Source organism: Brevibacillus sp. NL20B1 (assembly GCF_018195675.1).
Lineage (GTDB): Bacteria > Bacillota > Bacilli > Brevibacillales > Brevibacillaceae > Brevibacillus > Brevibacillus aydinogluensis.
The window spans coordinates 57,672-112,583 of the sequence record NZ_JAGTPT010000014.1; the positions used below are offsets into that span (position 1 = coordinate 57,672).

Here is a 54,912-nt window from a genome sequence, read left to right on the forward strand (position 1 = left end):
CATGCTGGCCGGTTGAGCTTCCCCTTTGAGGATTTTGGCCGCCATGTCGGCGGTCTGTTCGCCCAGTTTGCTGTAGTCAATGCCATAGGTAGCGATTGCGCCGCTCTTCACGGAGTTTTCCTCGCCGGCCACCACCGGGATTTTTTGCGACTCCGCCACTCCGATCACCGCAGAGATGGAGGAGACCACCATGTTGTCGGTCGGGATGTAGAATGCGTCCACTTTGCCGACCATCGATTCGGCTGCCTGCTTCACTTCCGTCGGGCTGGTGATGGCTGCTTCACGGATGGTCAGGCCCAGTTTTTCCGCTGCGGCTTTGGCTGCATCCACCTGTACCTTGGAGTTTACCTCGCCGGAGTTGTAGATGATGCCGACCGTCTTGGCGTCCGCCTTCAGCTCCTGTACCAGCTTCAACTGCTCTTCCACCGGGTTCATGTCCGTCGTGCCGGTCACATTGCCGCCCGGATTTTCCATTGTTTGCACCAGCGAAGCCGCCACCGGATCGGTCACGGCGGTGAAGAGAATTGGAATATCCTTGGTCACCTGAGCGGCTGCCTGAGCGGCCGGCGTGGCGATGGCCAGGATCAGATCGACGTTGTCCGCCTGAAACTTCTGCGCGATCTGCACAGCCTGATCCATGTTACCTTGGGCCGACTTGATGTCGTAGACCACCTGTTTGTCTTTCTCGTAGCCGTTTTGCCCCAGCTTGGCAATGAAGCCTTCCCGCGCCGCATCAAGTGCCGGATGCTCCACGATCTGCACGATGCCCACCTTCAATTGCTTCGTATCCTGGGCAGGATCGTTGGCCGGCTGACTGTCCGCCGGAGCACTTTGCTGCCCACACGCTGCAACGGATAAAAGTAGCAAAGGACACAGAATTTTCTGGACGACATGCCAATACTTTTGCTTTCTCATGTAAAAAACCCCCCTAATTATAAAATTTTTTTCATTTTACCACGATGGAAACACAATTCAAACAGAAAAAGAGAGCAAGGCTCTCTTTTTCTACTTGAAGATTTCTTTCGCCTGCTGTTTTAATTCATCGGGAACGGCAATGCCAAAGTTGGCAGCTGCCGTCTCGTTGATGTACAGCTCGGTCTGTTTGGACACTTCCACCGGCGTGTCGGCCACTTTCTGTCCCTTCAAAATGCGGACGGCCATCTCTCCGGTCTGCTTGCCGATCTGGTAGTAATCAATGCCGTAGGTGGCCACGGCTCCCCGTTTTACCGTATCCGTGTCGGAAGCGAAAACCGGCACCTTGTGCTGTTCCGCCGCGCCCAACACCGCTTCAAATGAAGAGACCACGGTGTTGTCAATCGGGATGAAGATGGCCTCCGTCTTGCCGGCCAGTCCCTGGGCTGCGAGCTGCACTTCGGACAGCTGGGAGATGCCTGCCTTAACGACCTCGACCCCTTGTTTTTTCGCCGCTTCTTCCAGTTCCTTCACCTGCACCTCGGAATTCACTTCCGACGTGGTGTAGATGACGCCCAGCTTTTTCAGGTTTGGCAGGAAGCGTTTGACCAGCTCCAGCTGCTGCTCCATCGACACCTTGTCAGAGGTGCCGGTCACGTTTTTGTCCGGCTTCTCCAGGTTGCTGACCAGTTGGGCGGACAGCGGGTCCGTCACGGAACTGAAGATCACGGGCTTATCTGTAATCGCCTTGGCTGCTGCCTGAGCGGATGGCGTGGCGATGGCCACGACCAGGTCCTTTCCGTCGCCGGCGAATTTTTGTGCAATCGAGACCGTGTTGTTCATGTCACCGTGGGCGTTTTGATAATCCAGCTCCACGTTTTTGCCTTCTTCATATCCGGCTGCTTTCAATCCGTCTACAATTCCCTGGCGAATCGCATCCAGCGCCGGGTGTTCCACGAATTGGGTCAGCCCCAGCTTCACCATTTGCTGGCCGTTGGCAGCGGTCGCGGTTGCGTCCGTCTGTTGGCCGGATTGGTTGCCACACGCCGTCAGTGCAATCGACAGACATGCGGCCAGTACAGCATGTACAGCTCGTCTCATCTGTTCTTCCTCCTCTAAGCTCTCACTCTGCAATAACAGAAAACTTGTGTTCCATTATAGCATACTTTGCGGCGTTGAAAAGATGTTTTACGCTTGTTGCCCCGCTTCCTTCGTTCCTCTTTTTACCCATACACGGGTGATTCGGTAATGGTCCACCTCGCCGACGATGAATTCGTAGCCGCCGTCTCTGACCACGTCGCCCACGCGCGGCGGATGGTCGATCTGCATGTAGATCCAGCCGGCCAGCGTGTCCACCTCACTGTCGTCCAGATCAAGCCCGAGGTAGTCGTTTACCTCTTCCAGCAGCATGCGGCCGTCCAGCGACAGCAGGTCGTCTTTCCGCTCGATTTCCGGCCGCTCGTCGTCAAATTCGTCCTGAATGTCGCCGACAATTTCTTCCATTATGTCTTCCACTGTAACCAGACCTGCCGTGCCGCCGTACTCGTCGATGATAATCGCCATCTGGCTGCGCTGTTTTTGCAGCATGGTCAAAAGCCGGCTGATGGATATCGTCTCCGGAACGGTCAGCACTGGGCGGCTCAACTGCTCCAGGCTTTTTTGCTCCCCTTCCAGCAGGCTGGTCAACAAATCCTTGATATGCAAACTGCCGACCACGTGGTCCTTGTCCCCGTCCACCACCGGGTAGCGGGTAAAGCGGCCGTTTTGCACGACCTTGATGTTATCTTCTAACGGGTCGCGCAGGTTGAGCACCACCATGTCCGTGCGCGGCACCATGATCTCCCGGGCCATTGTCTCCGAAAAATCAAAGATATTGTCCACCAGCATCAGCTCGGTCTGGTCGATCAGGCCGCTTTTGTGGCTCTCGTTGACAAGGATGCGGATTTCTTCTTCCGTGTGCGCTTCCTGATGCGGTTCCATGCTAATGCCGAGCATCCTGAGAATCTTGGCCGCCGCCCAGTTGAGAAAGGCGATAAACGGGTACATCAGCTTGTAAAACATCCGGATGGGACGGGCCACGAACATCGAGACCTTCTCGGAGCGCTGGATGGCCAGCGATTTTGGCGCCAGCTCGCCCAGCACGATGTGCAAAAAAGTAATGATGGAGAACGCGACGATAAAGGAGATGCTGCCGACCAGCGTCTCGTTCAGCCCAAAGTAGCGGAAGACAGGGTGGAGCAGATGGGCGACGGCCGGTTCCCCCAGCCAGCCCAGTCCGAGCGACGCCAGCGTGATCCCCAGCTGGGTGGCGGACAGGTAGGCATCCAGGTTGTCCAGCACCAGTTCGACGTCGCCCGCCCGCCTGTTTCCTTCCGCTACCAGTTGGGCGATGCGCGATTCCCTCACCTTCACGATGGCAAATTCGGTCGCCACGAAAAAGCCGTTGAGAAAGACGAGAAATGCGACCAGGACCAGATTGAAAAAGGCACTCCATATCGCCATGCCGTCCCTACTCCTTTGCCCGTTTTCTTGCGTTAGTGTAACCCACGGGCGGCCAAATGTTGCCCGTTCCTGTCAAAAGCGCGGCAGCGCGACGGCGGCAAACCCGTTTTTCATTCGCCTTCCGATTGTGATACGATTGACTGTATGAACATGGAGACCACAAAGCCGCAGAGGTGAAGAATGTGTCGTACCGTCCCGAGTTGCCGCTGATCGTGCAAAGCGATCGCACCATCCTGCTGGAAGCGCAGCATCCGCTGTTTGCGGAAGTCCGGCAGGCGCTGTCCGGCTTTGCCGAACTGATCAAAAGCCCGGAGTACATACACACATACCGGATTACCCCGCTCTCCCTGTGGAACGCAGCAGCAGGGGGCCTGACGGCGGAGCAGGTAACCGGCGTCTTGAGCACGTATAGTAAATACGGAGTTCCGCCGTCCATCGTCCGGGAAATCGCCGAAACGATGGGACGGTACGGCCTGATTCGCTTGGAAAAAGACGGCGATCACCTGCTGTTGACCGGCGACGATGTGCCCCTGCTGGCTGAGCTGACCGGGTACAAGGCGGTGAGCAGCCTGCTGGAAGGACAGGTGAATCCGGCCGTCTGGCGCGTCAAACCATACGCCCGCGGGCTGATCAAACAGGAGCTGATCCGGCTCGGCTACCCCGTCCAGGACGTGGCCGGCTATACATCCGGAGAAGCCTGTCACGTCGCGCTGCGGGAAGTGACCGCCAGCGGCCGGCCGTTTGCGCTGCGGCCGTACCAGCAGGAGGCGGTGGATGCCTTCCACGCCGCCGGTGCTGCCACTGGCGGCAGCGGCGTGCTGGTGCTGCCGTGCGGCGCGGGCAAGACGATCATCGGCCTGGGAGCGATCTGCCAGCTCCAGACGGCCACATTGATCCTGACGACCAACACCACATCGGTCCGGCAGTGGATCGCCGAGCTGATCGACAAGACTGACCTCGATCCCTCACAGATCGGTGAATACACAGGCGAACGGAAAGAGGTCAAACCGATTACCGTAGCCACCTATCAGATCCTGACATACCGTTCAAAAGCGGACGATTCGTATCCCCACATGCGCCTGTTCTCAGAACGGGAATGGGGCTTGGTGATCTACGACGAAGTGCACCTGCTGCCCGCTCCCGTCTTCCGCGTCACCTCCGGGATTCAGGCGACGCGCCGGCTCGGACTGACGGCCACACTGGTGCGGGAGGACGGCCGGGAAGAAGACGTGTTTACCCTGATCGGGCCGAAAAAGTACGAAATGCCGTGGAAAGCCCTGGAGGAACAAGGCTGGATTGCGGAAGCGCGCTGCCAGGAAATTCGGCTGCCGTTTGAAGCGAACGGACGGGAGGCTTACGCCCGGGCCAACGCGCGGCAAAAATTCCGGATCGCGGCGGAGAATCCGCGCAAGCTCCAGGTCGTGCGCCATCTGCTGGAGCGTCACGCCGACGACCGCGTCCTGATCATCGGCCAGTACGTGGGACAGCTCCAGCAGCTTGCCGAAGCGCTGAACCTCCCGCTGATTACGGGCAAGGTGCCGGAAAAGGAACGGGAGGCGCTGTACCGCCAGTTCAAGCGCGGCGAGATTACCCGGCTCGCCGTCTCCAAGGTGGCCAACTTTGCCGTCGACCTGCCGGATGCCAATGTTGCCATCCAGATATCCGGCACATTCGGCTCGCGCCAGGAAGAAGCGCAGCGGCTCGGCCGCATTCTGCGTCCCAAAGAGCGCGACAACGCCGCCTATTTTTACACGCTGGTCACTCGGGACACACGCGAACAGGAATTTGCGCTTCACCGGCAATTGTTTCTGGTGGAACAGGGATACCACTACGACGTGATAGAAATGGATGCGCTGGATTGAAACATTCGGATCGATACCAGCGTCTCATAGAGGAAGGGAGGCCGGAGATTCAATGCAATCCGACGCCGAAATCATTCAGCGGATTCTGCAAGGCGACATCGAAGCGTACCGCGAGCTGATTCAGCGGTATCAGCACATGATTTACGTGTTTATCTACAAAATGGTAAACAACCGCTCCGATGCGGAAGATTTGACCCAGGAAGTCTTCGTCAAAGCGTATGAAAAACTCTCCAGCTTTCGTGGGGACAGCCAGTTTTCCTCCTGGCTGTATACGCTGGCGCGAAACAAGACCATCGACTTCCTGCGCCGGCGCAAGTTTCACGAATCCGACGAACAACTGGCGTACGTCCCCTCCCAGGCGAGCGACGAATCACCGCAGGACTCCCTCTTGAACAAGGAGCGCCGCCGGGAGATTGAGAAAGCATTTTCGATGTTGTCCGAATCGTATCGGGAAGTAATCGTGCTGCGCTGCACGCACGAATATCCGTTTGAAAAAATTGCGTCGCTGCTCGGCATCGCCGAGTCAACGGCCCGTGTCCGCTATCTGCGCGCTCGCCAAGAACTGGCCAAACTGCTTACTCGCAAGGAAGGGGGGCTCGTGCATGAACTGCCAGGAATTTAGAAAAGCATGGGCATACGAGCCGGACATCGAAACGCTTTCCCATATCGAGACGTGCGATGAGTGTATCGCCTGGATGGAAGCCCAATTGACTAGCGGCGAGGAGGTGCAATTCTTGAAAGAAGTTCCTCAACCGATGGCCGATTTGGAAGAGAAAATCATGCATGCGATCTATCAAACCGCCGGCCAAAGCGCTCCTCCTCACGCCGCGTCGGCATCCGTCACGCCGTCACCCAAACAGGCGAAATTCCGCCGCTGGACGTCTTACCTCCCTTCACTGTCGTGGGTGGGCGCAGCCGCCATCCTGCTCGCGGTCGGGGTGGCCGGCTACCAGCAGTTCCAACTGGCAGGGCAAGATGGCGCCACGGAAAACGCCATGCACCACGAGAGCAAAGCCGATATGGAACAGAAAGACAGACAAATTGCCGACGCTCCGTCCATCCTGCTTTCGCCTGACACGCCCGTAGCAAGCCCGGCCGCCGGGTATGGCTATCCAGACATTGCCGCAAAACAACCAGACGGGCAGACGTCACCGGACGGGACCACGGTGCAGCCGGCCGCACTGGCGATGAACGACAGCGGAACCAATCAGCCCAAATCTGCTGCAAGTCAGGCGCAGGAACCGCACGCCGGGTCGGGAGCAAAGACCGCGGAGAAGGCCCAACCCCCTCAGACGTCGCGGACACAGGCGTTCGATACAGTCAACGAATCGGGGCAACCCCTGCATAAACGAACGATCATCGCCGCTCGCAACGCCAACGGAAAATCCGCCAACGACCATGTCAAACATGAGGACACGCCGTCGAAACAGACGGATGCAATTAAACCGACAGACGGTCAATCCGCCATTCAAAAGACGGAGAACGAATGGGGCGTCAACATGTTCAGCAATGATGCCGCACCTGACCCGTCAATCGAAAGCGTACCGCCCGTAGCCGGTCCGCCCGCAACCGATCAGGCCAAACAGGAAATTACGCTCTCCGCGTTCACTGATCTGGAGACGGCCATCCGTTCATCCGACGTGCCTGTACCCGTGCTGAACCAGCCGCCTGACGGCATGACCCTGCAGGCAGTCACCGTCCAGTACGAATCACCGACCAGCCATAAGGTGGTTCGCCTCTCCTGCCATTACCAACGCAGCAAGGAGTGGATCAAGGTGGACGTGGTGCCCAACGCAAAAGGGAAGCGCAGCTTGTCCATCCCCGGCACCTTTACGGCCACACAGCTGTACACGGTCAACGGCGAACAGGCCATCGCCGTCTCATTCGACCTGCCGGATTCGTCAGGCGAAGCGGCTGCCGAGCACGCCGTCCACTTCAACGCGCAGACGGAAAACCAATCGCTCTACGTCGTAATGACCGCCCGGGGCATCCGACTGGACCAACTGGTCGAAATGTCCAAGCAGCTGACGTGGAAATAATCCCGCTTCCGATCAAAACTGCCCAGCACCAAAAAAGGGACACTGCTTCCTCGAAAAAGCAGTGTCCCTTTTGGTTTCCGTCCACACCGGTCAAGAGAAGGTCAAGACGTGACATCCCTGCGAATAAACACGGCGTAGGCGACAATCAGCGCCGCCGCTGCCCAGACGCTCAACACGGCGAGCGAAAAAGGCAGCGTCATGCCCTTGATCGGCGGCAGCGTGCCGGCCAGGTAGTCCGTCAACTGCAAATTGACGACGAAAAGGTATTTGGCCGACTCCCAGGTCGACGCCATCTGGGTTAAAATCGTTCCGCTGATCAGGGCCGCCATCATGATGCCCATTCCGGCAGCCGCGCTGCGCACCAGTACGGAGACCATGAACGTAATCGTCCCGACCACGATGCACACAAACCACCCAAGTCCGTACTGCATGAGCAGGTATTTCCACTGCGGCAGCATGAACACCGCGGATGTGACCAGTTCGCCGCCGGTCACGTCAAAGCCGGTCAGCACCGGCAGATCCCAGCCCGCATAGCCAAACACCACACCGGATATCAGGTAGGCCATACACAAGGTCATCAGTACCGTGAGCGAGGTAAACAACAGCAGGGTGATGTACTTGCTGGTCAGCACCTTCCAGCGCCGCACGGGCCGAGTCAGCAGCAGCTTGATCGTCCCCTCGCTGTATTCGGCGGAGACCAGATCGACCGCCAGCACGACGATGATCATCGGCAGAAACAGCGACACGGCCTGATCCATGAAGCCCCGCGCAAACGTGGGCGCCCCCGGTGCCATCGGGTTGACGTCATGATCCAGATAGTACTGCTGCTGCTGGACGCGAATTTTTAAGAACTCCCGCCACTCCTCCGGCAGTCTGCTGGAGGCGAGCCGGTTTTGCGTGTCCACGATCTGCTGCTGCAATATCGTCCGCCAGTCAGTCGTGCCCATCCGCTCCTGGACCGTCACCACGGAGCGGTACTGCGCGTAGGTAAAGATCGGGATGAGGACGGCCAGGATCAGCAGCACGACGAGAAAGCGGCGGCGGCGCAGCAGCTTGATCGTCTCATTTTGTACCAGTGCGAGCATGCTCGGCCCCATCTTCTCCACCTCCCCCTGTCAGCGTCAGGAACAAATCTTCCAGGGTCACCGTCTTGGCGACGATGCCGAGGACGGGGACGCCGGCCCGCACCAATGCGGCGTTTGCCTCGCTGATTCGCTCCGTATCCATGCGGCAGTACAGCCGTCCCTCGCCGTCCGGCCACACCCGTTCCACAAAGGACAGGCGGCTCAGCACGTCCCGTCCCCTGCGCTCGGCCTCCGGCGGAAAGGTCCACGCCACCCGGTCGGCAAACTGTTCCATCAGCTCCTGCACCGGTCCGACGGAGATGACCCGTCCCTTGTTGATGATGGCGACGCGGTCGCACATCATCTCAATCTCGCTGAGCAGGTGACTGGAGACGAACACGGCCAGCCCCTCTTCTTCCGCCAGCCTGCGGATAAACTGACGCAGTTCGCGGATGCCCGCCGGGTCCAGGCCGTTGGTCGGCTCGTCGAGAATGAGCAGCTTGGGCCGGTGCAGGAGGGCCTGCGCGATGCCCAGCCGCTGCCGCATGCCGAGCGAATAGGTTTTCACCTTGTCGTCGATGGCCCGTTCCAGATCGACAAAGCGGACGATTTCCTCGATCCGCTCGGGGGGAATGCCGCCGCTCATGCGGGCAAAATGCTCCAGGTTTTCCCGGCCCGTCATGAATTTGTACAGCTCCGGGTTTTCCACGATGCAGCCCACCTGGGCGATCGCCTCTGGAAACGAACGGCGAAGGGAGATGCCGCCGATCTCAATCTCTCCTCCGTCGGCTGAGGCCAGCCCGACCAGCATGCGGATCGTCGTCGTCTTGCCCGCGCCGTTAGGCCCGAGAAAGCCAAAGACCTCTCCGGCGTAAACGTCAAACGTCATATCGTGAATGATCGGCTTGCCGCCGATCGTCTTGCGCAATCCTTTTACGGAAAGGACTGTCTCGCCCACTGCTCGCCCTCCCTATCCAGATACCGTTCGCTGACGCGAAAACGGTGATTGTGATACACTGACAGTACATGTCACATTATACCATGCTTGACCATCCACCAACGAATGGGAGGTACCCGATGCGCACATCCGGTCAATTCATGTGGCGTACAGTCGGCCTGCTCTCCGTGCTCTCCTTTTTGCTGTTTGCCGCAGGCTTCGTGTTTGCGCTGGACCCCCGCCAGCTCTCATCCGGCCGGGTCGCAGAACCGGCCGGGCATGCCAAGCCGGCCCCGCTGGCGCCAGGGGAAGGCATTCGTCATGTGGTGGCGCTGGGAGATTCGCTGACGCGCGGAGCCGGCGACGCCAACGGGCTCGGTTACGTGGGACACGTCCGCCAAGCACTGGAAAAACAGGCGGGCCACCCGATCACGCTGACCAATCTGGCCATCAACGGCCAGGAATCGACCGGCCTCGTCGATCAGTTGTCCCAACCCCAGGTCCAGTCGCTGCTGAAGCAGGCCGATCTCATCCTGTTTACCATCGGCGGAAATGATTTGTTCAAGCAGTCCGGCGGCGTATACCGCGTCGACAACGACAAATTGGCCGCTGCCATCAAAGGACTTGCGGCCAACTACGAGCAGATTCTCCGGCGTATCCGGGAGCTGAACGACAGCGCGCCGATTGTCTACACCGCCCTGTACAATCCGTTCGGGGACACCGACGCGGCCGCCGACACCGTCAAGCCGGTGCTGGACTGGAACAGCGATGCTGCCGCCATCGCGGCCCGCTATCCGCGCGTCATTGTCGTTCCCACCTACGATCTGTTCGTCCACAAGGAAAATACCTACCTCTACACGGACCACTTTCATCCCAACGAGGCCGGTTACGCCCGGATCGCCGAGCGGATCATGCAGGCACTACAGTGACGTGTTCCGGGCGATGTTGATTGACGTCCCGGTGCGTTTCTGGTAGGCGCGCTGTCCAGCCCAATGAAACAGGCTGCTCGTCATGGAGAGGAAAGCGACCACTCCGAACAGCACGGGACCGCCGTACGACGCCAGCAGAATGCCGCCCATCCACGGGCCGATAAACTGGCCGAGGTTGCCGAAGCTTTTCGCTCCGTAATACGTGCCGCGCATGTTGTCCGGCGCCATCCGGTCGATCAGGACATCGGACGCGGTGAACGTGAGAATCTCGCCGATGGTAAAAACGACCATCGCCACAATAAACATCGTCCATGAGTGGGCGAAGGCGTAGCCAAGGTCCCCGAGTGCGTACATGACGTTCCCCACCACGATGCTGGTCAGGGGCGTCTTGTTTTCCGCCCAGCGGGTCAAGGGCATCTGCATCAACACCACGACGATGGCGTTGATACTCATCAGGATGGCAAACAGCTTCGCCCCGTCGGGAACGGCCATCTCCGTATACTTGGCCAGCGTTGTTGACATTTGCGAGTAGCCGATCGCCCCCAGCATCCCCGCCACCATATAGAGTCGGAACGCTTTGTCGCGCACCACCACTTCAAGTGCACGCTGAAAGCTGACCGGCTCTTTTTTCTGTCCCTCGATCTGCTTGATGCCAAAGACGTTTAACATCACCTGCAAGCTGATGACGTACAGCAGGTAGATGAGGGCAGTCATCAGAAACGGCAGCGCCGCCGAAGTCAACGCCAGCATCGCCCCGACGATCGGCCCCACGGCCACGCCCACGTTGATCGCGGTGTAGCGCAGGCCGAAGACACGGTACCGCTTCTCGTGCGGCGTCACGTCGGCCATGAGCGCCTGCGACACCGGCTCGTAAAAGGAGCGGCAGAGCCCGCCGACGACGTTTAACAGCAGGAAAAACAGCGGACTTTTGCCGAATGCGAACCCTACAAACACCAGGGTCCAGACGTACAATGCCGCGAGCATGACGCGGCGTCGGCCAAATATATCTGAAAGCGTCCCACCGATGAAGCCGCCCACCGTCCCGGCCAGTGCCCCCGCGCCGATCGTCAGTCCGATGGTTCCATAATCCATGTCGGTGTGATTGGACAAGTACAAAAACAGGAACGGCATGCTCATCGAACTGGCTGCGCGGACAAACACCGTGCCGACCACAAGCGACCAGACGATGGGGTGAAATTCGCGCAACAACCCCTTGACCCTATCCATGTGTTTCTCTCTCCTCCAACTGCTCTGCCCGACAATGGAAACAGAACAGTCATCACAAGTTTTTCCTAAATTGTAGGGAGCAGTCTTGGTTTCGTCAATCACTGTCCGAACTTTTTTGATTATGAAAATTTTTTTAGAACAACAATCGAAAAATCGATAAGACCACAGACGATGACGGAAGGCCGCACGGGCGTTGAAGCTGTCCCCCGCATAAAAAAAGCCCCCTGCTCGGGGACATGCTTGCGCTGTACCGAAAGGAGGCGAGTAACCACTGCTGCTTTTATTCCACTTCTATGCTGTCCGTAATGACTCCCTGCTCGTCCCATTTCACCGCCCGATACTTGATGTCGTGGTAAAACGTAAACCAGGCGCCTTGGCGGATGCCCTCCTGAATCCATGTTTGCTTGGCGAAAATGGAGGTCATCGGGTAGTCGTCGTAGGCCATCACCCACAGGGGATTCTGGTGCGCGTGTGTCGGCAAAAGGTCGGCCAGATGCAATACGAGTTGACCGTCGCTTTCGATGCGGACGATCGCATGCCCCTGGCTGTGCCCGCCGGTGTGGTGCAGCGAAATGCCGGGCAGCACCTCCAGCGTGTCGCCGTACGTCTGCACCTGTTCATAAATGGGCTTCCAGTTGTCCTCCCAATAGGTGTTGCGGGAACGGATGTTGGGCTCGCGCATCTCCGCCCATTCCTGTTCCTGGACATAAATGACCGCCCGCGGAAACGTGGAGACGAGCCGGCCGTCCTGCCAGGAAACAAGCCCGTTGGCATGATCGTAATGCATGTGGGTCATCAGCACGATGTCGATATCTTCCGGCGTCAATCCCTTGGCGGCCAGCGACTCTTTCACCTGCGACTCCTCCAGCAGGCCAAAGTTGCGCTTTTGCTTGTCCGTCAGCCGGTCGTTGCCCAAGCCTGACTCGATCAGGATGATTTTGCCGCCGCCTTCCACCAGGATCGGATCAGCCCTAAGCGGTATCTGGTTGAGATCGTTGTATGGATAGCGCTTGCTCCAGAGCGGTTTGGGAACCACGCCAAACATCGCCCCTCCGTCCAACTGCGACAGCCCTCCCCGCAGCCACGTCAGGGAAAATGCTCCTGCCTGCAGGTTTGTCAATTGCATGGTACCAGCCTCCTCAAGTTTGTATGCAGATGCGGGAAGTGTGAAAGAGCACCCCGTACAGGGTGCCCTGCTATTTTTCGGTTACGCTGACCGTGCGCGTGGCCGGGGACAGTTTCAACAATATGTCACTGGACACCGCCTGGATCGCCAAATCGGTGTCGTGGCGTTTATGGATGAGCACAAGCTGCGCAACCTTTTCGCTTCCGCGGTATATGCTGATCAAGGTTTGCAGCGGGTTGGCGCTTCCGCCGGCAATTACCTTAACCCCCGGGGCAACCGTGAACGTCCAGCCCTCTACTTCCACCACCCGAGCGGATGAGTAGAGAAAGTGCCGTTTTCCCAGCAGAATGCCATAGTGATTCATCAAGGCAAGGGCCCCCATTCAACTAAATTTGAACAGCGTACTTTCATTTTGCAAAAATTCATGTCCAAATGAAAGTCTTTCGACAAAAGATCCTATAACCTGACAACGTGCCGATTCCCTGTTTCGCTCAAATCAATCGGCCGATGAGCGCTCCCTCGTAAATCGCCCGCTTGGCGTCAAGCTCTCCTGCCTCTTTGGCCCCCCCGATGAGGTGCACCGGCAGCCGACCTTTCAGCGATTCGTACAAGCGGTTGTCCGATATGCCCCCTGCCGCAACCACCACCGTATCCGCGGGCAGGAGCCGCTCTTCGCCGTCGTGGACGATGCGCACGCCCTCCGGCGTAATCTCCTTGTATTCTACCTGCGTCAGCATCTCGACGCCGTGCCGCTTGAGATTGGCGAGCACCGCCCAGCGCGTCGTTTTGCCCAATCCGGTGCCCACGTGCCGACCGCGGCGGAGCATCCGCACTTGTCTGCCGCTCTGCTGCAGGCGATGCACCTCCGCAGCGCTGAGAATCCCGTACTCCAGGAGGTAGCGGGCGGTCTGCGGCGAGATGTTGTCGTTTTGCACCAGCAGGTGGGATAGATCGCAGGCGATCCCTCCCGCGCCGATGATCACCACGCGCTTGCCGACATCCACCTGCTTTTCAAACACTTGGGTGTAGCTGACCACGTGCGGCAGATCAATGCCGGGAATCTCCGGCCGCCTTGGGATGATGCCGGTAGCCACCACCACCTCGTCAAATCCTTCCGCGAGCAGCGCATCTGCCTGTGCTTCCACACCCAGCCGGATGTCCACGCCAAGCAGACCGAGCTGCGTCCGGTAATAGCGCAACGTTTCGTTAAATTCCGATTTGCCCGGCACCTGCCGCGCGTAATTGAGCTGGCCGCCGATCTGCTGCCGTTTTTCCATCAGCACCACCTGGTGACCGCGCTCCGCCAGCACGCGCGCCGCTTCCAGCCCGGCCGGTCCCGCCCCTACGACGGCCACCCGTTTTTTCACCGGGGCGGGAGACAGCGTCCATTCCTCTTCCCGGCCGGCCGCCGGATTGACCAGACAGGAGGCCGGTTTTCCCTCAAACACGTGGTCGAGGCAGGCCTGGTTGCAGGCGATGCAGGTGTTGACTTCGTCAAAGCGGCCTTCCCGGCTCTTGCGGATGATATCCGGGTCGGCCAACAGGGGGCGGGCCATGGAAACGATGTCGCAGCAGCGGTCCTCCAGGATTGCTTCGGCTTGACGCACGTCGTTGATGCGGTTGCTGGCAATGACGGGAATTGTCACCGCTTCTTTCACCAGCCGGGCCACCCACACATACGCCCCGCGCGGCACCATCATTGCGATCGTCGGCACCTGCGACTCGTGCCATCCGATTCCGATGTTAAGCGCGTCGGCCCCCGCCTCCTGCAGCATGCGGGCAAACTGCAGCGTCTCGTCCATCGTCGTGCTGTTGGGGATCAAGTCCAGCCCGGACATGCGAAAGATCACTGGATAATCGGGACCGACCGCCTCGCGTACGCGTCTCATCACTTCCACGCCGAAGCGTGCCCGCCGTTCGAAGTCGCCGCCCCACTCATCGTCGCGCACATTGGTGACCGGTGAGAGAAATTGATTGATCAAATATCCTTCGGAGCCCATGATTTCCACTGCGTCAAAACCGGCTCGCTGCGCCCGCACCGCGCCGTCGGCAAACGCCTGCAGCGTCAGCTCGATCTCTTCGCCGGTCAGTGCACGCGGCCGCGTCCGATTGATCGGCGCCTGCAGCGGGGACGGCGCGACCGGCTCCAGACCGGTGGCTTCCTGATAAGCGTAACGCCCGGCGTGAAAGAGCTGCAGGGCGATTTTGCCGCCCTCCTGGTGCACAGCCTCCGTGATCACTCTCAGCGGCTCGATGTGCTCATCCCTGTAAACGCTGCAGTACTGCTCGCCCATACCGCCTTCTGGCCGGACGGCAGCCCCTCCGGTGACGATCAGACCTACTCCTCCGCGGGCCCGCGCCGCGTAAAACGCGGCCAACCGCCGCACGCCTCCCTCCAGCTTTTCCAGCCCGACGTGCATGGAGCCCATCATGATGCGGTTGTTCAGGGTAATCCCCCCGACGCGAATCGGTTCCCAGACGCGTTTTGTTTCCATTCGTGCCCCCTCCTGACGAATCGAATGAATGCTCATTCATTTTTACTCCCCATCATTTCGGCGGGCACGGCCGGTTTTCCTGCTGCCCCGGCCTGCTTACAGAAGGAGCAATCTGCCCAGGTTGGCGGCGAATTGATCGAGAGCCTGCCGACAGTGCGCGTTTGTTTCATCTGTATCAGGCTCTTCCACCACAAAGTGAAAATCGAGAGTCACGCCGTACTCGGCGAGAACGCCTGGTTTGAGACAGCGCCGCTTTTCCGTCAAGGAAACGTCCGGCACAATCTCACGAGCCCGCTCCCACAGTCGGGCGGCCGCCTCTGCCTCAACTGCTCCGGGATAGTCGATCTGTGCCTCCACTTCGCAGGCAGCAGCGTCGGGCAGCGGAAACAGATGCACGGTCGCAAGCGGCTGTTCGCTCTCCTCCGCCGAAGCCGTCACGTATACCGTGATCTCCCGCGTCTCCTCGTCCTCCAGCAGGGAATGCTCCGTCCGCAGAATTACGTCGCGGATCACCCCGTGGCCCGAGAGTGTTTGGTCCAATATTTCCATCATGCGCTGCAACACAAACATGTTCCTCCAGTCTTGCTGTCACTCTTTCTTTTGAGTATATCACGTGCGCCCGGGCAGTGGAAAACCCCTTCACGAAGAAGGGGTGCAGAGTGAAGACAAGCTGTTCTTTTTTATCATTAAAGGTCCACATCGTAAGATTTCCCCATAGTAACCAGGCCCCAGGCCGGAGGCCTGCACATTGATCAAACAAAGTTGGAGAAAAGTACGTGGCATGAAGTGATGGGCCAAGCGAGCTCCTTTGACGACCTGCCAAGCGAAAAAACGAAGACGCGGGGTATACAGGGGGCACAAGTCTCACATCGTCGAAACACCCAGATGTTTGCCCCCTGCCCGCGTCGCGTTTTGGAGCGGACAATATCCACTTCTTTGCTGGTCGTCAAGAGAGCGAGCGGGCACCATCACACATGACACCTCGGACTTTGTCTGCAAATTGAAACCCCTTCACGAAGAAGGGGTCGGGGGATTGTTAACGTTTTTTTGGTTCATGAACTCCGCCAGCCAAGCACGCCGGACTTCTTTATTGGGACAAAAGGCGAGGACATAGCTCTCACCGCGCATGTACTTTTCCTTGATCCACTCTTTATGTTTCCGGAAAAACGCCTGCTGAAAGTCGGGCGGCATTTGATGATACTCTTCCAAAGCTGAGGGGTTCTGGAGGAAAAAATCTTCATCATAAATGATTTCTTCGTTTTGTTGGCGGCTGATAATGTATACGAACGCGATCACCAGAAACAGGTTGACTAAAAAAATCGTCATCCAAAATCCCTCCCGTCAGCATATTTGTCTGAATGATCTGTCTTATCAGTATATTATTATTCTACCACGCTTTCGGTGTTTTTAAACCACCTTGTGCATTTATTTTGCAAAAAAACTTTTTTGTACGCAGAACATGACATCGTCCTCCGCCGAGCAAAAAAAAAACACCCGGTCTACCGGGTGTTTTCTCTGCTCTCTTTATCGCGACACGGCTACGAGGTGCTGATCTGGTCGGACGGATCGACTGCTGTCGGCACCTGCTGTTGGCTTCCTGCCGGCGGCACGATGTCCGGCGGCGGTGTGGTTCCCGTCGACGGCACGGGATTGGACGACGGCGTGCCATCCTGTCCCGTCGGCGAAATAATATCAGGCGGCGGTGTTTCGCCTGTTTCCGGCTTCAGCTCAGTTTCGTCCTGTGCCGGATTGGATGGCGTTTCTTCCTTCGCCTTCGACTTGGCTGGCCGGGTCGCCGGTGCAGCCGTCTCCACCGTTGCAGATGTGCTTTTCTTGCGCGGATTGCTGCTGGCGGTCACCGTCTCCTCCCCGCTCTCCAGTACGGGAGAATCGTTTAACTGAGCGACGACGCTTCCCGACAGGCCCATCTCCGTCTGCAGGGTGGTTCGGATGGCGTTCAGGTTTTCCTTGGGCAGGTAGGTGTACCCACCTTTCCAGTACGCCCCGTTATCCAACGTAACCAGCGAAGAGGAATTGAATCCCTTGAAGTCGTAGGCGAGCCCCTTTATCTGCTCTTTGGACAGATCGGTATGAATGTGCTTTGCGCCTATATCCATGACGTTAAAGATTTTCGTCAAGCCGTCCAGCGAAGTGGCCTTGTCCACTACAGCTCGGATAACCTCCTGCTGACGGCGGTTGCGGTCAAAGTCGGTGGAAAAGTATTTGGTGCCGCGGTTGTCGTGCCGATGGCGGACGTAGCCCAGCGCCTGCTCGCCGTTCAAAAGCTGCAGACCGGGCTCCAGGTTGATATGGGTGCCGTCCGTCGGGTCATCGTACACCAGTTTGCGGTCGACGTTGACCTCGACGCCGCCCAACTCGTCGATGACCGCCTTGAAGCCTTCAAAGTCAACTGCGACGTAATGATGGATCGGAATGCCCAGCAGTTCCGTCAGCGTCTTTTTCGTCAGCGAGATGCCGTCTTCCGTCGGCGTTTCGTTGTTCCGCTCCGCCCGACGTCGCTCCGCCTCCCCGTTGGCGTAGACGGCGTTGATTTTATGGTAGTCCCGGTACCCCGGAATCTTTACCCGCGTATCCCGCGGGATCGACACCATGGTCACCTTTTTCGTCTCCGGGTTGGCGACGGCGACGATCATGACGTCCGTATTCATCGTCCCTGTCTCCGGGCGTGTATCCCGGCCGAGAATGATAAACGACAGCGGCTTGTCGGAATGGTAGGTAGGGTCTGTATTTGAAGTTAGCGGGGAAAAGTCGTTATTCGTCACGGTATCCAGTGTCCGATCGATTTTCCAATAAACCGCGCCAGCCGCTCCGCCGATCATCAGCAGCATGAACAAGCTGAACAAAATCAGCCGTCTGCGCAGGGTGCGCCGACGCGCCGACTTTTTCTTCTGTGCGGAAGTGCGCGTGCGCGTTGCCACAGTTTCAGGCATATGTATCAAACTCCTTGTTAGCATTGAAAAAAAGTTGTGAAAAGATCGAAAAAACAAGAAAAGTGCTTGTTGAAATAAAGCACCGCATATTTCTTCCAAATAGTAATACTCTGACTTCGGTATTATACCATATTGTTGTCCATTTTTGTAGAAAAATGTTGCCAGAACGTAAAACTCCTCCATCGGTTGCCGATGGAGGAGTGGTTCTTGTTAAAGAGTTTAGGTCATTGCCGTCCCTGTGTCGCGCAGACTTCCGTTCGCTTCCGCATCGATTCGTGCGTGAGCGGCAGCTAGGCGGCTGCCCGTTCCGCCACCGTTACGCCAAATGCCGCTTGCTCGGCGAGCGACTCGGTTTTTCTGAGGGCAGCCAGCACGCCCGCCACAAACGCATCCTTGGCAGTTTCTCGCAGGGAGCAATCGGGCTGCGGCAGCCAGAGCGCCTCTGACTGCCGGCACACATACAGGCCGTTTTCACCGCCCAGCACGATCACCTGTTGGACTCCCTCGTTGAGCAGTATGCTGGCTGCCGCTTCCGCGCCCGCAGCCGAGGACGCAGGCTTCCCCGTCAGCACTTCCAGCTCGTCCGTGTCGATGACGATCAGCTTGACGCCGTGTAAAAGCCCCCGCCACCGCTCCGCCTTTTTCACCGAGACGGGATCGGCCACGACAGGTATGCCCCGGCGCATCCCTTCCCGCAGAAAACGGCGGATGACCCACTCCGGCAAATTGGCGTCCAGAAACAAGCCGGTTGCATGCTGCAGCCGCTTTACACCGTCTTCCATCATCTGCTCCGTCCACGCCTCGTTCACCGCCATGTCGGAGATGGCCGCGAGCAGTTCGCCGTCAGCGGCGCGGATGGCCAGATAGCGTCCCGTCCTGCCGCCAGGAACGCGGACCATCCCGATGGTCGCCACGCCGCTTTGGGCCGTCATCTGGCGCAGCCATTCCCCTTCCGCATCTTCACCAACCAGCGCGAACAGCAGCACCTCTTCTCCCAGGCGCGCCAGGTGGTCAGCCACGTTGCGCGCCACGCCGCCCGCCGTCTGACGTACGATACCCGGATTGCTCGTTCCCGGCAGCAGTGCGGCGGACGTGATCCCCTGCACGTCCACATTTGCTCCCCCAGCGCACAACCAGTATTCCTTCATGCTACCCAGCATGTCATGCCCCCCTCATCGCCATTCGCGTCTTCTTGCATTTTCTTACTCTTTCGACATTATTCTGTGTTTCCCTACCACAAGATGGAATACGCGTTCGCATGCACGTTTATTTCACATCGGCATATGATCAATGTTCAGTAGTGACGAGCGGCGCAAACAGTGCTACAGTTAAGGGCAAAAACGATGACGGAGATGAACTTATGAGTGCCCATAGCGGCAGTGTTAACACCTCTGCTGCGGTACATGCCGCTCCCACGGTGTACCGCGTGTTGTTTGCTATCAGCTTGGTCCACCTGCTCAACGACAGCCTGCAGGCGGTCATTCCCGCCCTGCTGCCAGTTCTCGAAGCAAATTTGGCCCTGACGTATACCCAGGTGGGCATGATCCTATTGGTCATGAACCTGACGGCTTCCGCTCTCCAGCCGGTCGTCGGGTACATATCCGACCGCAAGTCGCGGCCGTACATGCTGCCGGTCGGTCTGTTGGTCTCCGGGCTCGGCATGCTGTCACTGGCTCTGGCCAGCAATTACTACGTCGTGCTGCTCGCCGTCGCCTGCGTCGGCATCGGGTCGGCCGTATTTCATCCGGAAGCATCGCGGGTCGCCCACCACGCCTCCGGCACCCGCCGAGGATTGGGACAGTCTATTTTTCAGGTGGGGGGCAACGCCGGACAGGCGCTCGCGCCGCTGATGACCATTTTGATCTTCCAACAGCTGGGCCAGCCGGGCGCGATGTGGTTTTTGGTCCCGGCAGCTGCCGCCAGTGCAGTGCTTGTGTACGTCGCCAACTGGTACCAGGGGCAGCAGCGCGCCAAAAAAGCTGTCGCCGCTGCAGTCGCCTACACCCACCGCAACAAGCGCCTGGTCGCCCTGGGCCTGTTGGTCCTGATCGTCAGTGTCCGTTCCTGGATGAGTGCAGGCTATCAAAGCTTCTACCAGTTCTACCTGATGAACATCCGGCACATGAGTTATGACAGTGCGCAGTACTGCGTGTTCGTCTTCCTGCTCGCGGGCGCGATCGGCACCTTTTTGGGCGGCCCGCTGGCCGATCGGTTCGGCAAACGCAACCTGCTGATCGTCTCCACACTGGGCGCGCTGCCGCTGACGCTCCTGACACCGTACGTGTCCGGATATTGGATTTATCCTGTCTTGTTTCTCTGCGGTCTGATCCTGCTGTCCAGCTTTTCCGTCACGGTCGTCTACGCCCAGGAACTGCTGCCGGGACGCGTTGGCACCGTCTCCGGCCTGATTATCGGTCTGGCCTTTGGCATGGGCGGCATGGGTGCGCTGGTGCTCGGGTATTTGGCCGACCTGTACGGCATTGCGTCCGTCATCACGCTCTGCTCGCTCATGCCGCTGATCGGTGTCCTCGGCCTGCTTCTGCCCAAAGATCAAAACCTGCGAGCCTGGGTGGCACGCGATTAACCACGCTTAACAGCGAGCACGGGACACGAAAGCAGCGCACCAAAGCAAAATCCCCCATGGGTGATTTCAGCCCATGGGGGATTTTTCATGTGATGAGTTATACGGGAACGCTGGTGGTGACACCCAGCAGCTGGGAAACGGCCTGCGGATACAGCTCGGGTGTCCCGTACAGATACCAGGAGCCGTCCTGGGTTTGGCCGATCAGCCCGGCGATCGTCCAATCGGGCGCCAGTGCTTCGGCCGCCTGTGCGGCAAGCGACAGACGGATCGTTTCGCCGCTCGGCCGTTTCGCCAGCCAACCGTCTGTTTCCCGGCTGATCAGCACGAGGTGTTCTTCTGCCACCTGCTTGGGCCCGTCCGCGCCAAACAGACGCTGGTACGCCTCTTTTTCCAGAAGACCGCGCAGGCGGTACGCCTCCGGAAGCGCCTCTTTCAACTCGCCGAACAGCGGCTGCATGGCGGCGGCAATTGACGTGCCGTACTGCTTGTCCAGCCACTTGAAAAAGGCCATCAGCACCGACAAGAGGTTGCCGGCCAGCGTCTTGGTGGCCGCGTCCACGCGGGTAAAGATGTCGTGGACGAGGAAGTACGCCACGTCTTCCTGCCGGAGCTGCTCCCAGGTAAAGGAGGGGCCAAAAGCGCTGCGGACAAACGTGCGGAAGTTGTTCATCGCTTCGTCGTACTTCTTGACCGTCGCTTCCGACTTGCCCTCGGTCATTTCCGCCACAAAGCGGTTGATATCGGCCAGCCGCTCCGGCTGCACCGTATAGACGCTCTCCGGCAGCCCTTCGATCAGCGGACGGCTGAGCAGGTTGGCCACGTGCAGGGTGTTGTTTGGCAGCGCCAACCGCGGCTTGAGCGTATCCAGGTGGATGAGCCGACCCAGTCCCTGGCCGGACTGTCCGTCCCGCACCAGATGATCGATCAGTTCCTGAAGCTTGTTTTGCAGCGTCTCGTTCGCAGAAGCTGCTGCCAGCGTAGGAGCCAGCCCGTCCAAGGCTTCATGCGGGGTCACGAGCCACTTTTCCGTAAAATAGGCGCGCATCGCCCACTGCAAAACAGGGGACGGCAGCATTGGCTCGCTGGTGACAAACAACGTGCCTTTCGCCAGCCTGGAACCAGTAGACGTCAGCACGCGAATCTCTTCCTCGGATGCTTGGTCGGGAAGTTGCAGCAGCGACGCCACTTCGTCAATCTGCGCCGGATAGCCTTCCACCCAGGCCGTATTGTCCTGCAGGATCAATTCAGCCTGCACTTCGTACAGCTCCAGAAGCGCATCTTTTAGCGTCGGAAAGAGATGCTCTTCCTTGCGCGGGGCGTACACCCAGATTTCCCGGCTGCCGTCCCGCTTTTTCAATTCGAACGCCCGCTGCGCATCGATCGCCTGACGAAGCCGGTCCATGTCCGGAATCGTGTAGGTGCGCCGGGTAAGACCGTCGCCGCGGCTGCCGCCCTCCGATGCGCCAAAGGCGACGATGAATCGATACAGCGCGGTGGTGTAGGTGCGCCGTTCAGGGTTATCCGCTGCTTCCAGCACTTCCGGATGTTCACCCAACCACTCCACCAATGCGGGCTTTACGTGTGGTTGCAAGATGATGCTGCCCGAGAACAAAAGATCACGCAGCCCCAGATTGAGCAACCGGCCCACGATGATCTGACCAGGCTGCATGTTCAGGGGGCTGGTTCTCAGCACATAGCGGGTCTCGCCGCTGAGCGGATGGCGGACCGTCAGCACATCCCGCTCCACCTGCACGATCTCGTAGGCGTTCAGGTGCAGACGGGTGAAGGAGCGGCGCAGATCCAGGTCCATCCGGCGGCCGTGCTGTTTCAGATAGCTTTCCAGCACGGTTTCGCCGTTGGCTTTCACATCAAGGACGAACCAGTTGAAAAAGTGGGCCGCCCACTCCGGATTCATGACGCTCTCAGCCGCCAGTCCGACCTCCGCGGCAAAGCGCTCCCGTGCCTGTTGGACGGTTTCGCTGCTGACCTTGCCGGCGACGAAGTGGTTCAGCCGTTCGACCCAGGATGCGTACTCCTTTTGCAGTTTTTGCTCGTGTCGGCTGCGCAGCTCCGTGATCGGTGTCACGATGCCGCAACATTTTTTGTATTTTTTCCCGCTTCCACAGGGGCAAAGATCATTTCTTCCTACAGACATAAGGGGTTTGGATCTCCTTTCATTTCCACCGCGGCATGCGCGGGGAATCTAGCGCAATCCCCCTATATATACCGCATTTCTTATCAGGTGTTCAAGTGTTCTCGTGTCGGTCATGAGCGATGCCCGCCACTGCGGACGACTCCCACTGGGCGATAAACTGCTCCAGCCGGTATATCAGCGCTTCGATGCGGTGCTTTTCACTCATGCAGTCAGCGATGGCGGAAAGCTGATTCGCGGCGAACAGCTCCACCACTTCCCGTTCCATTTCCTGTAGGCGAATCCGATAACGCGCGATAATCTCGCGCAGCAAGGAAAACCTCTGCTCAAACCGGATCATGGCCTCCAGATCGCTCATTGCTGTTCGGTAGTCGTCAGCACTTGCTGAATGCCAAGTGCGATCTGCTCGTTTTTATGCTTCTCTTTCATCAGAACCTCGATGGCCTGCATGTTGCTTTGCTGAAAATGAGCCACTACTTCCTGGGCCATCTCCGCGTTGCGCGACTCCAGACGTCCCAGCGCCTGGCGCAGCAGTTGTTGTACTTCTTCCAGAACCGATTGGGTTTGTACGGTATTCATGGACAATTCCTCCTCAAAGTGAAGTTGTTCGTGCACTTCCTGATGGCGGTGTGTATGGTTTTGTGCGGGCTGCGCCTCGCGTTCCCGCTGTCCGTCCGTGGACTGCTGCTGTGAGGTGCCGGACTGTCCCGCGTCTTTTACATCGGCGGCTGTATGGCCGGCTTCTGCCGAATCTGCCTCAGGCTTTGTTTCGTCCGCCGTCTCCACGGCTGCGGCCGCTTCCAGACCGGCTTGACTTTGCTCTTCGTCACCGTCGCGGGCGATTATGTACAAGATCTCGCCGTCCAACCGAAAGCGGTCGTCCAGCGCCGGCAAAAACATCGCGTCGTCCGCCACGCCCACCTCCTGCTCCAGAAAGTGGTGAACGGTACGGGCCGCCACCTGGGTGATGCCGTTGGCGCGGCAGAATGCGTATACCTGGTCATTGGCCAGTGTCCATTCCGCCAGAAACCAGCGGCCATCACCCTGGTACTGGACGAAGCGGGGGTCCCGCTCCAACTGCAGCATGCGCATGATCTGATTCCAGCCGAACTGGGTCTGACGGCGAAGCTCCGCCGCTATTTGTTCCAACGTTTTGGGCATATGGGTATCACGCACAAAACGGTACGCCAGATCAAACAGTTGATGGGGCTGATAGGTCAATTCGATAATCGCCTCGGAACGCCCAACTTTCACCGGTGCCTGCTCCATTCGCAGCACCTTGGCGAGCAGGGCGCTGCCGTCCATGCCGAAGCCGGTTGTCAACCCGCTCGCTTCCAGACGGGAACAGATCTCCTCGCGGGGAAGGGAGCGTTCGCCAGACCGAAACACCTTTTTAATAATACTCGACAGGGTATAGGTTGGCCGTTTCATTAAACTTACTCCTTCTACGCTATTGGCAACAGGTCTGCCAAGCAAATGGGAATCAAGATGGGTATTCGACACCAGCAGGGAAAAATCCTACTGCGACCGAAAGTGATTGTCTATTCGGTTTGTTTTTATAAATGAAAAAAGAGCGGACCCGATCCGCTTCAAAAAGTGCTCCGGCGAGGCGCAAGCGGCTGTCGCTTTTGCCTCGTCGCTGTCAATAGCCGCGCCACACCTTTCGCCTCAAGGCGCCGGCGTAGGCCCACTCCTCGTCCCCCATCTCGGCCAGCGCCTGGCCCAGGGCGTTCATCTTGCTGTCAATCTGGTCGAGATAGTGGAACAGCACGGCAGTGGGCGTCTTGCCGGAGACGGCGCTTCCCCACCCGTTTTCCACATCGCCATGATGGCTCAGGATGCAGTGCTTCAAGTGCAGCACTTCGGGATCACCGAGGGGAATGTCACGTTTGCGGCAGATGCCGCTGATGATCTCCGCTCCCATCACCAAATGGCCGATCAACTGCCCGGGGGTGGTGTAGTCGGGCGCGATCGGGTCAGACAGCTCGTACAGCTTGCCGATGTCGTGCAAAATGCACGTCGCGTACAGCACATCCCGGTCCACCTGAGGGTAGAGCGGCACCAGCCGCTCGGCTGCGGCCAAAAGTGAGACGATGTGCTCCAGCAAGCCGTGGTAGTAATTGTGGTGCATGCGCACACCAGCCGGATAGCAGCGCAGGCGTCCGCCGATCTCCTCGTCGGTCAGCGCCTCCGTCACGATCGCGCGCAGCGTCTCGCTTCTGATCCCGCGAACCGCCTGCTGCAGCTTCTCCCAAAGCTCGTCGGCGGGGAATGGCGAGACCGGCACCAGCGATTCCATCTGAACGTCGTCGGACGGAGACGCGAGCCGGACCCGCTGGATGACCAACTGCTTTTTCCCCCGGTACACCTGCACCGTCGCGTCGATTTTGATGACGGATTTCACCTGGATGGCTTCCTTCAGCTCCGGGGTGACGTCCCACAGTTTGGCGGCAATCGTGCCGGAGCAATCCCCCAGCTCCAGACTGAGGTATTCGCTCTGGTTGCTGGCGACGCCCACCTCCTTGCTCTTGACCAGACAAAACGTGACAACCCGTTCTCCCTCTTGATAATCAAGCAGATATCTCATCTGTCTGTCCTTCCTCGTCTATTTTTTGCGAAACAGGGTCTCTTCGATCTTGTGCACAATTTTCTTGCCGACCAGCTCGTCAGCCGACTTGATCACCCTGGTAATCACCTGGAGCAGATCCTCTTCCCCGTTCCAGTGTTCGCGCACGATCGCCTCGTCCACGTCGACGAGGATGCGCCGCAGCGCGTACACCGCCAGCACGACGTCATCAAGCAGACCAAGGGCGCCAGTCAAGGCTTCCGGAATGAAGTCAATCGGCGTGATAAAATAGGCCACGGCAATCCCGGCCAACGCTTTCGCCTGAACACCGACGCGTTTGTCCAGCATCAGGCGGGCCAGCAGCACAAACAGGTCGGGCGCAAGCAGGATGTACGCGGCTGCCTTTTCGCTGCCTCCCTTTTCACGGATAAAGGCCTGGATCTTCGCCCGCAGCTTGTCGTAAAAGCGCTGGTGCTTCTCCGGCAGTTTCAACGGCACCAGCTCGGCCGGTCTCCGGACGGCGGGCAATCGCTCGTCAGACAATTGTTTGTCTTGATGGCGCTGCTCATCGTTCATGGCAATTCCTCCCGTTTCGTTTTTGCGGCAGCCTTGCGCTTGCACCAGTAGGACCAGCAGACAATAACGGCAAGCAGGGCCAGGAAGAAGACTGCCAGGTTGCGCGCGACCAGCACGAACAACTGCTCCCAGCGTTCTCCCAACTGCCAGCCGATCGTGACGAACAAGGCGCACCAGAATAAGCCCCCTGTGTATGTATACAGCATGAACGTCGGAAACGGAAGCCGGGTGATGCCAGCAAAATAGGCGGTAAACTGGCGAATGCCGGGAATGAAGTAGCCGAGCGGCAGCGCCCATTTGCCCACGCGGTTAAACCAGTCTTCCGTCTTGCGATAAAGCGCGTAGCCCAGGCCGAGCCGCTTCCCATACCGCTCGATAAAGACGAATCCCAACGTCCTGCCGATCCAGTACGCAGTGGTCATCGCCGTAATGGACCCCAGAAAACAGACGAGAAACGTGGGGACGTACTTCAACTGGCCAGTGGAGACGAGGAACCCGGAAAAGACCAGGAGCGTTTCCTCCGGCAGAGGCATTCCGAGAATCCCCAGAAAAAACAGGCCAAACAAGGCGCCGTACCCGTATTGGGAGATGTATCCGCCAAAAACTGTTACAATTTCATTTATTTCATTCAAGATGTTTTCACCACATTTCGCGCTTGTCCCCTCTTTCAATACATTATGCCAAAAGAAGAAGCGGGCGACAAATATCTGTGAATTATTCCCATTTGAGGAAGTATAATCTTCTTCGCAGCGAGTGTTGACCTTGCCTGGCAGGCCATGGGTTTGTGCGCCTGTATCGCAACCGTTGTCTAAAAATGACGAATTTTATGGGTTCTCGCCGTGGCTTTCCCACTCACTTTTCGCTATAATGAGTGGGAGTATGGAAATAGGATAAATGAGGGACAAGCCGGAATGTGGAAAAAAATCTACCGCAAGTTGAAATACGAGTACTACAAGCTGATTCGGATGAAAGGGGCGCCCTCTTTTGTCGCCCGAGGTTTCTCCGTCGGCATATTTGTTGAGTTCATCACGCTGCCAACCTTTGGTTTGGCATTCCTCCTGCTGTTTCCGCTGGTCAAGCTGTTTCGCTGCAGTTTGCCCGCCGGATTGATCGGCTTTGTAATCGGAAAAATGATCCTGCCAATCTTTATGGTACTAAATTACAAACTGGGCTACTCCATCATCGGCCGGCCGCTGCATGAACATATGAAGCACAACAACGAGCCGTGGGCAAACTGGATCGCCTGGATGAAGCAAAAAGGACTCGCCTATTTTACCGGCAGCGCGATCATGGGCCTCATCGTCGCAATCGGCAGCTATTTCCTCGTCTACTCCGCTCTGCAGTGGTACCGGCAAAAACGGGCCCGCCGTTCACTTGCCCAACGGCAGTCACGGTAAGCGGGAAAACGGGCGCGTCTCCCTATGCAAAATAAAAAAACAAGACCGGTACCGACAGTTTTGTCGACCCGGTCTCTTTTTTTGACGTTCACGGCAACCGGCGGGTGAAAACAGGCCGTCAATCGAAGCGCTTTGTCACGAGGTTACGCGAAAAAGCCTTTTTCCCGCAGCTGTTCCATGATTTCGGAAACGGTCAGATTTTGCTGCAACAGATTCATGGTAACGTCTACCTGCTCTTCAGACAGGCCGTTTGCCCACAGGCTTTCGCGGACCAACACATCGTTGGGGCTGCGGAAGTAAGCCTGCAGGGTTCGCAACACGCGTCCTTCCAAAGTCGTTTTCAGCATCAGTTCGGTTGTCGACATCTGTTCCACCTCTTTCCTAAACAGATCTGTGCATACTTTCTATTATCGTACAAACGCGGCGGAGAATCAACGTCTTCCCCGTTTCTCCGCGAGCCGCCGAACGGCAAGGCACCGTCATTCGCAGTGACTCGCCTGTCCCTGTCTACACTTCCGGCATCGGACGCCGCTTGTGCTCAGAGATGCGGTGCAGGTAATCTATCCGCTTTTTGGCCTCCGGATCGGTCTCGCCCGTGATCAGCAGTCGGTCCAGATCTTCGTACGAAAAGCCCATTTCCTTTTCGTCCGTCTGCCCTTCCCACAGGTCGGCGGACGGCGCCTTGGTCAGGATGGACTCCGGCACGCCCAGTTCGCGCGCCAAAATGCGTATTTCGTGCTTGGTCAGGCTGGCCACCGGATTGATGTCGGCCAATCCGTCGCCGCCCTTGGTCATGTAGCCGATGTAGATTTCGCTGCGGTTGCAGGTGTCCACCACCAGATAGCCCTTTTGGTTGGCAATCGCGTACAACGTCGTCATGCGCAGCCGCGCCTTGGTGTTTCCTTTTGTTTTGTCGTCAAGGGGAAGCACCTTTTCGATTTCCGGGACGATCGCGTCAAACGCCGGTCCAAGGTCGACGGTCACCAACTGCAGACCAATCGCGTCAGCCAGCTTTTGGGCATCCTCCGCATGAATGGCTTGCGAGTACGCCGGCATCCATACGCCGATCACACGCTCCCTGCCCAGCGCCCGTACGCAGAGAGCAGCGGATACTGCGCTGTCAATGCCGCCGGAAATCCCCACGACGGCGCCGCCGAGCCCGGGTCCGTCAATCTGCTCACGGATAAAGGCCACGCGCTTTTCCAGATCTTCCTTCACATGAGCCTGGTAGTGAGCCAGGTGCTCTTGAAATTTGTCCATGCAACGTACCCCCATCTTCACTGTCTCTTCCCATCCTACCACGCGGAAATGACGGTGGCAATCAACGGCAAAGAGGTCTACACTAATAACGAGAACAACTGGAACACAAGGAGAGAGCCGATGATTATCCTCAAGACACCGGAAGAAATCGAACGGATGAGGGCAGCCGGCAAAATTCTCGCCGCCTGCCACCGCGCTCTGGCCAAACGGATTCGCCCCGGGGTAACTACCTGGGAAATCGACCAATTTGTCGAGCAATTTCTCGCAAAACACGGAGCCACGCCTGAGCAGAAAGGGTACCAGGGCTACCCCTACGCCACCTGCGCTTCCGTCAACGACGTCATCTGCCACGGGTTTCCCACCAAGGAACCGCTGAAAGACGGCGACATCGTGACGATTGACATGGTGGTAAACCTGGACGGCTGGCTGGCCGACTCCGCCTGGTCGTACGCGGTGGGCAACATCTCACCCGAAGCAAAGCGGCTGCTGCAGGTGACGGAAAAAGCGCTCTATCTGGGTATTGAGCAGGCTGTCCCGGGCAACCGCGTCGGCGACATTTCCCACGCGATTCAAAGCTACGCCGAGGCGCAGGGCTATTCGGTCGTGCGCGACTTTACCGGTCACGGAATCGGCCAACGGATTCATGAAGAGCCGTACATTCCCCACTTTGGACCGCCTGGACGCGGCCCCCGTCTGAAAGAAGGCATGGTGATTACAATCGAGCCGATGCTGAATGTAGGCAGCTACCACGTCAAGATCGACGAGGACGGCTGGACGGCCCGGACTCGTGACGGCAAGCTGTCTGCCCAGTACGAGCACACGATCGCCATTACCGCCGACGGTCCCGTGATTCTGACCAAGCAGTGACAGTCGACCTGACCGTACGGTTAACAAGGTCTGCAAAGAAAAGCGGCAGCTCCCCAAGCAAGGGGGCTGCCGCTTTATTGACTCACGGTGTTGGTGATTAGCGCTGCACACTGTTCGCGTAGCGGTTCATAAGCGCTTCCAATTCCTGCACGTCTTTTTCCAATTCACGGATGTCCTCTTCAATCAACCGCTTCACTTGCTGTTTTTCCCGCAATATCTTGCGGGTCTGTTCCAGCCTTTGCTTCAGATCGAACAAGCCGAGATGCACTGCTTTCCCCTCCCCATTCTATGTAAAGGTTCCACCTTACATGATATGCGGAAGTACGCAGTTGTTGCCGGTTTCTTATAGACCTTTCCATTTCGCCAATTCGGCGCGAAGGCGGTGTACTTCTTGTATCAAAGCCCGTTTTTCCAGGCGCTCAATCTCACTGTCCAGATCAGATCCGTATCCCCGACCGGCAAACAGCGGATCGTACGGATCGCAGGCGTCGTGTCCGTACGGCCAGGCCGGCTCTTTCGGCATGATCAACGCGAGCAGCAGGTAAATCAACAGGGGCACGAAGGTGCACACGGTGAGAATCACCGCTGCCACCCGCACAAGGGTGGAGTCAATTCGCAGGAATCGGGCGATGCCTCCGCACACGCCAAACAGTCGTTTATCGCTGCTGGATCGGTATAAGCGTCTTTCCATCATGACATTCCTTCCTCTCTGTATCCGTTTCTGATGTTACCTCCAAGATACCCGAAAGAAAGGTTGCCCAAAACTGGCCCCAGGGGGATTTGACCTCCGTCCGGGGACGGAGGCCCGCTCCGTCCCGTGAAGCCTGTGGAATGATCTGCTGATGGTGCCGTGTTTTCTGTAGGCAGCGGGCTAGATCAGCGCCTTGGCCATCAGCGCTTCGGTAATGCCGATAAAGTATTCCGATTCACGGCGGATGTGGTTCAACACCGCCAGCGCCGTGGGATTGCTGCGAAACGCCGGACTGTCCGAACCCATCTGATTCAACAGGGCGATAAACTGCTGGCTCTGTTCCATGGAAAACGTGACCAGCTCCCTGATTTGCCGCATGAGCGGATCGCTCACCCTGTTGCAGGAACGGATGACTGCCTCGATGTAGCGGACAAACAAACCCTGCGTCTGGGCAAATGCCTGCTCCCACTCGGCGAGCGCATCGACGAACTCCTCTTCCAGATTGGGCACCAGCTCACGCAGCACAACGGTGTGTTCACTCTCCTGCAGTTTCCAGAATTCACCTTCGTCCAAGATTCTGAGCGGCATCTTTTCATCGTAATGAAATTGCACGCGTACTCCTCCTTTTTTGCATGTAAAAGGGTCCACCACAGTCTATGTGACAGCGGCGGGAGCGTGCCTTTGCCGCCTGGAATCAGAGTGCAGGAAAAATCAGCTGTCCTGCTTTGGCTGATACATCGGCCGCGGCCGTTCAAACAATTCGCCCAGCGTGGCGTACCAGTGGCCGGCCAGGCGGCTGACAGGGGAGAAGGTGTCGATGTCGATCTTGCCGTCTCGGTAAAGGGAATCGTCGATGTGGACGTGCACCACCTCGCCGATGATCAGGTCCGACGCAGCCGGCTCGCCCAGCGTCATGAAACGGTGCAGCCGGCACTCAAAATGGACGCGCGACTCGCCCAGACGCGGCGGGCGGACGGCGACGGACGGCAGTTGGGTCAGCCCCAGCTCTTCCACCTCGCTCACTTCCGGCGGGTAATCGGCGGAGGTCTGATTGACCGCATCCACGTTGAACACGTCCACCATGTTGACGACAAATTCCTTCGTCTCTGCGATGTTGCGGGCCGTGTCCTTCATCACACTGCCCGGCTTGCGTATGACCGCGACGGAAACCAACATCGGTTCAATGCTGGCCACATTGAAGTAACTGAACGGCGCGGCGTTGACCACGCCGTCTGCGCTGAGGGACGTGACCCAGGCGATCGGCCTCGGCACGACCCCGCCAATCAAGAGTTTGTATTTGTCCTGGCGCCCGATGGCACTGATGTCGATTTCCATGCGCATCCCCTTTCCTGTTTACGTTTGGGGCGGGAGCCAGCTGGCCATGTAGTCCGGGTCCTCGATGCCAAGCGCCTGGCGCGTCACCATGAGCGGCTTGAACGTGTCCAGCATGACCGCCAGTTCCCTGGTTTCCGTTTTGCCGATGCTCTCTTCGATCTTGCCCGGATGGGGACCGTGCGGAATGCCCATCGGATGGAGGGTGAGGGAGCCTTCGAAGATTCCCTTGCGGCTCATGAATTGGCCGTCCACGTAATAGAGCACCTCGTCGCTCTCCACGTTGCTGTGGTAGTACGGCGCCGGAATCGCCTGCGGGTGGTAGTCGTACAGCCGCGGCACAAAGGAGCAGACGACGAAGTTCTCTCCGGCAAACGTCTGGTGCACCGGCGGCGGCTGGTGAATGCGTCCCGTGATCGGTTCAAAGTCGTGAATGCTGAGGGCGTACGGGTAGAGATAGCCGTCCCAGCCGACCACGTCAAAGGGATGAAAGTCAAACAGATAACTGTACAGGACGGACTGCCGCTTGACGCGCACCTCGAATTCCCCGGCTTCCACGTGCGTCTGCAGCCGCTCCGGGACGCGGATGTCCCGCTCACAATACGGCGAGTGCTCGAGCAGCTGGCCGTGCTCGTTGCGGTAGCGCTTGGGCGGAACGATGTCGCTTTGCGATTCGATCACCAGAAACCTGCTGGGAGCGGACGGCACGATCCGGTACGTGGTGCCGATCGGAATCACCAGATAATCGCCCTGCCGATAAGAGATCGTGCCGAAGATAGTCTCCAGCTCCCCTTCCCCCTGGTGGACAAACAGCAGTTCGTCCCCGTCCGCGTTGCGGTAAAAATACGTCATCGGCTCGGTCGGAGCGCAGACGCCCAGCACCACGTCACTGTTGCCCAAGAGGTACTGCCGGCCTGAAATCGGATCGCCCCCGGCCTTCAGGTCAAAGGTTTTGAAATGCTGGTGCCGCAGATCCGCCTGCTCCACGTACTCCGGCTTCATCTCGCCGCAACGGCGCGTCGCGCGCACCTGCGTCGGCGGATGATGGTGGTACAGGATCGACTGAATGCCGGAGAAGCCTTTCGTGCCCATCACTTGCTCGCGGTACAGCTCTCCGTTCGGTTTGTAAAAAGTGGTGTGCCGCTTTTTCGGCACCTCCCCCATGCGATGGTAAAAGGGCATCCGTTTTTCCTCCCTTCATGTTTTTGCTGAACCTTTATTCGACCACGACGTTGCGCAGAACCCCCAGACGCTCTACTTCTAATTCCACTACGTCCCCCGGCTCAAGCCACGGGCAGCGTTCCGGCCCCAATTCGAGGATGCAGCCGGTCCCCACCGTGCCCGAGCCGATCACATCGCCGGGATAAAGCGGACAATCGGCAGATGCCCGGGCGATCATCTCGGCGAAGGTGTAATGGATGTCGGCCCAACGTCCGCGCGAGTACTCCACGCCGTTTACCCTCGCAATCATGGTGAGATCGTACCGGCTCCCGCTTTCGCCGGGAATGCGGACGTCTTCCAGTTCGTCAGGAGTGACCAGCCAGGGCCCCATCGACGTGGCAAAATCCTTTCCTTTTGCCGGCCCGAGTCCCACCTTCATTTCTTCCCGCTGCACGTCGCGGGCGCTCCAGTCGTTCAGGATGCAGTAGCCGGCGATGTGCTCCTCCGCCCGCTCGACGGGAATGTCCACGCCCCCTTTGCCGATGACGCAGGCCACCTCCAGCTCGTAGTCCAGCCAGTGCGCCGCCTTGGGCCGCTTCACCGCCGCTTCCGGTCCGACAAAAGCGGCAGCGTTGGAAAAGTAAAAGACGGGAAAATGATACCACTCCGGAATCATGTCCAGCCCGCGGCGGCCGCGCGCCGTCCTGACGTGCTCCTCAAACGCGTAAAAGTCTCGAAAGCTGCGGGGACGGGGCACGGGAGGACCCAGAACAGCCTGCTCCGCCGGCACCGCGCAGGAAGCCGTATCCGCCTCAATCTCCAGACGCTGCAGCCGCTCCCTCCAGCGCTCCCACTCGTCCAGCAAAGCCAGCACGGAAGCGGGGGCCTCCGGAATCGCCTGCGCGATGTCGATCACAAAACTGCTTCGAAACAAGCCTGCCCGCCAATCTCCCTGGCCGCCGCGACGGTACGACACCAATTTCACGCACATCCCTCCTCGCCATACGCATGTACGCATCCCTGATCTTTTGCATTTTTTGCGCAGCGCTCCTGCTTCGGCAGCCATGCCGGCTGGGAACGGCACACAAAAAGCCCAGCTTACCCCCAAACCGTCCCGACTGCATGCGAAAACAGAGCATTCCGCTGTCGTCAATGCAAGTCAAGACGGGCATCAGGCGCAAGCTGGGCTCTGTCCGCTACCGAAGAAAACCTTGCGGGCGTTCCCCCGCAGACAGCCAGCCGTCGACACATGCTGCCGCTCTTCTCTTGTCTGTCTCTATCCTCATCATAACGGAAACGCTTTCCTATTGCCAGAGGAAATTGACGAAATGTTGTCACTTATCTGCCGACTCGCACGCTCCCCGCCGATGTGTACGTCAGGGAGCCGTACGTCTGAATTGATTAGTCCCGGTGTCCGAAAACGCGCTCCGCCAGTTCCTGCATGTCTGCCGGTATCGGTTCGCTCCACTCCATCGCCTGCCCGCTGCGCGGATGGACAAACGACAATCTGGTCGCGTGAAGTGCCTGACGGCCGATGAGGGCCCGGCTGCCGCCGTACAGGTCGTCGCCTGCCAGCGGATGACCGAGATGGTTCATGTGGACGCGGATTTGATGCGTGCGGCCCGTTTCCAGCTTCAGTTCCAGCCAGCTCATCCCGCCGCCTGTCGCCAGCACCCGGTAATGGGTGACTGCCGGCTGGCCGTCCGGCCGCACCTCGCGCACGATGATCGAATCGTCGCGCAGGCCAATCGGGGCATCGATCGTTCCTTCCTCTTCGGCCACGATCCCTTCGACGATCGCATGGTACCAGCGGTGCAGCGTCCGCTCTTTCTGCATGCGGCTGAACTGCTCGTGGGCCCATTGGTTTTTGGCGACGATCAGCAGGCCGGACGTGTCCTTGTCCAGCCGGTTGACGGGGCGAAACTTGCGCCGCTCCCCCCGCTCCCGCCAGTAGGCGACCACGCCATTGGCCAGCGTTCCGCCCGTGTGTCCGCCAGTGGGATGAACGACGAGTCCCGCAGGCTTGGCGATAACCAGGATGTCCTCGTCTTCGTGACGGATGGCCAGTTCCATTGGCTCCAGCTGCACCGTTTCTTCCTCTTCGGCGGGCACCAGGATGGCCACGTCATCCCCCGGCCGCAGCCGCTCCGTGACGAAAACAGGCGTTCCGTTGCGGGTGATCGCTCCCTGGTATTTGGCCCGGACCAGAAGCCGTCGGGACACCCCGAACCGTTTTTGCAGCGCATCGCGAATCGTCATATCCGCTTCCCGCTCCGTAGCCGTAAACCGTATCAGTTCTTCCAACATGTCGTCTCTCCTTTGTCGGAAACCCTTCCTGGTCAGTATAGCACAAACGGAGGGACGGCACTGTTCAGCCGCCATCCTGGAGCCTGGAACCTGGAGACTGGAGCCCGCGCCAATTTCCCGCGGAAGAGTTGCAGATACAAATGCAGATTTTAATGTCAACCTATGTGAGAGGGGCGTACGGCTGTTTGGATGATCGAAGCCGTACGCTGACCATCACACGGAAAAACGATGATCCCCTTCTGGAGTCTTAGGCGAAAACAGTCCCGGGATGGACGAAATGCTTCTTCACACAAATTATAATGTCGACCAAAAGTATTACATCATCGAAATGAAAGGTGGAATTTCTGCGGATGGCTGTACGACTCGGTATCCGAACAAAACAATTATTGGTTTCGATACACGTGATTGCCGTTGCTCTGTGGTTCGGTGGTACGATGGGCATGTTCTTGCTTGGCTTGTATGCAAAAAATGCGGAAAATGGTGCACAGCTGTATTATACCCTGGCAAGCATGCACGTCATTGATGAAAGCATGCTAAAATACCCGGCGCTCGCCACATTGATCACGGGTGTCATGCTGTCCGTATGGACTCACTGGGGACTTTTCAAACATTACTGGGTTGTCATCAAGTTTGTCTTAACCATTGGTACCATTCTTCTGGGCATTTTCTTTCTCCAAGATTGGTTTTCTTTTCTGCTCACAACCGCAGAGCAATTGGGCTTTTCGGCAATCCAGCGTGAAGATTTTCAAAATACCTGGCTCTCCATGATCGTAACTGGTTCGTTTAACCTTCTCTGTTTGATATTGATGACGTTCGTTACCTACATGAAGCCGTTTGGAAAAATCAAGAAAAGGGAATCGTGACACCATCAAACAAGCTGCCAATAATGGCAGCTACAGACTGAAGACAAACTGTTTATTTAGTAAGTGTCCACAAGGAAGTAATTTTCATGTTTTCCAGGCCGGAAGGCCTGCACATTCATCAACCGAAGCTGAAGACAACGTACATCGCATGGAGGGATGGGCCAAGCGAGCTCCTTTGACGACCTGCTCAGCGGAAAAACGAAAGACGCGGGGAAAAACAGGGGGCACAAGTCTCACTTCGCCGAAACACCCAGATGTTTGCCCCCTGCCCGCGTCGCGTTTTGGAGCGGACATCATCCACTTCTTTGCTGGGCGTCAAGAGAGCGAGCGGGCCCGATCTCCCATGCGCCACGGACTTTGTCTACATGCTGAAACCCCCTCGTTTGACGAAGGGGTTATTGCATAGAACATCCGTTATTTCGCTGCTTTGGCCGCCGCGATTGCCGCCTCGTAGTTCGGATGTTCACCCACGGCCGGCACGTATTCGGCGTATACCACCTTGTCGTTGGAATCGACGACGAAGACGGCGCGGGAGAGCAGACGAAGCTCCTTGATCACGACGCCGTACGCGAGACCAAACGACAGATCGCGGTGATCGGACAGGGTTTGCACCTTGTCGATGCCGGCGGCGCCGCACCAGCGGGCTTGGGCAAACGGCAGGTCAACGGAGATGGTCAGGACGGTCACGCCGTCCAGTTTGGCTGCTTCCTCGTTAAACCGGCGGGTTTGCGCGTCGCACACGCCCGTGTCCAGAGACGGAACGACAGAAATGATACGTACAGTGCCTTTGGAATCAGCCAGAGTTACCGGCGTCAGGTTGTTGGCCAGCACGGTAAAATCGGGAGCGGTGTCACCCACTTTGATTTCCGGGCCCAGCAGGGTGACCGGGTTGCCTTTGAACGTGACCACGCCTTGGCGTTCGATCGTAGCAGTCATGAACATTTCCTCCTCACCAGAGATTCATATGTACCTAACTTATCATACTCTATTTTTCTACCTTTTTCACTATGCAAACAGTAGAATTTTACACCTGGAAGCGGACGTGTTTCTCCGTTCGCTGATCCACTTTGTCAATGCGTTTTACTTCGTGTTCGTACTCCCAGTTGCTCCTCATGTTCAGTTCGTGGCAGCGCATCAGCGCGTGAAAAAGGGCAAACTCGAAGCTCACCCGTTTCAATTCGTACTGCGTGCTCATCGACTGGGGCAGGATCGTATTGACAATCTCGATCCGGTAGGTGGCCTTCTCCCGTGAGCGGCGGGTCGGCACGACATAGCCCATCTGTTTCAAGACAAAACCGTAGTCAAACTCTCCGTTGTCGTCAAAGTCGATCGTCTCGTCCGAGGTGGCCAAAAGCTGCAAACACTCGCTTGCGTCCATCCGCTCAAAACAGGCGGGCTTGGGCAGGGCGAGAACGGAACCGTCGCTGTTGACGAAGTAGATGTGATCGCGGTAGTGAAAGATCAGTTCGTCCTCCGGGATGTCGTCAACATACATCCAGTTGGCCGCTGGAATCAACAGCCGCCAGATGTCGGCGGGCGCGGCATGCAACAATTCCATGGCAGGGCTCCCTCCTTTCCCTACCATTCTGGGCAAAAAGGCACACCCCTATTCTCTCTTGCGGCGCATGAAGGCCTCCCAATCGCCGTCGGCCAGGAAGATGCCGGTCTGTCTCGCAAAGGCTTCGTCCACGAAGCGATACACGTAGACGCGCTGTTCTTCCCCCGTTGTCACCAGCCGCGCCGTCATGATTTCGCGCTCGTATTCGTTGCGCGGGTCGCCCGGTCCAAAATACGTCTCCAGTTCGTCCAGACCGCGCAGCGCTTCGTCGTACACGTCCGGCGAAAACAGGAGCACGCCTCCCTTAACCGTTCCCTCCCCTTCTCTCAGCAGACCGGGATACCCGGTGGGCAAATGGTAGAGCTGCCCTTTTACTTCCGCCGGCAGTGCCTGGTGGGGATACGGTTTGACGTACAGCTCCCAGTTGCGAAACCCTGGCAGCAGCGAACCGTAGACGAAAACGGGCAATCGATGTGGATTCATCTGGTTTCCTCCTGTCATTTACGAATATTTGCCGATGACACAACGGCTTACATTCAGGAAATGTCTCCTCTCACTCCCGGAATGGTAAAAAAAACTGATGTTTCCTCTCGCGCATTTTTGTATATTTACACTATATATAATTTTCGCTCACGACTGCGAGAGAAGAAGGGGGAGAGCACCATGCACAAGCGCAAGATCAACCGGCTGTTGGTCGCCAACCGCGGGGAAATCGCCATTCGCATTTTCCGCGCCGCTACCGAGCTGGGGATTCGCACCATCGCCATCTACTCGGAACAGGACAACGTCTCCATTCACCGCTTCAAAGCGGACGAGTCCTATCTGGTGGGGGCCGGCAAAGGCCCGATCGAAGCCTACCTGGACATCGACAGCATTATTGAGATCGCCAAACGCAACGACGTCGACGCCATTCACCCGGGCTACGGTTTTCTCGCTGAAAACGCCGAATTTGCCCGCCGCTGCGAGCAGGAAGGGATCATTTTCATCGGCCCGTCGCCCGAGCTGATTGAGGCGTTCGGCGACAAGGTGGAGGCACGCCGAATGGCGATCAACGCAGGCATCCCGGTGATACCGGGGACGCCGGAACCGATCGAGACGATGCAGGATGCGTTGCTGTTTGCCAAAGAGCACGGCTACCCGATCATCATCAAGGGCGTGTCGGGAGGCGGCGGCCGGGGCATGCGCATCGTGCGCAGCCAGGACGAGCTGCAGGAAGCGCTCGATCGGGCCCGCTCCGAAGCCCGCTCGTCGTTTGGCAACGCCAAGGTGTATCTGGAGCGCTATCTGGAAAAGCCGAAACACATCGAGGTGCAGATCCTTGGCGATTCACACGGCAACATCGTGCACCTGTACGAACGGGACTGCTCGGTGCAGCGCCGCCACCAAAAGGTCGTGGAAGTGGCCCCCAGCCTGGCGCTGGATGACGAACTGCGCGAGGCCATCTGTCAGGCCGCGCTGAAGCTGATGAGACAAGCTGGCTACAGCAACGCCGGCACTGTCGAGTTTCTGTTGACGCCGGATCGCCAGTTTTACTTTATTGAAGTAAATCCACGCATTCAAGTGGAGCACACGATTACCGAACTGATCACCGGCATTGACATCGTGCAGGCGCAGATCCGCATCGCCGAAGGGCACGCGCTGTCCGATCCGGAAATCGGCATCCCGTCGCAGGAGGCGGTGCAGATGAGCGGCTACGCCATCCAGTGCCGCGTCACCACGGAAGACCCGGAAAACAACTTCCTGCCCGATGCGGGACGGCTTTTGGCCTGGCGCTCCGGCGGCGGCTTCGGCGTGCGGTTGGACGGCGGCAATGGCTACCCCGGCGCGATCATTACGCCCTACTACGACTCGCTGTTGGTGAAAATTTCCACCTACGCGACCACCTTTGACCAGGCCGCCCGCAAAATGCTGCGCACGCTGCGCGAATTCCGCATTCGCGGGGTAAAAACCAATCTGCCCTTTTTGGAGAACGTCGTCACGCATCCCGATTTCTTGAGCGGCCAATACGACACCTCGTTCATCGACACCAAACCGGAACTGTTCATCTTCCCGGGCCGCCAAGACCGCGGCACCAAGCTGCTTACCTACATCGGCAACACGATTGTCAACGGGTACCCGGGCCTGCCAAAGCAGGAGAAAAAACCGCACTTTGACACGCCGCGCATCCCCCGGACCTCGTTTGCCCAGCCGTACCCGGACGGCACCAAACAGATTCTGGACCGCGAAGGCGTGGACGGGCTGATTCGCTGGATTCGTGAACAGAATCGGGTGCTGATTACCGACACCACCTTCCGTGACGCCCACCAGTCGCTGTTTGCCACCCGCGTGCGCACCTACGATCTGGCGGCAGTGGCGGAAGCGACCGGCAAGCTGGGCGCCGGCCTGTTCTCGCTGGAAATGTGGGGCGGTGCGACGTTTGACACATCGATGCGCTTTTTGCGGGAATCTCCCTGGGAGCGGCTGCAGATCCTGCGCGAGCGCATCCCCAACATCTTGTTCCAGATGCTCCTGCGCGGAGCCAACGCCGTCGGCTACACCAACTACCCGGACAACGTCATCCAGGCGTTCGTCAAGGCCTCGGCGGAAAACGGCATCGACGTCTTCCGCATCTTTGACAGCCTGAACTGGCTGCCGGGCATGCAGACGGCCATCGACGCCGTGCGCGAAAGCGGCAAAGTGGCGGAAGCGGCCATCTGCTACACCGGCGACATTCTGGACCCCAGCCGAACCAAGTACACCTTGCGCTATTACGTCGACCTGGCCAAGCAGTTGGAAAAGGCGGGGGCGCACATCCTGGCGATCAAGGACATGGCCGGCCTGTTGAAGCCATATGCCGCCTACGAACTGGTCCGCGCCCTGAAACAGGAGATCGGCATCCCGATCCACCTGCACACCCACGATACGTCCGGCAACGGCGTGGCAATGCTGCTGAAGGCTATCGAAGCGGGCGTAGACATCGTCGACGCCTGCGTCAGCTCCATGTCGGGGCTTACCTCCCAGCCCAGCCTCAACGCGCTGGTCGCTGCCCTCGACCATACGGAGCGGCAAACGGGCCTCTCACTCGAAGCGTTTAACAAGCTGTCCGACTACTGGGAAGACGTCCGGCCGCTGTACCAGGGCTTTGAGAGCGGCATGAAGGCGAGCAATACGGAAGTGTATGTGCACGAAATGCCAGGCGGCCAGTACACCAATCTGGAGCAGCAGGCCAAGGCGGTCGGCCTCGAGGGACGGTGGGACGAGGTCAAACAGATGTACGCCACGGTGAACCAGATGTTCGGCGACATCGTCAAGGTCACCCCCTCCTCCAAAGTGGTGGGCGACATGGCGCTGTTCATGGTGCAAAACGGCCTGACCGAAGAAAACATCTGGGAAAAGGGACAGCGGCTCGACTTTCCCGACTCCGTCATCCAGTTCTTCCAGGGCTATCTCGGACAGCCGCCGGGCGGTTTCCCGAAAAAGCTGCAGGAACTGGTGCTGAAAGGGCGGGACGCCTTCACGGCACGGCCGGGCGAACTGCTCCCCCCTGTCGACTTTGCCAAGGTAGCGGCCGAACTGGAGGAAAAAATCGGCCGGGAGCCGAGCGAGCTGGATGTGCTGGCGTACATCATGTATCCGCAGGTCTTCCTGCAGTACGACCAGAGCGTCAAAGAGTACGGCGACCTGTCCGTTCTGGACACCGCCACCTTCTTCTACGGGCTGCGTCCGGGCGAAGAGACAGCGATCACGATCGAGCGCGGCAAGACCTTGATCATCAAGCTGGTCGCGGTCGGCGATCTGCATCCGGACGGGCGGCGCATTATCTACTTTGAGTTGAACGGACAGCCGCGGGAAATCTTCATCCACGACCAGTCCGCCCAGGTTGCGGAACAGACCCGCCGCAAGGCCGACCCGCAAAATCCTGCCCATCTCGGCGCCTCCATGCCGGGCAAGGTGTTGAAGGTGCTGGTGGCGGAAGGCGACAAAGTGCGCAAGGGCGAACATTTGCTGGTCAGCGAAGCGATGAAGATGGAGACCACCATTCAGGCGCCGATTGACGGCAAGATCAAAGCGGTTTACGTCAAGGCAGGCGACGCCATTGAGACGGGCGATCTGCTCGTGGAAATGGAATAATGCGGCAAATCGTTTTATAATGGAAGGAGAAACAATCCGACGCTGAAGGGAGGAGATCGTCATGAGACCGGCTGCGATCAGCCAAGTGCCGTACCGGTACAGGGTGGACAGCTACCGCGCCCACATGGCCCAGGCCAAGCTGAGCGCCCCCGTCGAGCCCATTCGCGGCTACAGTCTGCACCCGTTTTTCGCCAAACAGCGGCAGTGGACGGTGGAGGTGGCCAATGTTTTGTCCCGCTTCTACCGGTACTCAACGGAACTGGAACTGGCGGCACGGCAGTTTGCCCCATCCCGTCAAAGGAGTCTTGGCAATACAGACGGTGCCGCACCAGACGTGGACGAGCTGCTGCGTCGGACGCGTCAACTGACGGATCGATACAATCGGCTGCAGCGCTTTTGGCGGGAGCGTCCCGATTCGTTTGCACCCGGTCCGGACGATACCTTCTTTCGCATTACCCGGGCCGCACAAAGCGTACTGCCCAAATACGGCATCCGGCTGCAGCAGGACGGCAGCCTGGCTGTGGACGACGCCGCTTTCCGCCAGGGAGTCGCCCAGGATTACGCCGGCTTTGAACAAGCGATGCAGGACTTGACACAGTCGTTTCGGCAGGTGGCGGATCGCCTGCAGGCCGCTCCTTCGGGGGGCTATGTACGCCGCACCCGGACACCAACGGGTGTCAATGCGTACGAATCGTCCTTGCTGCCGAACCTGTTTTTCCGGCACGCGGCCAGCACCGGCCTGTTCGTTAATCAATTGTGGTGATGGCGTCACAGCAGGACGGACTTACAGCATATATAAGAATTACGCCTGCAATGCACAACAGGTATGCCTTTCATGCGGCATACCTGTTGTTTTCATATGGTCGGTTTCGTTTAGCTGCGCTTGATCAGTTCTTCCAAGTCGTGTTCGTCCGCGTCGGTGATATACGTGGTGGACGTCACGGACGCCTGCTCTTTCTTGCCCATCAAGCTCTGCAGTTTGTCCACAACCTGCGGAATCGAGTCCAGTATCCGATCGTACAGATGGGTCGTATTTTCCAACGGAATCGAGCGAATTCCCTGCTTGCCCACGACCAAAAACGCCACCGGCGTGATCGACACCCCGCCGCCGCTTCCCCCGCCGAACGGATGGCCGAGGACTCCGGCATGATCCTTCTCATACTGGAATTCGCTTCCTCCCGCTGCGAAACCAAACCCAACCTTGGAGATCGGCAGTATTACGCTGCCGTCCGGCGTCTCCACTGGATCACCGATAATTGTATTGACATCCACCATTTGCTTGATGTTTTCCATTGCGGTTCTCATTAATCCCTGAATGGGATGGTCTGCCATGCCGTTTCCTCCTTGTCGAGATGAAATCTCCGTCTGAGCGTGTCTTCATAAGCATTTGTTAGCATGCCCAAAACAAGAACGGGGCATGTACCGGGGGACTGATGTCATCCGCTTTGGGAAAACGAGCACAGTCCGCTTCCGGACGTCGATTGTAACAGCTTCATGCCTCGGTCGGCGCCGTTTTCCACTCGCGCCGGCGTCCGATTTGCCAGCGAAGCAGCAGCCGTATGCCGGCCAACAGCACGTGTCCCAGCCAAACATGCAAAACGCAGCGAAACTGTGTCCGGATCACTGCCTGGTTCCAGACCGGCTGCACACTGAGACGCGGAATGCTGCGCAGCGAGACAGCGCCGGAAAAGACGCTCACCAGCATGCTTTTGACTCCCCAGGCGAGCCCCAACAGCGTGCCTGTTTCCGCAGCTTCTCCCGTTCCCAACACGGTATGCCACTCCAGGCGGGAACAGCGGATCTGACGCACAAACGCCCGTACTACCGGCTGCAGGTCATGCACCCGTTTCAGCAGGTCCTGGTACTTGTTTTTCCACTGCTTCACCTGTCTGGAGGTGACGTCCTGAATCGATTCGTCCATCACCGACTGCCCGCTCACCTTTTCGACCTTCGCTTTCAATTCCGTCCCTTCCTGCGTCTGCTTCAGCAGCAGGACCGGCAGTTCGTACTTTCTCCTAATCAGACGAAACCAGGCGGAGATTTCCACCACGAGATGGTCGTTTTCCCCGACCCGATTGTAGGCAATCGCGATCCGTATCGGCGTCACAGCTATTATCGCTACCAGAGCAAGGAAGCCCACGATCAGCCAGACCATCAAAAAATCCCACCCTTTCCCTGTTAGTATGAATGGAAAGAGTGGGAATTATGTTCCATGTATGGGTTGTCAATCCAGAATATAAACGCGCACATTCTTTTGCAGACCGTGGTTTCGCGCTTGCTGCAGGGTCGGCAGGAACAGGTCCACGTGATGCTGTTTGACCGCCCCTCCGATGTCGGCCGCGACCGCGTAGCCGTACCCTTCAATGTACAGGTGGCTTCCCAGCGGAATAACGTTGGGGTCGACCGCCACGACACCCTTGCGCAGCGGGTAGCCCAGATAAGAGAACACGTTGTCGCTCGGGTAGCTGTAGGCCGTCGTCTGCACCGTCAGCATCCGTTCGTACGGCGTACCGATATTGGCCAGTCTCTGCTGCGCTGCCTGTGGCTTGTCGGGAAGCAGATGGAGGGCGGCGTACGTGGCTGCTTCCGCTCGGGTCATCGGCTTGTCCGGCTTCAGGGTGCTGTCAGGATAGGCACCGACCAGACCGTTCTTCAGCGCGTACACAAACGGCCGCTGGAACACTTCCCCCACTGCTTGCCCGTCGGGATAATGCAAAAGCGTCTTGTAGGAAGCCGTCCAGCCGAGCTGGTTTACCTTTCCGCTGTCTCCGGTCGCCCGTGTCAGGATGGAGACCAGTTCTTCCCGCTGAACGGGATTGCCGGGATGCAGGTACACTCGACCGCCTATCTTTTGGCCGTGGATGATCCCCAGCCGGTATGCGGTGTCGGCGTAGGGGGCCAGCCAGCTGTCACGCGGCACGTCTGCAAACGGCGAGGTATTGCCCGCCACTGGCTTAATCCCTTTTGCCTTGAGAAACATTGCGATCAATTCGCCGCGGGTGACCGGATCGTCCGGACGGAAGCGCTCCGCCCGTTCAACGCCCCCCGCTATGTACAGGTTGTTGATTTCTTTTTTTGCCCAATGTCCGTCAACGTCAGCAAATGGTGTGGTTACAGGTGTTGTCTCCGCCTCTGCCGCCGGCGCGCCCATCCCGAAGATGGCTGCCAGAGAGGCCAGGATCAGCAGCTTTCTCATCATCAACCTCCTGAAACAAACATGCTGATTTTTCTCTCGTTTCATTCTATCGGAAAATTGTCAGAAAACAACCTACAATGTTTGCCAGCGATTTCCCGATTTCCCGTCAAAAAGGAAAACCCCTTTCCTGTTTGCAGGAAAGGGGTTACTCGACAATGCCCAAATGTACCAAATCCTCAAATCGGATCTGGCCTGTAACGGGTAGACCTTCTCCTTTCTGGAACCGAAAGACGGCCTGCTCCGTTTGCTTGTCAAAACGGCCGTGAACCTTGCCCCCGTAGTAACCGGCAGCCTTCAGGCGATTTTGCACCAGCTTGACCAGTGAGCCGCGGCTCCCCGGAACCAGAATGCGATAGGTCAGCCGCTCATGCCCCATGATCGGTCCATCGATGATGACCGGTGTTCCGATGCGGACATGCGGATAGATCTTTTCGATGTCTTGGTTTCGCATCCGAAAGCAGCCATGGCTGACATAACGCCCAATTTGCTCCGGTCTGTTGGTGCCGTGAATACCGTACGTTCCCCACTCCACATTGATGCCCAACCACCTGGACCCGAATCCTCCGCCCCAGTTTTTCGCTTTCTGAATGACGGAATAGACTCCGATCGGCGAAGGTGTATCGACGGCGCCGGGAGCGATCGGGAAAGACGCCAGCACTTCTCCTGTTGACGTTTGCAGGTAGAGACGCTTCTTCCACAGGTTTACGTACAAAAGGACAGACGCTTCCTCTTCCGGCTGCTTGGCCGAAACCGTCGAGACGGGGGCGTACAGTGCAATCAGCAGGGTGAGAACCGTGAGAATTGGTCGCATGACAATTCCATCGCTCCGTTACGTGTATTATCGTGCGAAAATGTGCTGACCGATCCGTTTGATTTGCGGGCGGGACCAAATCCAGCGGGATGTCGCCGTAGCCGGGTTGAAGTAGTACAGGGCACCGCCCGACGGGTCCCAGCCGCGAACCGCGTCGTACGCTGCACGATACGCCGTTTGATTGGGAGCGAGCCAGAACTGGCCGTCGTCCACCGCGGTAAAAGCGTACGGCTCAAAGATGATGCCCTTTATCGTATGAGGAAATTGCGGCGACTGCAAACGGTTCATGACGACAGCGGCTACAGCCACCTGTCCGACGTACGGCTCACCACGCGCTTCCGCATGTACCAGGCGGGCCAGCAGTATCATTTCCTCCCGGTTGACCGATACTTTTTTCAGCGTCCGCCAGGTATTCCTGCCGGCTATCCCGTCGGCAACCAAACCGTAGTTGCGCTGAAACTGCTTGACGGCTTGGCGGGTGTGCGGTCCGAATTTTCCATCCAGCGGCTGTTGGTAGTATCCAAGCACCTGCAGCCGGTACTGCAAGTCCCAGACGTCTCCGCCCTTGCTCCCTTGTTTCAGCAAGGGGGCCGCCGAAGCAGGCGCCGCCGTCATCAGCAGCGCGACAACAAGCGTCAACAGCAGGGAGGTTAACGGTTTTCGCTTGAACACTGTTCATCCCTCCTCAAGCCACCATTCTAGCTGTTGGGATGAATGCGGTTCAATTCAAGCTTTCTGCCAGCTCTGGAAAATTGCACTGTTGTTTCGCTATCCTTTGGGACGGAAAACCAATGCGGCAAAAAAGCCGAACACAATCGCAGCGGAGACGCCTGCGCTGGTCACCTCAAAAATGCCGGTGATGATCCCCACCAATCCATGTTTTTCCGCCTCCGCCAGCGCACCATGCACCAGTGCATTGCCAAAACTGGTAATGGGGACTGTGGCCCCGGCGCCGGCAAACTCGATCAGCGGATCGTACAGGCCGAGGCCATCCAGCACGGCCCCGGCCACCACCAATGAGGACATGGTGTGGGCTGGCGTCAGCTTGACGACATCGAGCAAAAACTGGCCGATGAGACAAATGGTTCCTCCTACCAAAAACGCCCAGAAAAACGTCACGTTATCCCTCCTCATTCGGCTCTGATTCGATTGCCACGGCGTGGGCAATGCACGGAATGCTCTCTCCCTGCTGATAGGAGATGGGAGAAAGCAGCGCACCCGTCGCCACCACCAGGATTCGTCTCCACTTGCCCGCCTTCATTTGGTTGAGCAGATGGCCATACGTGACGGTAGCGACACAGCCGCATCCGCTGCCGCCCGACCAGACGACAGGATTGTCGCCGTAAATCATCCGGCCGCAGTCCTGGTAACGATCCAGCGGAATGTGGAGATTGTGCTTGGGCAGCAGTTCCGACAGAATGGAATGGCCCACCTTCCCCAGGTCTCCGGTCACCACCAGGTCGTAATGATCGTGGGGCAGCCCCAGGTCGCGGAAATGAGCTTCCAGCGTATCCAAGGCAGCAGGTGCCATGGCCGCTCCCATGTTGAACGGATCGGACAACCCCATGTCCACCACACGCCCAATCGTGGCGGCCACGACATGCGGTCCTTTTCCCTGGCGGGCGATGACCGCCGCTCCCGCCCCTGTGACCGTCCATTGAGCGGTGGGCGGTTTTTGCGAACCATATTCGGTCGGGTAGCGGTACTGCTTTTCCGCCGATCCGTTGTGGCTGGCGGTTGCGGCCAGCACGTAATCGGCCGACTGGCTATCCACCAGCAGGGACCCCAGTGCCAGACTTTCCATCGCGGTAGAGCAGGCTCCAAACAGGCCCAGATAGGGAATCCCCAGCGTGCGAGCCGAAAAATTGGCGGTGATAAGCTGGTTCGTCAGATCGCCGGCGAGCAGGAAGTGGATGTCGTCTTTTCGCAGCATCGCCTTTTCCACCGCCTTGTCGCAGGCTTCCTCCAGCAAGACCCTCTCGGCCTTTTCCCAACTGTCCTGCCCCATCATCAAATCGCCGTGCAGCGTGTCAAAATCGTCGGCCAACGGTCCTTTGGCTTCAAACGGGCCGCCGATCGCGGCCGCCCCGACGATCACCGGCCTGGAAGGAAAGACCCATGATTGATGCCCCTGTCTCATGCTCTACCCTCCCATTTTCATCAGCGTTTTAATCAACCCGATCACAAACGCGGACGTCACCCCAAACACGATGACCGATCCGGCCAGTTTGAACATGTTGCCGCCCACCCCGAGCACAAAACCTTCGCTGCGATGTTCGATCGCCGCCGATGCGATGGAATTGGCGAAGCCGGTCACCGGCACGCTGGTTCCGGCCCCTGCCCACTGGGCGATGCGATCGTACACCCCGAGTCCCGTCAACAGGGCGGAGAGAAAAATCAGCACTGCCACGGTAGGGTTGCCTGCTGTTTTTTCGGTAAAGTGAAAGTAATGGATAAAACCTTCTTGAATGGCCTGCCCCAGCACACAAATCAGTCCGCCGACGAGAAACGCCCGGACAAAGTTTTTCAACAAGGGGCGCGGCGGTTCGTGCCGTTTGGCCAACTGCTGATACTGCTGCTGGGTGGGCGTCAGCTTTTTCTTTTTTTGGTCCGTCACCTATACCCCTCCTTTCCTCATTGGGTCAAGAACGGCTTCACCTGATCAATCACGCGCTGCAGATGCTCCGCGTCCTTTTCGTAAACCTGCTTGGCCTGCTTGTCTTTCGTCGACAAGGCAAACATCTCCAGATCGGCCTGGCACTTTTTCAGAAGCGCGTAGGTCAGCTTCAATGCTTGGGGGGGAGGCACATTGATCTTGTCATCGTACAAATCCAAATAGAGCTGTCCAGCCCGGTCTACCTGGCCAAGAAACACGTTCTCCAGGGCCACACCCGCTTTTTGCAGTTCCATGCGCAACCAGTTGCGGTTCAGTCCCAGATTGGCCAGCGATTCGTCCATGATGGTGCCGTCCATGATCACCGCCTGTGGTTCCTCCGCCTGTGCAACAGGCAGGTCGAGATCCTGCGGGGTGACCGGCCGATGCTGTGATTTGAGCAGTACGCTAATTTCGCCGTTCGTCTCCATCAGCGCAAATTCCACGTCCGCCAAGCGAAACACGTTTTTCATCCGCAGTTGCTCCATCAGGTCTTCCGCCGTCAGCCGCTCTTTTTTCAGGTTGTCTTCCAAAATCTTGCCGTCCTTGATCAGAATGGTAGCCTTTCCTTCCACTACGTCCCTGATCTTCTTGCTTTTCAGCGAAAGCCACTCTATGGCTACCGGAATGAGGGCAAAGATCGTCATGGCTACGAGGCTGTGATAGATCGGACCGTCCATGTCGCTGGCCATGAATGCCGCAATGGACCCGATCGAAATGCCCACGATGTACTCGATGTATGTAAGCTGTCTGATCTGCCGCTTGCCGATCAGCTTTGTCAAAATGAACAGGTACACCAGTGCCACGACGGAGCGGATGACAAGGTTGAGCCACTCAGGCATTGTGTTCACCTCCTGGCTTGACGCGGGAGAGGAGAGAGCATGCCTCCCCCCGTCCTGCGAACAAACCGTTTAAAATCCCTTGTATTGAGGTTCTTCGTTTTCCAGTTCCGTTACCCGCTGCTGCAGATTGTCGATGATCGACTGCGTCTGCTGGGCCGCTTGGGTGTACAATTGTTTGGCCTGTTGATTTTGCGTGCTGAGTGCAAACTGCTCCAGGTTGGCCTGTGCCCCTTTCAGGCTGGCCAGCGTTTGTTTTACTTGCGATGCGACGGTCATTTGCCTTCACCTCCTAGCACCTTTAGATTCAGCAAAGGGGGGCAAAATATTCTCCTATGATGTCCATCCACTTTTTGTAATTTTTTACAGGTGATCAAACAAAAAGGAAAGACACCCGAACAGGTGCCTTTCCACATCCAACCTATTTGGTTATGCACGGCCAGCAAGTTGTTGTTCAGCGAAGGACACCAGACGCTTGGTGATCTCTCCTCCGACAGAACCGTTTTGACGGGAAGTGGTGTCTGGGCCAAGTTGTACACCAAACTCGGCAGCGATTTCATACTTCAGTTGGTCCAGAGCTTGGTTGGCTTGCGGCACCAGCAGGTTGTTGCTGGAACGGTTGTTGTTCGGCATCTGTGTTCACCTCCTCGTTGTTTGTAGCTTTAATATGTGTGATGGCCGATAGCTTCATGCATTGTCAGAGCAGGGATTTCACTGGCAATTTATAGCGTTATAGCGAGAGCAGAAAGTCGGCGATGCGCCGGGCCGCATCGGGTTGACGCAGAGCATCCATGCGGCGAACCATCTCCTCCCGCTCTTCCGGATAGCACCGCCAGCGAACGATCAGACGCGCAATCTCCTCGGGCCGTTCTGCCCACGCAGCGGCCTTATGCTGGAGTAAAAACGACAAATTGTGGCGCTCTTGCCCCGGCAGCGGCCGATACAGGATCAGCGGTGTCCGGAGCGCCAGCGCTTCCGCACAACTGATGCCGCCCGGCTTGGTGACATAGGCATCGGCTGCGCCGATCCACTCCCAAATGGACGGCTCGTATCCTTTTACCACGAGGCGGTGCAGCGGATGAGGCTGCCCGGCGAGCAGCGACAGCCGCTGCCTGATCGGCTCGTTTTTTCCCGTGATCACCACGATGTGCAGCGGTTCCGGCACGTTCAACAAGGACCGGACAACTTCCTCCATGCCGCCGTGGCCGCCCTCTCCCCCGCACACCAGTACGGTAAACTGGTCGGGCGACAGTCCCGTCCGCGCTTTCCAATACGCTTTCTCTTCCCGCGCCGCCGCAGCAAACACCGGACGCACCGGAATGCCGTATACGTGAATCCTTTCCCGTTTTACGCCGTGACGGCGCTCCAGAAGCTCCGCCAGCCGCTCGTGTGCCACGACGTAACCGTCAATCTCGGGATGCACCCAAAACCTGTGGACGTGGAAATCGGTCGGTATGCTGACCAGCCGGAACCGCTTGCCTGCCTTTTTCCTGGCGTGTGCCAGGGCGGGCAAGCAGTAGGCGTGAGTGGCGGCGACGACGTCCGGCTGTTCCCGTTCCAACAGTTCGCGGATAAGACGTCGCGCCAGAAAGGCCCCTATCGGCTTGGCGAGGGCCGTACCCCACATCTGCTCGCGGTCGTACAGACGCTGCCAGAGCGTTGGACTATAGCGCAGCATCTGCCCATAAAAAAAACGGGACAACTCCCGCAATGCCGGGCTGGCCGCCTGCAATCCGCCCTCCACGCGGGCGTACACGTCGGGGCAGCGTTCCACCACCGCCTCGCGCAGTGCTTCCGCCGCCATCCGGTGTCCGCTGCCGGCCCACTCCTCGGTTACAACCAGCAGGCGCTTCCCGTTCACTGCCGATCACCCGCCGGTTCCTGCTGCCGTGGCAGATAACGGCGAAGCAACTCCTCTTTGGACATGTACACCCGCTTCAGCGGCATCTCCCGGTCCCAACGCTGAATGCGCCGCTTGCCGTCGGGATGGATCAGGCGCACCATCAGTCTGAGATACCAGCGCTTGTAGCGAAAAAACCAGTTCATCGGCACGTCCGAGATGGAAAACCCGAGCGGTTTCACTCCCTTGTGCAGCATGGTGGTACCGACGATGCCCTTGATGCGGTCCCGATCCTTATGCCCATCCAGATACGCCGCCAACTGCGGCAGGGAGCGCATGATGTGATGACGGAGCAGCAAGACCAGCCGCAGGTCGTCCTTTACGCCTTGGCTTTGCTTGGCAAAATAGTAATTGTGGATATGCAGTTTCAAAATCAGATCCCCGTCGCGAATGACGCGTTGATCGGATGTAACGAGCGGCTCACCCCGGTAGCGCAATAAAACGACACGAAATATGTTGTTGTCTTTGTCAACGTATCTGAGCCGCGTGCAGCGTTGGTAGATCGTGTCCCAAACGCCCCACAACATCAAGATACCCGTATTCATCTGCGATCGGATCCTTTCATCGTCAGGCTTTCTTCTTACCCTGTAGTATGCCCCGATCCTTCTCGCGAAATCACCGGGAACACCGCTCGCCCTCCCTCGTCTCCCTACGTTTTTCCGAAGCGGCCCAGCGCCATTACCGCCACCGCCACCAACAGCGGCAGCCAGGCGTGGTTCAGAAGAAGCGGGTTAAGTGCGTTCCAAACGTACGGATCTTCCAGACACATGTCCGTCGCAGTGTAGGCCAGAATGCCTCCGCCGACGATCACCAAGCTGTGGAAGCGGTTCATCAGCCGCGAAATCCAGGTGCTCCCCCACATCAAGAGGGGAATGCTCATGCCCAGCCCCAGGATCACCAGCACAATATCCCCATGGGCAGCTCCGCCCACTGCCAGCACATTGTCCAGGCTCATGACAAAATCGGCCAACAGGATCGTCTTGACTGCCTGGCCAACATTGCTGCCGTATCTGACCTCGATCGTCTCCTCCTGGCCCCCGCCGAAGATCAATTTGCAGGCAATCCACAGGAGCAGCACCCCTCCCACCGCCTTGACCAGCGGAATGTCGAGCATCCAGGTGGCCATGCCTGTCAGCAGGACGCGCATCAGGATGGCCCCGAGCGTTCCGTAGAGGACAGCCCGCCGGCGTTCCGGCTCCGGCAGTCTCCGGCAGGCCATGCCGATGACGACGGCATTGTCGCTGCTGAGCACGACGTCTATCAGAAAAATGTGCACGAACCCCAGCCAAAATTGCCCGTCCATCTCCGCCTCCCCTGCCCGTCTGAGTTTGTCCTTCTTACTCTATGCGCCTGTTTGCGGACTAATGAGCGCTTTTCTTTCCGAAAAAAGGCGAGAAAACGCGTTTTTTGTAGAAAAATACTTCCATAAAAAACATTTTAATGTGAAAAATAGGATAAACATACCTTGTTTTTCTGGGCGTCCTTCCGTACGATTAAAGTTGGGGTGGGAAAAGCTATGGCGGAAACAGTGTCTCTAAATCTTCACGATGTTTCACAGAAAATTCTTGATATGACGCCGACGATCACGACGCTGTGGCTGCAGGAAATCGTGATCAGCATGGATACTCCGTTGACGATTCCCCGCAATTTTGCCGAGAAGCGGACTGTGCTCCTGGCTCGCTATCTGGTGGAAGACGTCGACGGTGACATGCAGGCCTGGTCGCTGGACATGGGCGAGTGGATGCGCTCACAGGAGTTCCCGTTTTCATCGATTTTGCGTACGTACCAGTTGTACCGGAACGTATTCTGGCGGGTCCTCCGTCCGGAACTGCAGCAATGGTCGTTGGCGCCGGAAGAGATGCTGTACCTGGAAACCCAGTTGGGAAAAGCCATGGACGAGAGCGTCTACTGGGCCGTGTACCACTTCGAGCAAATGATCAACAAGGAGCTCGTCCAAAAGGAAGAAACCATCTCCTATTTGCACAACGACAAATTAACCATGCTGGGCAAAATCGCTGCCAACATGGCTCATGAACTGCGCAATCCACTATGCGCGATAGAAGGCTTCCTGAAGCTGATCTCCGAATCCACCCAGGGGCAGGACAAGCTGCAGTCCTACATCCAGGTGGTCATGCACGAATTTGAAAATTTGCACCGGCAGATTACCGGCTTCCTCAGCTTTTCGAAAAAGCCGATTCTGGACGAGGTATACAAGACGGTGGAAATCAGACAGGTCCTCTACGACGTGGAACTGCTGATTACGCCGCGGCTGGTGGGGGAAAACATTTGCTTTGACAAGCACATTGAACCGTGTACCCTGTACTGCTACGAAGAAGGTCTCAAGCAGGTGATGGTCAATTTGCTCAACAACGCCATTGATGCCGTCCAGACCCGTCTGAACAAGTCAATCCGCGTCATCTCCCACTGCGAGGGCGGATGGCTGCAGTTGACCGTCGAAAACAACGGAGAAATGATCCCGGCGGAGATCGTGGAAAATCTGTTTCAGCCGTTTTTCACCACCAAGCAGAACGGCACGGGGATCGGTTTGTCCATCTGCAAAAACATCATTGAAAAGCACAACGGCACCATCTCCTGTGAATCGACGGAGGAGTCCACCCGCTTCATCGTGAGGCTGCCGATTGCTACTGACCGTCTTTCTGCGTTCAGTTGAACGGCCGTCGACGAAAAAAAACCTCCTGCACGGTGCAGGAGGCGAGGCAAGAGATCCGTTACCTATCGGGTAAGCGATCTTAGCCTTACTCTACACGAAAACATATGTTTCTACCACCCTTAACCATCTTACATTTTTCGACAAATTTAAACAAAGGGCTGTTGCAGCCAAACGCTCTCCACCACATACAAAAAACAGACGGACGATACATGTCCGTCTGTTTTGCATTGCGTATGGAGCGGGTGATGGGAATCGAACCCACGCGACCAGCTTGGAAGGCTGGGGTTCTACCACTGAACTACACCCGCACGGCGTGTATTGGTGCCGAGGACCGGACTCGAACCGGTACGGGAGAAACTCCCGACAGATTTTAAGTCTGTTGCGTCTGCCTATTCCGCCACCCCGGCGCTGTTTTGGCCCTCCCCCAAAAACGTCCGCCTGCTCCCTGGGAGCATCCGTTCCTTTTTGGGAAAAAACATGGTCGGGAAGACAGGATTCGAACCTGCGACCCCTTGGTCCCAAGCCAAGTACTCTACCAAGCTGAGCTACTTCCCGTTGGATGGGGAGATGCGGAGGTGGAGGAGTGACAGAAACGGCGTGGCCGGTTCGCTTCCCCCAGCAACCTCTTCACCTCTAAATGATGGCGTGCCCTGAGAGATTCGAACTCCCGACCTTTTGATTCGTAGTCAAACGCTCTATCCAGCTGAGCTAAGGGCACATGTTTAGATAGAAATAAAAATGGAGCGGACGACGGGTCTCGAACCCGCGACCTTCGCCTTGGCAAGGCGACGCTCTACCAATTGAGCTACGTCCGCATTCGCAACACCCCGACAAAAGCCGTTTGGGCTTGAAAGCTTTCGCCTTTTGGGGATATGGTGCGGTCGAGAGGACTTGAACCTCCACGGTGTTGCCACCACTAGAACCTGAATCTAGCGCGTCTGCCAATTCCGCCACGACCGCACGATATGAAGTTTTCGCCATTCACCATGCTGCTGTCTTCCCGCAGCACTTTGCGTAAAAAACTGGTGAGCCATGAAGGACTCGAACCTTCGACCCTCTGATTAAAAGTCAGATGCTCTACCAACTGAGCTAATGGCTCATATTCATGATAAGGAGAAATGGTGGGGAGAGACGGATTCGAACCGCCGAACCCAGAGGGAGCAGATTTACAGTCTGCCGCGTTTAGCCACTTCGCTATCTCCCCATGTTCATTCTCCTGGTGCCGGCGATAGGAATCGAACCCACAACCCCCTGATTACAAGTCAGGTGCTCTACCAATTGAGCTACACCGGCGTACCTGGCTTATTATAGCACACCCATTGTCGATGTCAACTGTGTGTTAACGCAAGTAGGTGGCGTACATTTTCAAAAAGC

At 57.8% G+C, this 54,912-nt stretch carries 56 protein-coding genes and 9 tRNA genes (1 of these 65 cut by a window edge); 11 read left to right on the plus strand and 54 right to left on the minus strand.

From position 1 onward, the window contains the following. From KDN35_RS11320 to KDN35_RS11330, 3 genes are all read right to left on the minus strand, one after another. On the minus strand, window positions 1-915 hold the 5' portion of the coding sequence (locus tag KDN35_RS11320) for an ABC transporter substrate-binding protein (protein ID WP_171567053.1). 117 nt of this gene lie to the left of the window's left edge; the window shows 915 of its 1,032 coding nt (coding positions 1-915); it begins with the start codon at window positions 913-915; its stop codon lies off the left edge, out of view. A 90-nt stretch (window positions 916-1,005) separates the two neighbouring features. Further along, window positions 1,006-2,013: an ABC transporter substrate-binding protein gene (locus tag KDN35_RS11325; RefSeq protein WP_212132749.1), complete on the minus strand. Its 1,008-nt coding sequence runs from the start codon at window positions 2,011-2,013 to the stop codon at window positions 1,006-1,008. Between the two features lie 87 nt (window positions 2,014-2,100). After that, window positions 2,101-3,414 (minus strand): hemolysin family protein, encoded by a 1,314-nt coding sequence (locus KDN35_RS11330; RefSeq protein ID WP_171567057.1) that lies wholly within the window; start codon window positions 3,412-3,414, stop codon window positions 2,101-2,103. A gap of 182 nt (window positions 3,415-3,596) precedes the next feature. Between KDN35_RS11330 and KDN35_RS11335 the strand changes: the two genes are divergently transcribed. From KDN35_RS11335 to KDN35_RS11345, 3 genes are read left to right on the plus strand one after another with little or no spacing between them, the layout of a single operon-like run. Beyond that, complete coding sequence (locus KDN35_RS11335) at window positions 3,597-5,276, plus strand: DNA repair helicase XPB (RefSeq protein WP_212132763.1); 1,680 nt, start codon at window positions 3,597-3,599, stop codon at window positions 5,274-5,276. Window positions 5,277-5,328: 52 nt separating this feature from the next. Continuing rightward, the gene (locus tag KDN35_RS11340) at window positions 5,329-5,898 is read left to right on the plus strand and encodes an RNA polymerase sigma factor (RefSeq protein ID WP_171567061.1); all 570 of its coding nucleotides are present in this window, start codon (window positions 5,329-5,331) and stop codon (window positions 5,896-5,898) included. Further along, window positions 5,879-7,315: a hypothetical protein gene (locus KDN35_RS11345; protein WP_212132750.1), complete on the plus strand. Its 1,437-nt coding sequence runs from the start codon at window positions 5,879-5,881 to the stop codon at window positions 7,313-7,315. The genes KDN35_RS11340 and KDN35_RS11345 overlap by 20 nt, the downstream gene beginning before the upstream one ends. 101 nt (window positions 7,316-7,416) lie before the next feature. On the opposite strand, the gene KDN35_RS11350 is transcribed toward KDN35_RS11345, so the two are convergent. Both KDN35_RS11350 and KDN35_RS11355 read right to left on the minus strand, forming a co-directional pair. Next, window positions 7,417-8,412: an ABC transporter permease gene (locus tag KDN35_RS11350; RefSeq protein ID WP_171567064.1), complete on the minus strand. Its 996-nt coding sequence runs from the start codon at window positions 8,410-8,412 to the stop codon at window positions 7,417-7,419. Further along, window positions 8,378-9,337, minus strand: a complete 960-nt coding sequence (locus KDN35_RS11355) for an ABC transporter ATP-binding protein (protein WP_304415219.1) — start codon at window positions 9,335-9,337, stop codon at window positions 8,378-8,380. Before KDN35_RS11355 ends, KDN35_RS11350 begins: the two co-directional genes overlap by 35 nt. Before the next feature lie 119 nt (window positions 9,338-9,456). Between KDN35_RS11355 and KDN35_RS11360 the strand changes: the two genes are divergently transcribed. Continuing rightward, window positions 9,457-10,245, plus strand: coding sequence for a GDSL-type esterase/lipase family protein (locus KDN35_RS11360; protein ID WP_171567066.1), 789 nt, complete (start codon window positions 9,457-9,459; stop codon window positions 10,243-10,245). Here the strand turns inward: KDN35_RS11360 and KDN35_RS11365 are convergent. The 8 genes from KDN35_RS11365 to KDN35_RS11400 form a co-directional block, all read right to left on the minus strand. Further along, entirely contained in the window at window positions 10,237-11,472 is a 1,236-nt protein-coding gene (locus KDN35_RS11365) for an MDR family MFS transporter (RefSeq protein WP_171567068.1), read from the minus strand. The two genes, KDN35_RS11360 and KDN35_RS11365, sit on opposite strands and share 9 nt — an antisense overlap. A gap of 280 nt (window positions 11,473-11,752) precedes the next feature. Then, the gene (locus KDN35_RS11370; RefSeq protein ID WP_171567070.1) at window positions 11,753-12,598 is read right to left on the minus strand and encodes a YtnP family quorum-quenching lactonase; all 846 of its coding nucleotides are present in this window, start codon (window positions 12,596-12,598) and stop codon (window positions 11,753-11,755) included. A gap of 70 nt (window positions 12,599-12,668) precedes the next feature. Continuing rightward, window positions 12,669-12,962 carry a hypothetical protein gene (locus KDN35_RS11375; RefSeq protein ID WP_171567128.1) on the minus strand — a complete coding sequence of 98 codons (294 nt, stop codon included), beginning with the start codon at window positions 12,960-12,962 and terminating at the stop codon, window positions 12,669-12,671. Between the two features lie 127 nt (window positions 12,963-13,089). Continuing rightward, window positions 13,090-15,093 (minus strand): oxidoreductase, encoded by a 2,004-nt coding sequence (locus KDN35_RS11380; protein WP_212132751.1) that lies wholly within the window; start codon window positions 15,091-15,093, stop codon window positions 13,090-13,092. 96 nt (window positions 15,094-15,189) lie between these two features. Further along, window positions 15,190-15,663, minus strand: a complete 474-nt coding sequence (locus KDN35_RS11385) for a hypothetical protein (RefSeq protein ID WP_212132752.1) — start codon at window positions 15,661-15,663, stop codon at window positions 15,190-15,192. A 441-nt stretch (window positions 15,664-16,104) separates the two neighbouring features. Continuing rightward, complete coding sequence (locus KDN35_RS11390; RefSeq protein ID WP_171567076.1) at window positions 16,105-16,419, minus strand: hypothetical protein; 315 nt, start codon at window positions 16,417-16,419, stop codon at window positions 16,105-16,107. Between the two features lie 212 nt (window positions 16,420-16,631). Next, a complete protein-coding gene (locus KDN35_RS11395; protein WP_171567077.1) occupies window positions 16,632-18,044 on the minus strand; it encodes an LCP family protein in 1,413 nt (470 codons plus the stop codon). 290 nt (window positions 18,045-18,334) lie between these two features. Then, window positions 18,335-19,204: a carbohydrate kinase family protein gene (locus KDN35_RS11400; protein WP_171567079.1), complete on the minus strand. Its 870-nt coding sequence runs from the start codon at window positions 19,202-19,204 to the stop codon at window positions 18,335-18,337. Between the two features lie 200 nt (window positions 19,205-19,404). Between KDN35_RS11400 and KDN35_RS11405 the strand changes: the two genes are divergently transcribed. After that, on the plus strand, window positions 19,405-20,628 hold the full coding sequence (locus KDN35_RS11405; RefSeq protein ID WP_171567081.1) for an MFS transporter: 1,224 nt from the start codon (window positions 19,405-19,407) through the stop codon (window positions 20,626-20,628). A gap of 97 nt (window positions 20,629-20,725) precedes the next feature. Here the strand turns inward: KDN35_RS11405 and KDN35_RS11410 are convergent, their stop codons facing one another. From KDN35_RS11410 to KDN35_RS11435, 6 genes are all read right to left on the minus strand, one after another. After that, window positions 20,726-22,831 carry a YecA family protein gene (locus tag KDN35_RS11410; protein WP_481752774.1) on the minus strand — a complete coding sequence of 702 codons (2,106 nt, stop codon included), beginning with the start codon at window positions 22,829-22,831 and terminating at the stop codon, window positions 20,726-20,728. 43 nt (window positions 22,832-22,874) lie between these two features. Next, on the minus strand, window positions 22,875-23,138 hold the full coding sequence (locus tag KDN35_RS11415) for a hypothetical protein (RefSeq protein ID WP_171567085.1): 264 nt from the start codon (window positions 23,136-23,138) through the stop codon (window positions 22,875-22,877). After that, window positions 23,135-24,211, minus strand: coding sequence for a hypothetical protein (locus KDN35_RS11420; RefSeq protein WP_171567087.1), 1,077 nt, complete (start codon window positions 24,209-24,211; stop codon window positions 23,135-23,137). Before KDN35_RS11420 ends, KDN35_RS11415 begins: the two co-directional genes overlap by 4 nt. A gap of 211 nt (window positions 24,212-24,422) precedes the next feature. Continuing rightward, on the minus strand, window positions 24,423-25,367 hold the full coding sequence (locus tag KDN35_RS11425; RefSeq protein WP_212132754.1) for a 3'-5' exoribonuclease YhaM family protein: 945 nt from the start codon (window positions 25,365-25,367) through the stop codon (window positions 24,423-24,425). Window positions 25,368-25,385: 18 nt separating this feature from the next. Continuing rightward, window positions 25,386-25,922, minus strand: a complete 537-nt coding sequence (locus tag KDN35_RS11430; RefSeq protein WP_171567091.1) for a YkvA family protein — start codon at window positions 25,920-25,922, stop codon at window positions 25,386-25,388. Beyond that, window positions 25,919-26,545: a DedA family protein gene (locus KDN35_RS11435; RefSeq protein ID WP_212132764.1), complete on the minus strand. Its 627-nt coding sequence runs from the start codon at window positions 26,543-26,545 to the stop codon at window positions 25,919-25,921. The genes KDN35_RS11430 and KDN35_RS11435 overlap by 4 nt, the downstream gene beginning before the upstream one ends. Before the next feature lie 288 nt (window positions 26,546-26,833). Between KDN35_RS11435 and KDN35_RS11440 the strand changes: the two genes are divergently transcribed. After that, entirely contained in the window at window positions 26,834-27,319 is a 486-nt protein-coding gene (locus tag KDN35_RS11440) for a DUF2062 domain-containing protein (protein ID WP_171567093.1), read from the plus strand. A gap of 143 nt (window positions 27,320-27,462) precedes the next feature. Here the strand turns inward: KDN35_RS11440 and KDN35_RS11445 are convergent, their stop codons facing one another. Together KDN35_RS11445 and nadE are read right to left on the minus strand one after the other, a co-directional pair. Then, entirely contained in the window at window positions 27,463-27,684 is a 222-nt protein-coding gene (locus KDN35_RS11445; protein WP_171567095.1) for a hypothetical protein, read from the minus strand. 142 nt (window positions 27,685-27,826) lie between these two features. After that, entirely contained in the window at window positions 27,827-28,579 is a 753-nt protein-coding gene (gene nadE, locus KDN35_RS11450; RefSeq protein WP_171567096.1) for an NAD(+) synthase, read from the minus strand. A gap of 120 nt (window positions 28,580-28,699) precedes the next feature. Here nadE and map point away from each other — a divergent pair, with 120 nt between their 5' ends. Continuing rightward, window positions 28,700-29,446, plus strand: a complete 747-nt coding sequence (map, locus tag KDN35_RS11455; protein ID WP_171567099.1) for a type I methionyl aminopeptidase — start codon at window positions 28,700-28,702, stop codon at window positions 29,444-29,446. Window positions 29,447-29,543: 97 nt separating this feature from the next. Here the strand turns inward: map and KDN35_RS11460 are convergent, their stop codons facing one another. The 7 genes from KDN35_RS11460 to KDN35_RS11490 all read right to left on the minus strand — a co-directional run bounded on the left by KDN35_RS11460 (window position 29,544) and on the right by KDN35_RS11490 (window position 34,937). After that, entirely contained in the window at window positions 29,544-29,714 is a 171-nt protein-coding gene (locus tag KDN35_RS11460; RefSeq protein ID WP_171567101.1) for a hypothetical protein, read from the minus strand. A 75-nt stretch (window positions 29,715-29,789) separates the two neighbouring features. Further along, complete coding sequence (locus KDN35_RS11465) at window positions 29,790-30,140, minus strand: PspC domain-containing protein (protein WP_171567103.1); 351 nt, start codon at window positions 30,138-30,140, stop codon at window positions 29,790-29,792. Window positions 30,141-30,317: 177 nt separating this feature from the next. Then, a complete protein-coding gene (locus KDN35_RS11470) occupies window positions 30,318-30,749 on the minus strand; it encodes a DUF2935 domain-containing protein (RefSeq protein WP_171567105.1) in 432 nt (143 codons plus the stop codon). Between the two features lie 99 nt (window positions 30,750-30,848). Then, entirely contained in the window at window positions 30,849-31,472 is a 624-nt protein-coding gene (locus KDN35_RS11475) for a flavin reductase family protein (protein WP_171567107.1), read from the minus strand. Between the two features lie 18 nt (window positions 31,473-31,490). Next, complete coding sequence (locus KDN35_RS11480; protein WP_171567110.1) at window positions 31,491-32,651, minus strand: homogentisate 1,2-dioxygenase; 1,161 nt, start codon at window positions 32,649-32,651, stop codon at window positions 31,491-31,493. Window positions 32,652-32,685: 34 nt separating this feature from the next. Continuing rightward, window positions 32,686-33,615 (minus strand): fumarylacetoacetate hydrolase family protein, encoded by a 930-nt coding sequence (locus KDN35_RS11485; RefSeq protein WP_212132755.1) that lies wholly within the window; start codon window positions 33,613-33,615, stop codon window positions 32,686-32,688. Between the two features lie 416 nt (window positions 33,616-34,031). Next, window positions 34,032-34,937 (minus strand): RluA family pseudouridine synthase, encoded by a 906-nt coding sequence (locus KDN35_RS11490; RefSeq protein ID WP_212132756.1) that lies wholly within the window; start codon window positions 34,935-34,937, stop codon window positions 34,032-34,034. Between the two features lie 350 nt (window positions 34,938-35,287). Here KDN35_RS11490 and KDN35_RS11495 point away from each other — a divergent pair, with 350 nt between their 5' ends. Beyond that, a complete protein-coding gene (locus tag KDN35_RS11495; RefSeq protein WP_171567115.1) occupies window positions 35,288-35,800 on the plus strand; it encodes a DUF2269 family protein in 513 nt (170 codons plus the stop codon). Between the two features lie 414 nt (window positions 35,801-36,214). On the opposite strand, the gene tpx is transcribed toward KDN35_RS11495, so the two are convergent. From tpx to KDN35_RS11510, 3 genes are all read right to left on the minus strand, one after another. Then, a complete protein-coding gene (tpx, locus tag KDN35_RS11500) occupies window positions 36,215-36,736 on the minus strand; it encodes a thiol peroxidase (RefSeq protein WP_171567116.1) in 522 nt (173 codons plus the stop codon). An 88-nt stretch (window positions 36,737-36,824) separates the two neighbouring features. Next, window positions 36,825-37,358, minus strand: a complete 534-nt coding sequence (locus KDN35_RS11505; protein WP_212132757.1) for a hypothetical protein — start codon at window positions 37,356-37,358, stop codon at window positions 36,825-36,827. 48 nt (window positions 37,359-37,406) lie between these two features. Then, window positions 37,407-37,841, minus strand: coding sequence for a gamma-glutamylcyclotransferase family protein (locus tag KDN35_RS11510; RefSeq protein ID WP_230077252.1), 435 nt, complete (start codon window positions 37,839-37,841; stop codon window positions 37,407-37,409). A gap of 180 nt (window positions 37,842-38,021) precedes the next feature. Here KDN35_RS11510 and KDN35_RS11515 point away from each other — a divergent pair, with 180 nt between their 5' ends. Beyond that, window positions 38,022-41,468: a pyruvate carboxylase gene (locus KDN35_RS11515; protein WP_171567119.1), complete on the plus strand. Its 3,447-nt coding sequence runs from the start codon at window positions 38,022-38,024 to the stop codon at window positions 41,466-41,468. A 61-nt stretch (window positions 41,469-41,529) separates the two neighbouring features. After that, entirely contained in the window at window positions 41,530-42,231 is a 702-nt protein-coding gene (locus KDN35_RS11520) for a hypothetical protein (RefSeq protein WP_171567120.1), read from the plus strand. A 110-nt stretch (window positions 42,232-42,341) separates the two neighbouring features. Here the strand turns inward: KDN35_RS11520 and ytfJ are convergent, their stop codons facing one another. The 14 genes from ytfJ to KDN35_RS11590 form a co-directional block, all read right to left on the minus strand. Further along, window positions 42,342-42,800, minus strand: a complete 459-nt coding sequence (gene ytfJ / locus KDN35_RS11525; protein WP_171567121.1) for a GerW family sporulation protein — start codon at window positions 42,798-42,800, stop codon at window positions 42,342-42,344. A 160-nt stretch (window positions 42,801-42,960) separates the two neighbouring features. After that, on the minus strand, window positions 42,961-43,623 hold the full coding sequence (locus KDN35_RS11530; protein ID WP_230077253.1) for a DUF2953 domain-containing protein: 663 nt from the start codon (window positions 43,621-43,623) through the stop codon (window positions 42,961-42,963). 69 nt (window positions 43,624-43,692) lie between these two features. Next, on the minus strand, window positions 43,693-44,664 hold the full coding sequence (locus KDN35_RS11535) for an S-layer homology domain-containing protein (protein ID WP_212132758.1): 972 nt from the start codon (window positions 44,662-44,664) through the stop codon (window positions 43,693-43,695). 145 nt (window positions 44,665-44,809) lie between these two features. Continuing rightward, window positions 44,810-45,475: a L,D-transpeptidase family protein gene (locus tag KDN35_RS11540; RefSeq protein WP_171567598.1), complete on the minus strand. Its 666-nt coding sequence runs from the start codon at window positions 45,473-45,475 to the stop codon at window positions 44,810-44,812. A 27-nt stretch (window positions 45,476-45,502) separates the two neighbouring features. Beyond that, window positions 45,503-46,090 (minus strand): spore cortex-lytic enzyme, encoded by a 588-nt coding sequence (gene sleB, locus KDN35_RS11545; protein ID WP_171567608.1) that lies wholly within the window; start codon window positions 46,088-46,090, stop codon window positions 45,503-45,505. Window positions 46,091-46,243: 153 nt separating this feature from the next. Then, entirely contained in the window at window positions 46,244-46,594 is a 351-nt protein-coding gene (gene spoVAE, locus KDN35_RS11550; RefSeq protein ID WP_171567599.1) for a stage V sporulation protein AE, read from the minus strand. A gap of 1 nt (window position 46,595) precedes the next feature. Beyond that, on the minus strand, window positions 46,596-47,615 hold the full coding sequence (spoVAD, locus tag KDN35_RS11555) for a stage V sporulation protein AD (RefSeq protein WP_171567600.1): 1,020 nt from the start codon (window positions 47,613-47,615) through the stop codon (window positions 46,596-46,598). A gap of 3 nt (window positions 47,616-47,618) precedes the next feature. Beyond that, window positions 47,619-48,092 carry a stage V sporulation protein AC gene (gene spoVAC, locus KDN35_RS11560; protein WP_212132759.1) on the minus strand — a complete coding sequence of 158 codons (474 nt, stop codon included), beginning with the start codon at window positions 48,090-48,092 and terminating at the stop codon, window positions 47,619-47,621. A gap of 17 nt (window positions 48,093-48,109) precedes the next feature. Beyond that, complete coding sequence (locus KDN35_RS11565; protein ID WP_212132760.1) at window positions 48,110-48,970, minus strand: DUF421 domain-containing protein; 861 nt, start codon at window positions 48,968-48,970, stop codon at window positions 48,110-48,112. A 69-nt stretch (window positions 48,971-49,039) separates the two neighbouring features. After that, window positions 49,040-49,246: a DUF1657 domain-containing protein gene (locus tag KDN35_RS11570; protein ID WP_171567603.1), complete on the minus strand. Its 207-nt coding sequence runs from the start codon at window positions 49,244-49,246 to the stop codon at window positions 49,040-49,042. A gap of 150 nt (window positions 49,247-49,396) precedes the next feature. Then, window positions 49,397-49,600 carry an alpha/beta-type small acid-soluble spore protein gene (locus KDN35_RS11575; RefSeq protein ID WP_171567604.1) on the minus strand — a complete coding sequence of 68 codons (204 nt, stop codon included), beginning with the start codon at window positions 49,598-49,600 and terminating at the stop codon, window positions 49,397-49,399. Between the two features lie 97 nt (window positions 49,601-49,697). Then, window positions 49,698-50,828 carry an MGDG synthase family glycosyltransferase gene (locus KDN35_RS11580; protein ID WP_349290976.1) on the minus strand — a complete coding sequence of 377 codons (1,131 nt, stop codon included), beginning with the start codon at window positions 50,826-50,828 and terminating at the stop codon, window positions 49,698-49,700. After that, window positions 50,825-51,412 carry a YkoP family protein gene (locus KDN35_RS11585; RefSeq protein ID WP_171567605.1) on the minus strand — a complete coding sequence of 196 codons (588 nt, stop codon included), beginning with the start codon at window positions 51,410-51,412 and terminating at the stop codon, window positions 50,825-50,827. Before KDN35_RS11585 ends, KDN35_RS11580 begins: the two co-directional genes overlap by 4 nt. 104 nt (window positions 51,413-51,516) lie before the next feature. Further along, window positions 51,517-52,170: a TerC family protein gene (locus tag KDN35_RS11590; RefSeq protein ID WP_171567606.1), complete on the minus strand. Its 654-nt coding sequence runs from the start codon at window positions 52,168-52,170 to the stop codon at window positions 51,517-51,519. 213 nt (window positions 52,171-52,383) lie between these two features. Here KDN35_RS11590 and KDN35_RS11595 point away from each other — a divergent pair, with 213 nt between their 5' ends. Further along, entirely contained in the window at window positions 52,384-53,538 is a 1,155-nt protein-coding gene (locus KDN35_RS11595) for a sensor histidine kinase (protein WP_171567607.1), read from the plus strand. 234 nt (window positions 53,539-53,772) lie between these two features. Here the strand turns inward: KDN35_RS11595 and KDN35_RS11600 are convergent. From KDN35_RS11600 to KDN35_RS11640, 9 genes are all read right to left on the minus strand, one after another. Next, window positions 53,773-53,846: transfer RNA gene (locus KDN35_RS11600), tRNA-Gly, on the minus strand. A gap of 11 nt (window positions 53,847-53,857) precedes the next feature. After that, window positions 53,858-53,945: transfer RNA gene (locus KDN35_RS11605), tRNA-Leu, on the minus strand. Window positions 53,946-54,016: 71 nt separating this feature from the next. After that, window positions 54,017-54,093, minus strand: a tRNA-Pro gene (locus tag KDN35_RS11610). 86 nt (window positions 54,094-54,179) lie between these two features. Next, a tRNA-Arg gene (locus tag KDN35_RS11615) sits at window positions 54,180-54,256 on the minus strand. Between the two features lie 21 nt (window positions 54,257-54,277). Further along, window positions 54,278-54,353 (minus strand) — tRNA-Gly (locus KDN35_RS11620). Window positions 54,354-54,411: 58 nt separating this feature from the next. After that, window positions 54,412-54,498, minus strand: a tRNA-Leu gene (locus KDN35_RS11625). Between the two features lie 63 nt (window positions 54,499-54,561). After that, window positions 54,562-54,637, minus strand: a tRNA-Lys gene (locus KDN35_RS11630). A 20-nt stretch (window positions 54,638-54,657) separates the two neighbouring features. Continuing rightward, window positions 54,658-54,742 (minus strand) — tRNA-Tyr (locus KDN35_RS11635). Between the two features lie 13 nt (window positions 54,743-54,755). Further along, a tRNA-Thr gene (locus tag KDN35_RS11640) sits at window positions 54,756-54,831 on the minus strand. Window positions 54,832-54,912 lie beyond the last annotated feature (81 nt).

What these genes read in the sequence shown, in the direction of transcription:
- KDN35_RS11325 (WP_212132749.1), bottom strand. Translation starts at nt 2,013, where the DNA reads ATGAGACGAGCTGTACATGCTGTACTGGCCGCATGTCTGTCGATTGCA.
- KDN35_RS11330 (WP_171567057.1), bottom strand. Translation starts at nt 3,414, where the DNA reads ATGGCGATATGGAGTGCCTTTTTCAATCTGGTCCTGGTCGCATTTCTC.
- KDN35_RS11340 (WP_171567061.1), top strand. Translation starts at nt 5,329, where the DNA reads ATGCAATCCGACGCCGAAATCATTCAGCGGATTCTGCAAGGCGACATC.
- KDN35_RS11345 (WP_212132750.1), top strand. Translation starts at nt 5,879, where the DNA reads ATGAACTGCCAGGAATTTAGAAAAGCATGGGCATACGAGCCGGACATC.
- KDN35_RS11350 (WP_171567064.1), bottom strand. Translation starts at nt 8,412, where the DNA reads ATGGGGCCGAGCATGCTCGCACTGGTACAAAATGAGACGATCAAGCTG.
- KDN35_RS11360 (WP_171567066.1), top strand. Translation starts at nt 9,457, where the DNA reads ATGCGCACATCCGGTCAATTCATGTGGCGTACAGTCGGCCTGCTCTCC.
- KDN35_RS11365 (WP_171567068.1), bottom strand. Translation starts at nt 11,472, where the DNA reads ATGGATAGGGTCAAGGGGTTGTTGCGCGAATTTCACCCCATCGTCTGG.
- KDN35_RS11370 (WP_171567070.1), bottom strand. Translation starts at nt 12,598, where the DNA reads ATGCAATTGACAAACCTGCAGGCAGGAGCATTTTCCCTGACGTGGCTG.
- KDN35_RS11375 (WP_171567128.1), bottom strand. Translation starts at nt 12,962, where the DNA reads ATGAATCACTATGGCATTCTGCTGGGAAAACGGCACTTTCTCTACTCA.
- KDN35_RS11380 (WP_212132751.1), bottom strand. Translation starts at nt 15,093, where the DNA reads ATGGAAACAAAACGCGTCTGGGAACCGATTCGCGTCGGGGGGATTACC.
- KDN35_RS11385 (WP_212132752.1), bottom strand. Translation starts at nt 15,663, where the DNA reads ATGTTTGTGTTGCAGCGCATGATGGAAATATTGGACCAAACACTCTCG.
- KDN35_RS11390 (WP_171567076.1), bottom strand. Translation starts at nt 16,419, where the DNA reads ATGACGATTTTTTTAGTCAACCTGTTTCTGGTGATCGCGTTCGTATAC.
- KDN35_RS11395 (WP_171567077.1), bottom strand. Translation starts at nt 18,044, where the DNA reads ATGCCTGAAACTGTGGCAACGCGCACGCGCACTTCCGCACAGAAGAAA.
- KDN35_RS11400 (WP_171567079.1), bottom strand. Translation starts at nt 19,204, where the DNA reads ATGCTGGGTAGCATGAAGGAATACTGGTTGTGCGCTGGGGGAGCAAAT.
- KDN35_RS11405 (WP_171567081.1), top strand. Translation starts at nt 19,405, where the DNA reads ATGAGTGCCCATAGCGGCAGTGTTAACACCTCTGCTGCGGTACATGCC.
- KDN35_RS11415 (WP_171567085.1), bottom strand. Translation starts at nt 23,138, where the DNA reads ATGAGCGATCTGGAGGCCATGATCCGGTTTGAGCAGAGGTTTTCCTTG.
- KDN35_RS11420 (WP_171567087.1), bottom strand. Translation starts at nt 24,211, where the DNA reads ATGAAACGGCCAACCTATACCCTGTCGAGTATTATTAAAAAGGTGTTT.
- KDN35_RS11425 (WP_212132754.1), bottom strand. Translation starts at nt 25,367, where the DNA reads ATGAGATATCTGCTTGATTATCAAGAGGGAGAACGGGTTGTCACGTTT.
- KDN35_RS11430 (WP_171567091.1), bottom strand. Translation starts at nt 25,922, where the DNA reads ATGAACGATGAGCAGCGCCATCAAGACAAACAATTGTCTGACGAGCGA.
- KDN35_RS11440 (WP_171567093.1), top strand. Translation starts at nt 26,834, where the DNA reads ATGTGGAAAAAAATCTACCGCAAGTTGAAATACGAGTACTACAAGCTG.
- KDN35_RS11445 (WP_171567095.1), bottom strand. Translation starts at nt 27,684, where the DNA reads ATGTCGACAACCGAACTGATGCTGAAAACGACTTTGGAAGGACGCGTG.
- nadE (WP_171567096.1), bottom strand. Translation starts at nt 28,579, where the DNA reads ATGGACAAATTTCAAGAGCACCTGGCTCACTACCAGGCTCATGTGAAG.
- map (WP_171567099.1), top strand. Translation starts at nt 28,700, where the DNA reads ATGATTATCCTCAAGACACCGGAAGAAATCGAACGGATGAGGGCAGCC.
- KDN35_RS11465 (WP_171567103.1), bottom strand. Translation starts at nt 30,140, where the DNA reads ATGATGGAAAGACGCTTATACCGATCCAGCAGCGATAAACGACTGTTT.
- KDN35_RS11475 (WP_171567107.1), bottom strand. Translation starts at nt 31,472, where the DNA reads ATGGAAATCGACATCAGTGCCATCGGGCGCCAGGACAAATACAAACTC.
- KDN35_RS11480 (WP_171567110.1), bottom strand. Translation starts at nt 32,651, where the DNA reads ATGCCCTTTTACCATCGCATGGGGGAGGTGCCGAAAAAGCGGCACACC.
- KDN35_RS11490 (WP_212132756.1), bottom strand. Translation starts at nt 34,937, where the DNA reads ATGTTGGAAGAACTGATACGGTTTACGGCTACGGAGCGGGAAGCGGAT.
- KDN35_RS11495 (WP_171567115.1), top strand. Translation starts at nt 35,288, where the DNA reads ATGGCTGTACGACTCGGTATCCGAACAAAACAATTATTGGTTTCGATA.
- tpx (WP_171567116.1), bottom strand. Translation starts at nt 36,736, where the DNA reads ATGACTGCTACGATCGAACGCCAAGGCGTGGTCACGTTCAAAGGCAAC.
- KDN35_RS11505 (WP_212132757.1), bottom strand. Translation starts at nt 37,358, where the DNA reads ATGGAATTGTTGCATGCCGCGCCCGCCGACATCTGGCGGCTGTTGATT.
- KDN35_RS11510 (WP_230077252.1), bottom strand. Translation starts at nt 37,841, where the DNA reads ATGAATCCACATCGATTGCCCGTTTTCGTCTACGGTTCGCTGCTGCCA.
- KDN35_RS11515 (WP_171567119.1), top strand. Translation starts at nt 38,022, where the DNA reads ATGCACAAGCGCAAGATCAACCGGCTGTTGGTCGCCAACCGCGGGGAA.
- KDN35_RS11520 (WP_171567120.1), top strand. Translation starts at nt 41,530, where the DNA reads ATGAGACCGGCTGCGATCAGCCAAGTGCCGTACCGGTACAGGGTGGAC.
- ytfJ (WP_171567121.1), bottom strand. Translation starts at nt 42,800, where the DNA reads ATGGCAGACCATCCCATTCAGGGATTAATGAGAACCGCAATGGAAAAC.
- KDN35_RS11530 (WP_230077253.1), bottom strand. Translation starts at nt 43,623, where the DNA reads ATGGTCTGGCTGATCGTGGGCTTCCTTGCTCTGGTAGCGATAATAGCT.
- KDN35_RS11535 (WP_212132758.1), bottom strand. Translation starts at nt 44,664, where the DNA reads ATGAGAAAGCTGCTGATCCTGGCCTCTCTGGCAGCCATCTTCGGGATG.
- KDN35_RS11540 (WP_171567598.1), bottom strand. Translation starts at nt 45,475, where the DNA reads ATGCGACCAATTCTCACGGTTCTCACCCTGCTGATTGCACTGTACGCC.
- sleB (WP_171567608.1), bottom strand. Translation starts at nt 46,090, where the DNA reads ATGACGGCGGCGCCTGCTTCGGCGGCCCCCTTGCTGAAACAAGGGAGC.
- spoVAD (WP_171567600.1), bottom strand. Translation starts at nt 47,615, where the DNA reads ATGAGACAGGGGCATCAATCATGGGTCTTTCCTTCCAGGCCGGTGATC.
- KDN35_RS11565 (WP_212132760.1), bottom strand. Translation starts at nt 48,970, where the DNA reads ATGCCTGAGTGGCTCAACCTTGTCATCCGCTCCGTCGTGGCACTGGTG.
- KDN35_RS11570 (WP_171567603.1), bottom strand. Translation starts at nt 49,246, where the DNA reads ATGACCGTCGCATCGCAAGTAAAACAAACGCTGGCCAGCCTGAAAGGG.
- KDN35_RS11575 (WP_171567604.1), bottom strand. Translation starts at nt 49,600, where the DNA reads ATGCCGAACAACAACCGTTCCAGCAACAACCTGCTGGTGCCGCAAGCC.
- KDN35_RS11585 (WP_171567605.1), bottom strand. Translation starts at nt 51,412, where the DNA reads ATGAATACGGGTATCTTGATGTTGTGGGGCGTTTGGGACACGATCTAC.
- KDN35_RS11590 (WP_171567606.1), bottom strand. Translation starts at nt 52,170, where the DNA reads ATGGACGGGCAATTTTGGCTGGGGTTCGTGCACATTTTTCTGATAGAC.
- KDN35_RS11595 (WP_171567607.1), top strand. Translation starts at nt 52,384, where the DNA reads ATGGCGGAAACAGTGTCTCTAAATCTTCACGATGTTTCACAGAAAATT.